At 72.2% G+C, this 57,671-nt stretch carries 49 protein-coding genes and 1 pseudogene (2 of these 50 running past the window's edge); 15 read left to right on the top strand and 35 right to left on the bottom strand.

From position 1 onward, the window contains the following. Window positions 1–359, bottom strand: partial view of a helix-turn-helix domain-containing protein gene (locus tag ACZ6Z8_RS05780; RefSeq protein WP_465606700.1) — the 5' portion only. It extends 52 nt beyond the left edge of the window; the window shows 359 of its 411 coding nt (coding positions 1–359); its start codon is at window positions 357–359; its stop codon lies off the left edge, out of view. A gap of 249 nt (window positions 360–608) precedes the next feature. Between ACZ6Z8_RS05780 and ACZ6Z8_RS05785 the strand changes: the two genes are divergently transcribed. The 7 genes from ACZ6Z8_RS05785 to ybaK all read left to right on the top strand — a co-directional run bounded on the left by ACZ6Z8_RS05785 (window position 609) and on the right by ybaK (window position 5,788). Continuing rightward, the gene (locus ACZ6Z8_RS05785; protein ID WP_465606702.1) at window positions 609–1,130 is read left to right on the top strand and encodes an ATP-binding protein; all 522 of its coding nucleotides are present in this window, start codon (window positions 609–611) and stop codon (window positions 1,128–1,130) included. Window positions 1,131–1,215: 85 nt separating this feature from the next. Continuing rightward, window positions 1,216–1,815, top strand: a complete 600-nt coding sequence (locus tag ACZ6Z8_RS05790; RefSeq protein WP_465606703.1) for a hypothetical protein — start codon at window positions 1,216–1,218, stop codon at window positions 1,813–1,815. Then, the gene (locus tag ACZ6Z8_RS05795; RefSeq protein WP_465606704.1) at window positions 1,812–2,345 is read left to right on the top strand and encodes a class IV adenylate cyclase; all 534 of its coding nucleotides are present in this window, start codon (window positions 1,812–1,814) and stop codon (window positions 2,343–2,345) included. The genes ACZ6Z8_RS05790 and ACZ6Z8_RS05795 overlap by 4 nt, the downstream gene beginning before the upstream one ends. Window positions 2,346–2,364: 19 nt before the next feature. Then, entirely contained in the window at window positions 2,365–3,453 is a 1,089-nt protein-coding gene (locus ACZ6Z8_RS05800) for a radical SAM protein (RefSeq protein ID WP_465607480.1), read from the top strand. Between the two features lie 171 nt (window positions 3,454–3,624). Next, complete coding sequence (locus ACZ6Z8_RS05805; protein ID WP_465606706.1) at window positions 3,625–4,461, top strand: hypothetical protein; 837 nt, start codon at window positions 3,625–3,627, stop codon at window positions 4,459–4,461. A 77-nt stretch (window positions 4,462–4,538) separates the two neighbouring features. After that, window positions 4,539–5,267: an LON peptidase substrate-binding domain-containing protein gene (locus tag ACZ6Z8_RS05810; protein ID WP_465606708.1), complete on the top strand. Its 729-nt coding sequence runs from the start codon at window positions 4,539–4,541 to the stop codon at window positions 5,265–5,267. 26 nt (window positions 5,268–5,293) lie between these two features. Next, on the top strand, window positions 5,294–5,788 hold the full coding sequence (gene ybaK, locus ACZ6Z8_RS05815) for a Cys-tRNA(Pro) deacylase (protein WP_465606710.1): 495 nt from the start codon (window positions 5,294–5,296) through the stop codon (window positions 5,786–5,788). Between the two features lie 82 nt (window positions 5,789–5,870). Here the strand turns inward: ybaK and ACZ6Z8_RS05820 are convergent, their stop codons facing one another. The 6 genes from ACZ6Z8_RS05820 to ACZ6Z8_RS05845 all read right to left on the bottom strand — a co-directional run bounded on the left by ACZ6Z8_RS05820 (window position 5,871) and on the right by ACZ6Z8_RS05845 (window position 12,231). Next, the gene (locus ACZ6Z8_RS05820; RefSeq protein ID WP_465606712.1) at window positions 5,871–6,674 is read right to left on the bottom strand and encodes a hypothetical protein; all 804 of its coding nucleotides are present in this window, start codon (window positions 6,672–6,674) and stop codon (window positions 5,871–5,873) included. Window positions 6,675–6,739: 65 nt separating this feature from the next. Continuing rightward, window positions 6,740–7,549, bottom strand: a complete 810-nt coding sequence (locus ACZ6Z8_RS05825; protein ID WP_465606714.1) for an ABC transporter permease — start codon at window positions 7,547–7,549, stop codon at window positions 6,740–6,742. Next, the gene (locus ACZ6Z8_RS05830; RefSeq protein WP_465606715.1) at window positions 7,546–8,544 is read right to left on the bottom strand and encodes an ABC transporter ATP-binding protein; all 999 of its coding nucleotides are present in this window, start codon (window positions 8,542–8,544) and stop codon (window positions 7,546–7,548) included. Before ACZ6Z8_RS05830 ends, ACZ6Z8_RS05825 begins: the two co-directional genes overlap by 4 nt. 90 nt (window positions 8,545–8,634) lie before the next feature. After that, complete coding sequence (locus ACZ6Z8_RS05835; RefSeq protein WP_465606717.1) at window positions 8,635–9,924, bottom strand: NYN domain-containing protein; 1,290 nt, start codon at window positions 9,922–9,924, stop codon at window positions 8,635–8,637. Window positions 9,925–10,190: 266 nt separating this feature from the next. Continuing rightward, a complete protein-coding gene (locus ACZ6Z8_RS05840; protein WP_465606719.1) occupies window positions 10,191–11,219 on the bottom strand; it encodes an aspartate-semialdehyde dehydrogenase in 1,029 nt (342 codons plus the stop codon). 124 nt (window positions 11,220–11,343) lie between these two features. Next, a complete protein-coding gene (locus ACZ6Z8_RS05845; protein WP_465606721.1) occupies window positions 11,344–12,231 on the bottom strand; it encodes a dihydrodipicolinate synthase family protein in 888 nt (295 codons plus the stop codon). Between the two features lie 71 nt (window positions 12,232–12,302). Here ACZ6Z8_RS05845 and ACZ6Z8_RS05850 point away from each other — a divergent pair, with 71 nt between their 5' ends. Beyond that, window positions 12,303–13,190, top strand: coding sequence for a LysR family transcriptional regulator (locus ACZ6Z8_RS05850; RefSeq protein ID WP_402822952.1), 888 nt, complete (start codon window positions 12,303–12,305; stop codon window positions 13,188–13,190). Between the two features lie 79 nt (window positions 13,191–13,269). Here ACZ6Z8_RS05850 and dnaE read toward each other — a convergent pair whose 3' ends face one another. The 3 genes from dnaE to ACZ6Z8_RS05865 all read right to left on the bottom strand — a co-directional run bounded on the left by dnaE (window position 13,270) and on the right by ACZ6Z8_RS05865 (window position 18,051). Further along, the gene (gene dnaE, locus ACZ6Z8_RS05855; protein WP_465606723.1) at window positions 13,270–16,803 is read right to left on the bottom strand and encodes a DNA polymerase III subunit alpha; all 3,534 of its coding nucleotides are present in this window, start codon (window positions 16,801–16,803) and stop codon (window positions 13,270–13,272) included. 163 nt (window positions 16,804–16,966) lie between these two features. Further along, complete coding sequence (locus tag ACZ6Z8_RS05860) at window positions 16,967–17,776, bottom strand: hypothetical protein (RefSeq protein WP_465607519.1); 810 nt, start codon at window positions 17,774–17,776, stop codon at window positions 16,967–16,969. Next, a complete protein-coding gene (locus tag ACZ6Z8_RS05865) occupies window positions 17,695–18,051 on the bottom strand; it encodes a VOC family protein (protein ID WP_465606725.1) in 357 nt (118 codons plus the stop codon). Before ACZ6Z8_RS05865 ends, ACZ6Z8_RS05860 begins: the two co-directional genes overlap by 82 nt. 336 nt (window positions 18,052–18,387) lie before the next feature. Here ACZ6Z8_RS05865 and ACZ6Z8_RS05870 point away from each other — a divergent pair, with 336 nt between their 5' ends. Next, a complete protein-coding gene (locus tag ACZ6Z8_RS05870) occupies window positions 18,388–20,508 on the top strand; it encodes a transglycosylase domain-containing protein (RefSeq protein ID WP_465606727.1) in 2,121 nt (706 codons plus the stop codon). A gap of 138 nt (window positions 20,509–20,646) precedes the next feature. On the opposite strand, the gene ACZ6Z8_RS05875 is transcribed toward ACZ6Z8_RS05870, so the two are convergent. The 3 genes and pseudogenes from ACZ6Z8_RS05875 to ACZ6Z8_RS05885 form a co-directional block, all read right to left on the bottom strand. Next, complete coding sequence (locus tag ACZ6Z8_RS05875; RefSeq protein WP_465606729.1) at window positions 20,647–21,540, bottom strand: DUF2268 domain-containing putative Zn-dependent protease; 894 nt, start codon at window positions 21,538–21,540, stop codon at window positions 20,647–20,649. A 54-nt stretch (window positions 21,541–21,594) separates the two neighbouring features. After that, window positions 21,595–21,783, bottom strand: a pseudogene (locus ACZ6Z8_RS05880) (tRNA-specific adenosine deaminase); the annotation flags it as partial. A gap of 14 nt (window positions 21,784–21,797) precedes the next feature. Continuing rightward, window positions 21,798–22,376 (bottom strand): dienelactone hydrolase family protein, encoded by a 579-nt coding sequence (locus ACZ6Z8_RS05885; RefSeq protein WP_465606731.1) that lies wholly within the window; start codon window positions 22,374–22,376, stop codon window positions 21,798–21,800. Between the two features lie 364 nt (window positions 22,377–22,740). Between ACZ6Z8_RS05885 and ACZ6Z8_RS05890 the strand changes: the two genes are divergently transcribed. Continuing rightward, complete coding sequence (locus ACZ6Z8_RS05890) at window positions 22,741–23,364, top strand: TetR family transcriptional regulator (RefSeq protein WP_465606733.1); 624 nt, start codon at window positions 22,741–22,743, stop codon at window positions 23,362–23,364. 30 nt (window positions 23,365–23,394) lie between these two features. On the opposite strand, the gene ACZ6Z8_RS05895 is transcribed toward ACZ6Z8_RS05890, so the two are convergent. Both ACZ6Z8_RS05895 and ACZ6Z8_RS05900 read right to left on the bottom strand, forming a co-directional pair. Then, on the bottom strand, window positions 23,395–24,282 hold the full coding sequence (locus tag ACZ6Z8_RS05895; protein WP_465606734.1) for an ABC transporter permease: 888 nt from the start codon (window positions 24,280–24,282) through the stop codon (window positions 23,395–23,397). Then, window positions 24,279–27,110, bottom strand: coding sequence for an alpha/beta fold hydrolase (locus ACZ6Z8_RS05900; protein WP_465606736.1), 2,832 nt, complete (start codon window positions 27,108–27,110; stop codon window positions 24,279–24,281). Before ACZ6Z8_RS05900 ends, ACZ6Z8_RS05895 begins: the two co-directional genes overlap by 4 nt. Window positions 27,111–27,251: 141 nt before the next feature. On the opposite strand from ACZ6Z8_RS05900, the gene ACZ6Z8_RS05905 reads away from it, so the two are divergent. Further along, entirely contained in the window at window positions 27,252–28,271 is a 1,020-nt protein-coding gene (locus ACZ6Z8_RS05905) for a mechanosensitive ion channel family protein (RefSeq protein WP_465606738.1), read from the top strand. 122 nt (window positions 28,272–28,393) lie between these two features. Here ACZ6Z8_RS05905 and ACZ6Z8_RS05910 read toward each other — a convergent pair whose 3' ends face one another. From ACZ6Z8_RS05910 to ACZ6Z8_RS05925, 4 genes are all read right to left on the bottom strand, one after another. Then, the gene (locus tag ACZ6Z8_RS05910) at window positions 28,394–28,855 is read right to left on the bottom strand and encodes a GNAT family N-acetyltransferase (RefSeq protein WP_465606740.1); all 462 of its coding nucleotides are present in this window, start codon (window positions 28,853–28,855) and stop codon (window positions 28,394–28,396) included. Between the two features lies 1 nt (window position 28,856). After that, window positions 28,857–29,798: an RluA family pseudouridine synthase gene (locus ACZ6Z8_RS05915; RefSeq protein WP_465606741.1), complete on the bottom strand. Its 942-nt coding sequence runs from the start codon at window positions 29,796–29,798 to the stop codon at window positions 28,857–28,859. Window positions 29,799–29,863: 65 nt separating this feature from the next. Next, window positions 29,864–30,526, bottom strand: coding sequence for a signal peptidase II (gene lspA / locus ACZ6Z8_RS05920; RefSeq protein ID WP_465607481.1), 663 nt, complete (start codon window positions 30,524–30,526; stop codon window positions 29,864–29,866). Between the two features lie 115 nt (window positions 30,527–30,641). Beyond that, window positions 30,642–31,109: a TraR/DksA family transcriptional regulator gene (locus ACZ6Z8_RS05925; protein ID WP_465606742.1), complete on the bottom strand. Its 468-nt coding sequence runs from the start codon at window positions 31,107–31,109 to the stop codon at window positions 30,642–30,644. Between the two features lie 632 nt (window positions 31,110–31,741). On the opposite strand from ACZ6Z8_RS05925, the gene ileS reads away from it, so the two are divergent. Beyond that, on the top strand, window positions 31,742–34,915 hold the full coding sequence (ileS, locus tag ACZ6Z8_RS05930) for an isoleucine--tRNA ligase (protein WP_465606744.1): 3,174 nt from the start codon (window positions 31,742–31,744) through the stop codon (window positions 34,913–34,915). 488 nt (window positions 34,916–35,403) lie between these two features. Here ileS and ACZ6Z8_RS05935 read toward each other — a convergent pair whose 3' ends face one another. The 16 genes from ACZ6Z8_RS05935 to rsmH all read right to left on the bottom strand — a co-directional run bounded on the left by ACZ6Z8_RS05935 (window position 35,404) and on the right by rsmH (window position 53,957). After that, window positions 35,404–36,735, bottom strand: a complete 1,332-nt coding sequence (locus tag ACZ6Z8_RS05935) for a DivIVA domain-containing protein (protein WP_465606746.1) — start codon at window positions 36,733–36,735, stop codon at window positions 35,404–35,406. Between the two features lie 59 nt (window positions 36,736–36,794). Beyond that, entirely contained in the window at window positions 36,795–37,076 is a 282-nt protein-coding gene (locus ACZ6Z8_RS05940) for a YggT family protein (RefSeq protein WP_030282903.1), read from the bottom strand. 98 nt (window positions 37,077–37,174) lie between these two features. After that, the gene (locus tag ACZ6Z8_RS05945) at window positions 37,175–37,783 is read right to left on the bottom strand and encodes a cell division protein SepF (protein ID WP_030282899.1); all 609 of its coding nucleotides are present in this window, start codon (window positions 37,781–37,783) and stop codon (window positions 37,175–37,177) included. Window positions 37,784–38,079: 296 nt separating this feature from the next. Beyond that, window positions 38,080–38,868, bottom strand: coding sequence for a YggS family pyridoxal phosphate-dependent enzyme (locus tag ACZ6Z8_RS05950; protein ID WP_465606748.1), 789 nt, complete (start codon window positions 38,866–38,868; stop codon window positions 38,080–38,082). Then, window positions 38,868–39,599 carry a peptidoglycan editing factor PgeF gene (gene pgeF, locus ACZ6Z8_RS05955; protein ID WP_465606750.1) on the bottom strand — a complete coding sequence of 244 codons (732 nt, stop codon included), beginning with the start codon at window positions 39,597–39,599 and terminating at the stop codon, window positions 38,868–38,870. The genes ACZ6Z8_RS05950 and pgeF overlap by 1 nt, the downstream gene beginning before the upstream one ends. Further along, window positions 39,596–40,831: a cell division protein FtsZ gene (gene ftsZ, locus ACZ6Z8_RS05960; protein WP_465606751.1), complete on the bottom strand. Its 1,236-nt coding sequence runs from the start codon at window positions 40,829–40,831 to the stop codon at window positions 39,596–39,598. The genes pgeF and ftsZ overlap by 4 nt, the downstream gene beginning before the upstream one ends. 363 nt (window positions 40,832–41,194) lie before the next feature. After that, window positions 41,195–41,974 carry a cell division protein FtsQ/DivIB gene (locus tag ACZ6Z8_RS05965; protein WP_465606753.1) on the bottom strand — a complete coding sequence of 260 codons (780 nt, stop codon included), beginning with the start codon at window positions 41,972–41,974 and terminating at the stop codon, window positions 41,195–41,197. Continuing rightward, window positions 41,967–43,073: an undecaprenyldiphospho-muramoylpentapeptide beta-N-acetylglucosaminyltransferase gene (murG, locus tag ACZ6Z8_RS05970; RefSeq protein ID WP_030282889.1), complete on the bottom strand. Its 1,107-nt coding sequence runs from the start codon at window positions 43,071–43,073 to the stop codon at window positions 41,967–41,969. Before murG ends, ACZ6Z8_RS05965 begins: the two co-directional genes overlap by 8 nt. Window positions 43,074–43,079: 6 nt before the next feature. Beyond that, the gene (gene ftsW / locus ACZ6Z8_RS05975) at window positions 43,080–44,420 is read right to left on the bottom strand and encodes a putative lipid II flippase FtsW (protein WP_465606755.1); all 1,341 of its coding nucleotides are present in this window, start codon (window positions 44,418–44,420) and stop codon (window positions 43,080–43,082) included. Window positions 44,421–44,496: 76 nt separating this feature from the next. After that, window positions 44,497–45,939, bottom strand: coding sequence for a UDP-N-acetylmuramoyl-L-alanine--D-glutamate ligase (gene murD, locus ACZ6Z8_RS05980; RefSeq protein WP_465606757.1), 1,443 nt, complete (start codon window positions 45,937–45,939; stop codon window positions 44,497–44,499). Next, window positions 45,936–46,997: a phospho-N-acetylmuramoyl-pentapeptide-transferase gene (gene mraY, locus ACZ6Z8_RS05985; protein WP_030282883.1), complete on the bottom strand. Its 1,062-nt coding sequence runs from the start codon at window positions 46,995–46,997 to the stop codon at window positions 45,936–45,938. Before mraY ends, murD begins: the two co-directional genes overlap by 4 nt. Further along, the gene (locus ACZ6Z8_RS05990; protein WP_465606759.1) at window positions 46,997–48,400 is read right to left on the bottom strand and encodes a UDP-N-acetylmuramoyl-tripeptide--D-alanyl-D-alanine ligase; all 1,404 of its coding nucleotides are present in this window, start codon (window positions 48,398–48,400) and stop codon (window positions 46,997–46,999) included. Before ACZ6Z8_RS05990 ends, mraY begins: the two co-directional genes overlap by 1 nt. After that, entirely contained in the window at window positions 48,397–50,049 is a 1,653-nt protein-coding gene (locus tag ACZ6Z8_RS05995; protein WP_465606761.1) for a UDP-N-acetylmuramoyl-L-alanyl-D-glutamate--2,6-diaminopimelate ligase, read from the bottom strand. Before ACZ6Z8_RS05995 ends, ACZ6Z8_RS05990 begins: the two co-directional genes overlap by 4 nt. Before the next feature lie 6 nt (window positions 50,050–50,055). Beyond that, a complete protein-coding gene (locus ACZ6Z8_RS06000; RefSeq protein WP_465606763.1) occupies window positions 50,056–52,308 on the bottom strand; it encodes a peptidoglycan D,D-transpeptidase FtsI family protein in 2,253 nt (750 codons plus the stop codon). After that, on the bottom strand, window positions 52,305–52,850 hold the full coding sequence (ftsL, locus tag ACZ6Z8_RS06005; protein ID WP_465606764.1) for a cell division protein FtsL: 546 nt from the start codon (window positions 52,848–52,850) through the stop codon (window positions 52,305–52,307). Before ftsL ends, ACZ6Z8_RS06000 begins: the two co-directional genes overlap by 4 nt. Before the next feature lie 132 nt (window positions 52,851–52,982). Further along, a complete protein-coding gene (rsmH, locus tag ACZ6Z8_RS06010; protein WP_465606766.1) occupies window positions 52,983–53,957 on the bottom strand; it encodes a 16S rRNA (cytosine(1402)-N(4))-methyltransferase RsmH in 975 nt (324 codons plus the stop codon). A gap of 538 nt (window positions 53,958–54,495) precedes the next feature. Here rsmH and ACZ6Z8_RS06015 point away from each other — a divergent pair. From ACZ6Z8_RS06015 to ACZ6Z8_RS06025, 3 genes are all read left to right on the top strand, one after another. After that, window positions 54,496–55,038, top strand: a complete 543-nt coding sequence (locus tag ACZ6Z8_RS06015) for a beta-class carbonic anhydrase (protein WP_465606768.1) — start codon at window positions 54,496–54,498, stop codon at window positions 55,036–55,038. Window positions 55,039–55,389: 351 nt separating this feature from the next. Next, entirely contained in the window at window positions 55,390–56,361 is a 972-nt protein-coding gene (locus ACZ6Z8_RS06020; protein ID WP_402816249.1) for an AAA family ATPase, read from the top strand. A 1-nt stretch (window position 56,362) separates the two neighbouring features. Beyond that, window positions 56,363–57,671: the 5' portion of a DUF58 domain-containing protein gene (locus ACZ6Z8_RS06025; RefSeq protein WP_465606769.1), read on the top strand. 14 nt of this gene lie beyond the right edge of the window; only the first 1,309 of its 1,323 coding nucleotides appear in the window; its start codon is at window positions 56,363–56,365; its stop codon lies beyond the right edge, outside the window.

The following is a 57,671-nucleotide window of genomic DNA, read 5'->3' on the forward strand; positions in this document are numbered from 1 at the left end:
ACATCCTTCATTCCCAAGGATGATGGAGACGGCATCACGTCGGGCAGGATCGATGCCAGGGAGACGGCCAAGAAGTCGCGGCGTTTCGACTCACTCACCTCCTCGCGGTCCCGCCGGGTCCGTTTCGGGAACAGTCCCAGCTCTGCGTTCGTAGCCACGCCGAAGACGCCACGCAGGGCATCGCGCACCTCCGCGTCGGGCCAGCTGATCACGCCACGTTCTAATCGGCTGATCACATTGGCGTCAATCGCCGACTCGCGGCCGGTCGCGGCCTTGATCCGGGCATTCGCCCGGCGCGCGACCTCGCCTTGGGTCCACTCTCGCCCGAGACGAAGCCTTCGTAGAGCGTTGTTGGTCATCTGGAGGCCCGTCTCCGCGGTGCCGTCGGTGAGGGCCAGACAGCCTAGTGAACTGCCTAGCGTCTGCCTACAGGATCGCCCTGTCCCTGCCCGGCCCGCAGGCGTTTGATGGTTCTCAGTCGCCCGGGGTGATGGACCGGTTACGCCGGTGCTGTCGGGAAGGCCCCCGGGCGGCGTCAGTGCAGCGTCGATCCCGCGCCTCGGTCGGGCCGGGTCCTACCCTCGCAACTCCCAACGGCTGGAGGCCGTATGTCCGTCGACGACCACTCGGCCACGCTGATGAGCCCCACCAACACCGCCTCGCTCCCGATGCCACAGGAATGGGACGTCGAACCGGAGCGGGCGGCCGTACCGCCCGCCCGTCGTCTGATCCGGAGGATCGCCGAAGCGTGGCGGGTGCCCATGTCGGACGCTGCTCTGCGGGACGTGGAGCTGTGCGCTGGCGAGTTGTTGGCCAACGCCATCGAGCACACCCACGCACGGTGCCGGGTCACGGTGCGGTGGACCGGCGAACGGCTTCGGGTGGAGGTCGCCGATGCGAGCCTGGCCCTTCCGGATCGGGAGACGGCGGAGGACACCGTCACGGGCGGCCGTGGCCTGCTCCTGGTCCAGGGACTCGCGCACTCCTGGGGCTGGCACCTGACCGGGCCGGGGAAGACCGTGTGGTTCGAGTGCGCGGCTGACCAGTTGACCACGGGCGGTCGACGCCTGGCCATCCTCGTGCACGCTGCCAACGACCAGGTCGCGAGCCACTCGACGCGTTCGGCGTGACCCCGCGCACCCTGCCCGGCCACCCCGGTGGCCGGGCAGGTGCCACAACCCACAACCTCGAAATCAACCGAGGAACGGAGTTCGTATGGATACGCCCCGAGGATCCTTCGTCACCCTCGACGGTCTCAGTGCGAGCGGGAAGACCACCGTCGCCCCGCTGGTCGCCGCCTTCGTCAACGGCCTTCACCTCACGCACGATGCCCTGCCGACGTTCCCCCGCATGCGCGCGGAGGTGGACGCCACCGGCATCCTGCCGGCGCGGTTCCACTGGTGGCTGATGGCGAACCACATCACCTCCGAGACGGCCCGAACGCTCACGGAGAGCGGGCGAACCGTGGTGGTCGAGTCCTACTTCCCACGCACCATCGCCACGCACAGGGCCATGGGGCACGATTGCGCCCCGGAGTACCCGGACGGCGCCCTCGTCCCGAATGTGCCGATCCTGCTGGAGGTGGACGAGCAGGTTCGCCAGGAGCGGCTCCGTCGGCGGGCCGAGCGCGGGACGCTGAGCTACTGGCACCAGCGGGAGGAGCCGAACGTCGCTGAGAGTTCCCGCGCGTACCGGGCGTTCGGCCTGCTCCGTGTGGACGGCACCGAGCGCACGCCCGAAGAGGTGGCCCGCGCGATAGCCGATATCGTGCGCTCGCGCGTCCCGTACCCCACACCGGAAGGCAACTCCCAATGACCGCAATTGAGTTCGAAGCCAAGATCCTCAACGTCGAGCCGGAGAAGATCCGCGCGCTCCTGGCGGAGGCCGGGGCCGAGCATGTGGTCGACCGCTTCCAGCGCCGCTACGTCTACGACATCCCGGGCCGTCCCGGTGCATGGGTCCGGCTGCGTGACACCGGCACCGACGTCACGCTGTGCGTCAAGGAGATCCAATCCGACGCGATCGACGGCGTGACCGAAACGGAGACGAGCGTCGGCGACTTCGACGCCACGAACACGCTCCTCGGCAAGCTCGGTTACCAGCCGAAGGCGTACCAGGAGAACCGCCGGTCCTCCTGGACGCTGGGCGGTGCAGCCATCGAGATCGATGAGTGGCCGCGGATTCCCCCGTACTTGGAGATCGAAGGGGACAGCGCCGATCACGTCCACGCGACGGCGGCCGCGCTCGGGCTCCCCCTGGCCGAGCTGACGAGCGAGAACACGACCAAGGTCTACCGCCGATACGGAATCGACATCGAGGCGATTCCCCGGCTCACCTTCGAGTGACAGGAGACATGCCTTGTCAGTGACCCAACACCCGGCGATCCGGGTCGTCCGGGACAGGACCATCCGCATCAAGGTGATCGACGACTGCGGGTTGGCCTGCACGTTCTGCCACAACGAGGGAACCCCGGTCACCGCCGACAACCGGGGCCGTATGCTGCTGCCCTTCGTCGCGGGGCCGGGCAAGACCGGACGCGTGTCGATCTACAGCGAGTCGAACGGCGTCGGCTTCCTCGCCGCGAAGATGGCCCCGGACATGTACTTCCGGCGGGCGGTGCGGACTGTCGCGAGGGCGTTCGACGCCAGCGAGGTTCACCTCACGGGAGGGGAGCCCACTCTCCACACGGAGGTGTCCTCGCTGGTCTCGGCGCTCACCGGCATGGGGTTGAGCGTCGGGATGACCAGCAACGGGGAGCGCGGCCGACAGGTGATGCCGGAGTGCTCGGTGGCCGGCCTCAACCGGGTCAACGTCTCCGTCTTCGGCACCACCGCCGAAGAACTCCAGGCAGTCCAGTCCGAGCGCTTCAAGTCGGCGGGTCTGGCCGAGACAAAGATCCGCGCTGCGGAGCAGACCATCCGGGCTGCCGTCTCCAACGGGGTGAAGGTCTCCGTGAACATCGTCGTTCCCGGGATGGCCCACGTGCATCGGGTCGTCAACCTGATCGAGTCGTATGGCCAGTTCGCGGACGTTCGAATGCTCACCAGCATCCAGGACGGAGCGGAGTCGATCGCGGCGATCTCCGAAGTGCTGGCCCGGGTCGGTGCGGAACCCGTGCTCCGGACATTCACCGCCGGCACCTCCGACGAACGCACCCTCTACCGGGCGCTCGGCAGCAGGGCCGTCTACGTCAAGCGGCTGCTGCCGGTGCGGCTCCCGGACACCTGCGCGTCATGCCGGTTCAACAACGACACGGACTGCGAGGAGGGCTACTACGGTGTCCGGCTCTACCTCACCGACCAGGGCGAGTACATGGTCGGCGTCTGCATCCAACGCATGGACCTCTGCGTACCCGTGGCCGAACTGCCGAAGAGCGGAATCGTGGAAGAGGTGCAGGCTTTCAAGGATGCCGAAGTCCGGCGACTGACCAGCCAGTACGGCGCCGCCGCCTGAGCAACGGGTCCGGGGGCGGGACGTGGCGGTAGCCACGGCCCCGCCCGCCTTTTCGCGAACGCTTCACACTCAGCGTGATTGCTGTGCTACGTTGCGCATCATCAACAGAACATAGAAGACCCCGGCGGTGGTGGAACACCCCGGGGTCCGGCACAGGAGCTGACACTCCCCATGCAGATTCATCGTAGCGCCCACGCGCGCTGTTTCACCGTACTTCCGAACGGTCTCCTCCAGGACCGTCGCCTCAGCTTCACCGCCCGAGGCCTCCTCGCCGATCTCCTCTCCCGCCCCGACGGCTGGCGCGAGGACGGGCGGCACATGGCCGACAGCAGCCCGCAGGGGCGAGGCGCCGTCCGCCGGGCGCTCAAGGAGCTGAAGGACGCCGGGTACTACCGCGTCGACACCTTCCGGCTGCCGAACGGCACCGTGCGCTCCGAGGCCCACGTCTTCGACACGCCCCAGTCGGCACCGGCTGTCCCCCACCCGGCCGCCGGTGAAGCGGGCGTCGGCCGCGCTGTCACCCCTTCCGTAAAGGACCCGGAAGAAGTACCCACCCTCCCTGCCCAGTTGACGCAGCCGGACGAGCAGACCGGCGCGGCGGTGGCAGCGCTCTTCCGCGCGATCCGGCCCGAGCCGCGATTGCGCCTCGGCGAGGCCGAGGCGCGGCAACTGGCGCCCCTCGTCGCCCAGTGGCTGGAGCGGGGCAGTTCCGCGGCCGAGTTGGCCCAAGCGCTGCTCCCCGCCCTGCCCACGCCCGTGCACTCCCCGGTGGCCCTCCTGCGCGACCGCCTCCAACGCAAGATGCCACCCGTCCGGGCGCCGAAGCCCTCACCCGCAGAGTGCGCCAAGTGTCACGACCCGGTGCCCCGACCCGGCATCTGCCGCCCCTGCGCAGGGCTCGGCGGCACCAGAACCGTCGCGATCGGCGTCGGCGCCGCCGCCACCTCCGACGGCGTCGCCCGTGCCCGCGCGGCCCTGCGCGGGCACGGGCGGGTCGCCACCGCGTGAACACGGTGGGTGTCCGCGGGGCGATGCTGCGGTAACAGCGCGACAAGGCCGGGCCCCGGGGAACTACGCTGTCGGCCGTGACAGAACGGCTGCCGCTCTTCCCGCTGAACACCGTGCTCTACCCGGGCCTCGTGCTGCCCCTGAACGTCTTCGAGGAGCGCTACCGCCGTCTCGTCGCCGACCTGCTCGAACAGCCCGAGGACGAGCCGCGCCGGTTCGGCGTGCTCGCCATCAAGGACGGCCGCGAGGTCGCCCCGGTACGGCCCGAGGACGGCCCGGCCGGACCGCTCGACGGCCTCGGCACCGTCAGCGGGGACCCGCTGGAGGCGATGTACCACGTCGGCTGCGTCGCCGACGTCTCCTCCGCCCAACCCCAGCCCGACGGCCGCTACGAACTGCTGGTCACCGGCACCACCCGGTTCTGGCTGCGCTCGGTGGACGTCACCGGGCCGTACCTGACCGGCGAGACCGAGCCGATCGAGGAACGCCCCGGCGAGGGCTCCGGCGCCCTCGCCTCCGAGGTCGAACGGGCCTTCCGGGTCTACCAGAAGCGGCTGGCCGGTGCCCGCGAGGCCACCACCCACGGCCGCCAGCAGCTGCCCGACGACCCCCAGGTGCTCTCCTACCTGGTCGCCGCCGCCTCGGTGTTCGAGACCCCGGTCAAGCAGCAGCTGCTCGCCTGCCCCGACACCGCCCAGCGGCTGCGCGCCGAACTCGACCTGCTGCGCCGCGAGAGCGCCGTCCTCAGCTGGCTGCCCTCGCTGCCCGCGGTCGACCTCACCCGCCAGTCCTTCAGCCCCAACTGAAGCCCGACCGACCCAGGACCCGCCGCATGGCCAAGAAGCCGAAGAAGGGCGGCCAGGGCACCCCGGCCACCGTCGCCCTGGAGACCGCCGCCGTCCCCTTCACCGTCCACGCCTACGAGCACGACCCGGCCGCCGCCTCCTACGGCGGCGAGGCCGCCGAAGCCCTCGGGGTGGCCGCCGACCGCGTCTTCAAGACCCTGGTCGCCGACGTGGACGGCACCCTGACCGTCGGTGTGGTGCCGGTCGCCGGCCAGCTCGACCTGAAGGCCCTGGCGGCCGCCGTCGGCGGCAAGCGCGCCGCCATGGCCGACCCGGCCGCCGCCGAACGCAGCAGCGGCTACGTCCGCGGAGGCATCTCCCCGCTCGGCCAGCGGCGCCCGCTACGCACCGTGGTCGACGCCAGCGCCCTCACCCACCCGACCGTCTACGTCTCGGCGGGCCGCCGCGGCCTGGAGGTGGAACTGGCCCCGGCCGACCTGATCGCCCTCACCCGGGCCCGCACCGCCGCCATCGCCCGCTGAGGCACCGAGGGCTCCGGAAGAACGAAGGAGGCGGAGGGCCCCGGCCTGTACCCGACCACCGGCCCTCCGCCCCACCGCGGACTCAGCCCTTGCCCTGCTCCTCCGCGCCCGGCCGCACGTCCACCGGGGCCGCACCCGGAACCTCGCCCGCACCCGGAGCCGCATCCGCACCCGTACCCGGAGCAGGAGCCCCCTCCGCCGGAGGCCCGTACGTGCCCGCCGGCACCCCCCAGTACGGCGGCGGGTCCTCCTCCCGCTTCCCGAACGCCGCCGACAGCGCGAGCAGCACCACCATCGCCGCCATCGGCCACACCAGCAGCGCCCCCAGCGCCCCCAGGTCGATGGACGCGTCGAAGTGCCCGCCGTTGCCGACCCGCCGGGCCTCCCCGATCAGGTTGTCGCTGGGCCCGAGCCAGCGCCCGAGCTTCCAGGCGCCGATCGAGCCGAGCAGTCCGCCGATCGCCAGCCCCAGCGCGACCGAGATCCCGCCGCCGCGCTTGCGGGTCAGCAGGAAGGCGCCGAGCGCCGTGAGGATGCCCGCGCCCAGCCCGATCAGCACGAACACGGCGTCGGCGCCGGCCCGCTGTTCGCCCTCGGGGTCGACGTAGAGGATCCGGTCCCCGTCCACGACCAGCGGCACCTTGGGCGCGAGCCAGGCCCACAGCCCGGCCATCAGCAGTCCGACCAGCAGGCAGGCGAGCACGACCCCGGAGCCGATCCGCAGCTCGGCCGGCAGCGGGTGCTCCGCGGCGGGCGGGGCGTCCGGCAGGCCGGCGGGCGGTTCCCCGTCGGCGGCCGGCGGCGGTGCGAACGGGTCGGGTGCGGCGCCCGGCTCGGTCACCGCGTCGGCGCGGGCGGGTTCCGGAGGTGTGTTCGGTACGGTCACGGGCCCCATCGTTTCACGACGGCCGTCCGGACGGCCCACCCACCCGAGCGGCCGCCGGCGCTCCCCTACCGCGCGACCGCCCGCCGGTACGCCCAGGTGGCCAGGGCCAGCGAGACCACGCCGACCGCCGCGCAGACCCCGAGGTCGGCGAGCACCATCCCCCAGTCCGGGTGCGGCGCGAAGGTCCGCGCGAAGGCCTCGACCCCGTACGTCGAGGGCAGCAGGTCGCGCAGCCACAGCACCGGCTGCGGCAGGTGGTCGACGGGCAGGACCCCGAGCAGCAGGGCCGCCGACATGCCGAGCTGCCCGAGCATGGTCGCGATCTCCTGCCGGGGCGCCAGCAGCCCGCAGGCCGCGCCGAGCCCGGACAGCGCGGCCCCGGACAGCGGCACGACGGCGAGCAGCACCCACAGCTGGCCGAGCGGCAGCCCGAACATCACCGCACCGATGCCCGCCGTGACGAGCGTCCCGGGCAGGGTGAAGGAGGCGTACGCGGCGGCCGCGCCGAGCACCACCGAGGCGGCGGGCACCGGCAGGGTCGCGTAGTGGTCGAGGCCCCCGGTGGCCCGCAGCTTCCCGAAGTACTGCGCCAGCAGGTTCAGCGCGACGAACGCCACCACCAGCACGCTGGACCCGGCGACCACGGACCGCGCGGCCGAGGTCTGCCCCGCGTCCACGACTCCCCGCATCATCACCAGGATGCCGACGGACTGGAAGGTCGCCACGAACAGCAGCGGGATGCGCGCCACCTTGGCCCGGGCGAGCTGAGCCCGGTACACGGCGGCGAGCGCGGGCAGCAGCCGGGCCGCGGGGGCGAGCGGCGCCGCCGGGCCGGCGGACCGGCGGACCTGCGGGGGCACCGAGAGCAGCGTCACTTGGCCAGTCCTCCGTGGCGGCCGCCCAGCTTGAGGTAGGCGTCCTCAAGGCTGGGGGTGGCGAGGGTGAAGTCGTCGAGGGCGGCGAAGGCCGGGCCGGTGGTGACGGCGGCGACCAGTTCGCGGGCCTGCTCCGGGGTGGTGCGGACGGTCCAGCGGCGCCCGGTGCGCTCGGCCCGTTCGGCCAGCTCGGCGACGGCGGGCACGCCGACCGGCGCCTCGTCCCGCCACACCAGGTCCAGCCGGACGTCGCCATCCACCAGCGCCTTGAGCCCGCCGGGCGTGTCGCAGGCGATGACCCGGCCCTCGTCCACCACGGCGACCCGGTCGAGCACGGTCTCGGCCTCGATCACGTTGTGGGTGACCAGCAGCACCGTCGTGCCGTGCTCGGCCCGGCGCCGGTCGACGGCCGACCAGACGGCCCGCCGGGCCACCGGGTCCATGCCGGTGGTCGGCTCGTCCAGGACGAGCAGCGGCCGGTCCCCGACCAGGGTGGCCGCGAAGCAGGCGAGCCGGCGCTGTCCGCCGGACAGCTTGGCGAGCGGCCGGGTGGCGATCGGCTCCAGCCCGAGTTCGGTGAGGACGTCCGCCGCCGCGGCACGGGCCGAGGAGCGGCCGAGCCCGCGCAGCCGCCCGGTGGTCTCGGCGGCCAGGGCGACGGTCAGCTCGTCCAGCGCGGTGGATTCCTGCCCGAGGTAGCCGAGCAGCCGGGCGGCACGTTCGGGGTGGCGGACGATGTCGTGCCCGAGCAGTTCGACCGTCCCGGAGTCCGGTCGCAGCAGCCCGGTGAGCTGGCGGACCAGGGTGGACTTCCCGGCGCCGTTCGGTCCGAGCAGCCCGAAGATCTCGCCCTGCCGGACGGTCAGACTGATCCCGTCGTTGGCCCGGATCTCGGTGGCGGCGGCGCCGCGCCCGCTGCGGAAGGTCCTGACCAGGTCGCGTACGGCGACGCACGGCGGGGTGTCCTGGGGTGCTGGCCCGGCCGTCTCGTTCACGACCGGAGACTTTACGCGCTCACACGGGCGAACCGGACAAGGGGGCCTGATCGCCGGCCCCCTGACCGGGCGGTGCGACGCCGGCGGCGGTCAGTCGTCCACCACCATCGAGCCGCCCGGCACCCGGAGCGCGAGTTCCTTCCAGAAGCCCGCCCGGATGGCGTAGCGGTCGTGTTCGTCGATCTGGTCGTCCTTGTGCGCGAGCAGCCCGAAGCGGGCCGCGTAGCGCAGCAGCTCGCCGTCGACCCGGTGCGGGATGCGCGGGTAGTCGGGCCAGAGTACGGTGAGCCGTTCGAGGTCGCCGAGCCGGTCGCTCCAGCGCCGGGCGAAGACCTGGCCGACCTCGTGGGCGTCGCCGCCGATGCTGGTGATGTCCTCCTCCCGGTCGGCCCAGCGCTGTTCGGCGGTGGTCAGCTGGGCCAGGGTCGGCAGGCCGTCCCCGGCGGTGACGGAGGGCTCGGGCGCGGGCCGGTCGACCCAGCCCCGGTCGGAGGACCAGCGCAGCACCGGCCCGCCCGCCGCGTGCCCGTTGGCCGACTGCCCGCCCGCCGGGTGTCCGTTGGCGTGCCCGGCGCCCGGCAGTCCCGCCGCCGGGGAGATCGGGGTGACGGCCGAGACCCGCCCGGCGAGGTCCTTGGGGGTGGGCACCACCCGCAGCGCCGCGGCCGGCTGCGACCGCCCGTTGGCGGCGGGCTCCTCGGGCACCGCCGCGGCGGCCGGCCGCACGACCGGCGGCACCACGCTGGGCGGGGAGGCGGGCGGGGCGGCGAGGATCTTGGCGATCTCCTGCCGGGCGCCGCCCGTCCCGGGGGCGGGGAACACGGTGGAGTGGTCGCGCAGCGAGAAGGACCCCTCGATCCACTCGCGGTCCAGCACCCGCCGCTCGTCGGCCTCGCCGACCAGGTCCTCGGACTGGTTGAAGTCGCCGTCGGCGGCCTGCAGCGCCCACAGGTGCACGGCCACGCCGTGCTCCTTGGCGGTCATCATCCCGGGCAGCAGGTCGCCGTCGCCGGTGATCAGCACGACGTCGGCGCAGGCCCGGTTGCGGGCGAGTTCGGAGAGCTCGGCGTGCATCGCGGCGTCCACGCCCTTCTGCACCCAGCGCCCCTCGGCCCGGGTGAGGGCGCCCAGCCGTACGGTGACCCGGGGCAGTACGCGCAGCCGCCGGTGCTCGGGCATCGGGCGGCGGTCGGGGGCCGCGTCGAACCAGTAGATCCGCAGCAGGGGCAGTCCGGTCTCGGCCTCGGCGCGTTCCCGCAGGGCGCTGATCAACGCGGTGTGGTCGACGGTGACCTTGGAGCGGGAGGGGTCACCGGCGAGCAGGCTGGCGGCGGCGCCCAACAGGTATCCGGCATCCACCAGGACGACACAGCGGTCCATCTGCGCACCTCTTTTCGCTCGCCCTCGAAGGTCGTCTGGGTGGGCGGTCCGCCCGGCGTCCGAACGTGTGGGGTGAGGGGCCCCCGTGACCGCCCGATCGTTGGGTCACCTTTTCCCCATGGTTCGAGCGACGAACCTCGGGGGATGTCCCGGTCCCGCAACAGCCGCCCCAACGAGTCGCAAAGAAACACGAAGGCGGGCCCCGTTCAACGACGGGGCCCGCCAAACGTCACGCGGGGTTGACCCGGAGCCTGGGTCCGCCCTGGTCAGCCCTTGAGCTCCTCGGCCACCAGCTCGGCCAGCTGGACGGCGTTGAGCGCGGCGCCCTTGCGCAGGTTGTCGTTGGAGACGAACAGCGACAGGCCGTTCTCCACGGTCTCGTCGACCCGGATGCGGCCGACGTAGCTCGGGTCCTGACCGGCCGCCTGCAGCGGGGTGGGGATCTCGGACAGCTCGACGCCGGGGGCGCCGGTGAGTAGTTCGACGGCCCGCTCGGGGCTGATCGGGCGCTCGAAGCGGGCGTTGATCTGCAGCGAGTGGCCGGAGAAGACCGGGACGCGCACGCAGGTGCCGGCGACCTTGAGCGCGGGGATCCCGAGGATCTTGCGGCTCTCGTGGCGCAGCTTCTGCTCCTCGTCGGTCTCGTTGGAGCCGTCGTCGACGAGGGAGCCGGCCAGCGGCACCACGTTGAAGGCGATCGGCCGCTTGTAAACCCTGGGCTCGGGGAACTCGACCGCGGAGCCGTCGTGGGCGAGCGCGGAGGCGCCGTCCACGACCTTCGCGGCCTGGTCCTGCAGCTCGGCCACGCCGGCCACGCCGCTGCCGGAGACGGCCTGGTAGGTGGAGACGACCAGGGCGGCGAGCCCCGCCTCCTCGTGCAGCGGGCGCAGCACGGGCATGGCGGCCATGGTGGTGCAGTTGGGGTTGGCGATGATGCCCTTGGGGCGGTCGGCGACGGCCTCCGGGTTGACCTCGGAGACGACCAGCGGGACCTCGGGGTCGCGGCGCCAGGCGGAGGAGTTGTCGATGACGACGGCACCGGCCGCGGCGACCTTGGGGGCCAGGGCCTTGGAGGTGGAGCCGCCGGCCGAGAAGATCACGATGTCCAGGCCGGTGTAGTCGGCCGTGGCCGCGTCCTCGACGGTGACCTCGGTGCCCTGCCAGGGCAGCGTGCGCCCGGCCGAACGGGCCGAGGCGAACAGCCGCAGCTGCTCGACCGGGAAGTTGCGCTCAGCCAGGATCTCGCGGACCACGCCGCCGACCTGGCCGGTGGCCCCGACAATGCCGATCTTCATTCCGACTACTCCTCTGGATGGTGCTGTCTACCGCCGCACTCTGCCCATCATGCCTTGTCATGCGGGTCGGGCGGCCTTCTGTTCCACGCTGTGAGAGGGCCTCCGGACGGACCCGGGTCCGGCCCTAGTGGTCCAGACCACTCGCGAGAGCCAGCGCGGCCGCGACCTCCGCCTCCCCGGCCGGCAGCAGCGGCAGCCGCACGTCCGGAGTCGGGATCCGGCCCTGGGCGTGCAGCACGCCCTTGGTCACCGTCGGGTTGGGGGCCGTGAAGGCGGACAGCGCGAGTGCGGTCAGCCGGTGCCCGAGCGCCCGGGCCCGCTCGACGTCGCCGGCCCGCCAGGCCTCGTACAGCTCGACGAACCGGCCGGTCGCCAGGTGCGCGGAGGCCAGGATGCCGCCCGCCGCGCCGAGCGCCAGCATCGGTGCCAGGAAGGCGTCCTCGCCGGTCATCACCGCGAACCCGGCCGGGGTGTCGGCGAGCAGCTCGGCGGCCGTCCCGTCCAGTCCGCCGGTCGCGTACTTGACGCCCACCACGCCCTCGATCGCGGCCAGTTCGCGCAGCGCGGCGGTGGAGAGCTGCTGCCCGGTGCGGTACGGGATGTGGTAGACGACCAGCGGCAGCGGGCTGCTCGCCGCCAGCGCCCGGAAGTGGGCGACCGTCCCGGCCTCCCCGGCCCGGACGAAGGCCGGCGTGGTGACCAGCGCCGCCGCTCCCGGCACCCGCGCGCCGAGCGCGGCCAGCGCCTCGCCGACGGCCCGGGTGTCGCCGCCGGAGGCCCCCACCGTCAGCTGCGCCCCGCGGTCGGCGCAGACGGCCGCCGCGACGTCCACCACCGCGTCCCGCTCCTCGGCGGTCAGTGCGGCGGGCTCGCCCGTGGTGCCGAGGGCGACCAGCCCGGCCGCGCCGGCGTCCAGGACCTCGTGCGCGAGCTTCTCCAGCGCGTCGAGGGCGACGCTGCCGTCGGCGGCGAAGGGGGTGATCAGCGGGATGTGGATGCCCTTGAGTTCCATGCGTCGATCCTGCGGCCCGCCGATCACCCAGGTCCAGTTCACGTTTCCGACGCTTCTCGTAAGCTGAACCGATGCTCGACGTCCGACGCCTGCGCCTGCTGCGCGAACTCGCCCACCTCGGCACCATCGCGGCCGTCGCCGAGGCGCTGTCCTTCAGCCCTTCGGCGGTGTCCCAGCAGCTGTCCGTCCTGGAGAAGGAGGCCGGCGTCCCGCTGCTGGAGCGCACCGGGCGGCGGGTCGCCCTCACCCCGGCCGGGCGCAACCTGGTCCGCCATGCCGAGTCCGTGCTCGCCCTGCTGGAGCAGGCGGGTGCGGAACTCGCCCACGCCAGGCGGGGGTTGGCCGGTCCGCTGCGGATCGGCACCTACCCCTCGGCGGCCCGCGCGATCATCCCGGCGGTGCTCGGCGGGCTGGCCGCCTGGCACCCGGGGCTGGAGCCGATGGTCACCGAGGTCGACCCGGCGGGCGTCGGCGCGGCGCTGCGCGCGGGCGAGCTGGACGTGGCGCTGGTCCACGAGTACGACCTCGTCCCGGCCGACCCGGAACCGGGCCTCGCGGTGACCCGCCCGGTGTTCACCGAGCCGATGTACCTGGCCGCCCGCGCCCCGGGGACGGTCGCCGAGCAGCGCGGCGCGCCGTGGATCATGTCCCCGCCCGGCACCCTCTGCCACACCATGGCCGTCCGGGCCTGCGAGGCCGCCGGCTTCGCCCCCCGGATCCGGCACCAGATCGACGACTTCACCACCGTGCTCGCCCTGGTCGCCGCGGGTCAGGGCGTCGCCCTGGTCCCCCACCTCGGCACCGCCCAGCCCCCGCCCGGCGTCGTCCTCACCCGGCTGCCGATGTACCGCCGCACCCGCGCCGCCTTCCGGGCCGGAGCGGGCTCCCACCCGGCCATCTCCGCCTTCGTCTCGGCCCTGCACACGGCCGTCCCCCCGGGGCTCGGCAGCGGCGCCTGAACACCCGGAGGGGCCCGGGACGCCGCGTGCGCCCCGGGCCCCTTCCGCACCGGCAAGGGCCTGTCCGGCGGGTCCTGCCCTATCCGGCCAGGCAGCTCGGCCCGAGCAGCTGCTTCAGGTCACCGAACAGGGCCGGGTCCGACTTCACCCGGTGCCGGTCCAGCCGCAGCACCGTCGTCTTGGTGCGGCCCTCCAGCCGCACCCGCACCTCGGTGGTGCCCTTGTGGTGGGTCAGCACCTCGCTGAGCCGGGCGACCAGCGGCGGGGTGACCTTCCCGCTCGGGATGTTGATGGTGATCGGCGCCTCGGCGTGGGCGTTCGACAGGTCCGGGACGGACAGCTCCATGCCCATCAGACGCGGCACGTCCTCCCGCTTGTCGAGCTTGCCGCGGACGAACACCACGGCGTCCTCGACCAGTTGGGAGGAGACCAGCTGGTAGCTGGCCGGGAAGAACATGCAGTCGATGGAGCCCGCCAGGTCCTCGACGGTGGCGATCGCCCAGGCGTTGCCCTGCTTGGTCATCTTCCGCTGGAGGCCCGAGATGATGCCGCCGATGGTGACGATCGTGCCGTCCGGACGCTCCGCGAGGTCCGCGACCGCGCAGTCCGCCTTGTCGGCGAGGACGTGCTCGATGCCGTGCAGCGGGTGCGAGGAGACGTACAGGCCGAGCATCTCCCGCTCCTGGGCGAGCAGGAAGGACTTCTCCCACTCCTCCTCGGAGAAGACCACGTCCAGGCCGAAACTCGGCTCGTCCGAGGTGGCGTCGCCGCCGAAGAGGTCGAACTGCCCCTCGGCCTCCTTGCGCTTCACCCCGACGACGTTGTCGATCATCGGCTCGAACTGCGCGCTCAGGCCCTTCCGGGTGTGCCCGAGCGAGTCGAACGCCCCGGCCTTGATCAGCGATTCGACGGTCCGCTTGTTGCAGACCACCGACTCCACCTTCTCCAGGAAGTCCGGGAAGGAGCTGAACTTCCCCTTGGCCTTCCGGGTGCGGATCATCGACTCGACGACCGGCCCGCCGACGTTGCGGATGGCGGTCAGGCCGAACCGCACGGTGTCGCTGCCGTGCGGCGTGAAGTCGGAGTCCGACTCGTTGACGTCCGGCGGCAGCACCTGGATGCCCATCTTGCGGCACTCGTTGAGGTAGACCGCCGACTTGTCCTTGTCGTCCTTGACGGAGGTGAGCAGACCGGACATGTACTCGGCCGGGTAGTTGGCCTTGAGGTACGCCGTCCAGTACGAGACCAGCCCGTACCCGGCGGTGTGCGCCTTGTTGAACGCGTAGCCGGAGAAGGGGACCAGGACGTCCCACACCGCCTGGATGGCCGCGTCGGAGTAGCCGCGCTCGCGGCAGCCCTTCTGGAAGGGGACGAACTCCGCCTCCAGGATCTCCTTCTTCTTCTTGCCCATCGCACGGCGCAGCAGGTCCGCCTGGCCGAGCGAGTAGCCGGCCAGGATCTGCGCGGCCTTCTGCACCTGCTCCTGGTAGACGATCAGGCCGTAGGTCGGCCGGAGCACCTCCTCCAGGGGCTTCTCCAGCTCCGGGTGGATCGGGGTGATCTCCTGCTGCCCGTTCTTGCGCAGCGCGTAGTTCGTATGGGAGTTGACGCCCATCGGACCGGGCCGGTACAGCGCCAGTACGGCGGAGATGTCCTCGAAGTTGTCGGGCTTCATCAGCCGCAGCAGCGAGCGCATCGGCCCGCCGTCGAGCTGGAACACGCCCAGCGTGTCGCCGCGGGCGAGGAGTTCGTACGTGGGCTTGTCGTCCAGGGGCAGCTCAAGAAGATTGATCTTGATGCCCTTGTTCTTCTCGATCGCCTTGACGGCGTCGTCCATGATCGTCAGGTTGCGCAGGCCGAGGAAGTCCATCTTGAGGAGGCCGAGGCCCTCACAGGTGGGGTAGTCGAACTGCGTGATCGTGACGCCGTCGGTGTGCCGGGTCCAGACCGGGATGTGGTCGGTCAGCGGCTCCGCGGACATGATGACACCGGCCGCGTGCACGCCGGGCTGGCGGATCAGGCCCTCGATGCCGCGCGCGGTGTCGATGACCTTCCGCACGTCCGGGTCGCTCTCGTACAGCCCGCGGATCTCGCCCGCCTCGCTGTAGCGCGGGTGCGTCGGGTCGGTGATGCCGGACAGCGGGATGCCCTTGCCCATGACGTCCGGCGGCATCGCCTTGGTGATCCGGTCGCCCATCGCGTACGGGTAGCCGAGGACCCGGGAGGAGTCCTTGATGGCGGCCTTCGCCTTGATGGTGCCGTACGTGACGATCATGGCGACCTTGTCGGATCCCCACTTCTCGGTCACGTAGCGGATCACGTCACCGCGCCGGCGCTCGTCGAAGTCGATGTCGACATCGGGCATGGAGATGCGCTCGGGGTTGAGGAAGCGCTCGAAGATCAGGCCGTGCGGGATGGGGTCGAGGTCGGTGATGCCCATCGCGTACGCGACCAGCGAACCGGCCGCCGAACCACGGCCCGGGCCCACCGCGATGCCCTGGCTCTTGGCCCACATGATGAAGTCGGCGACCACGAGGAAGTACGCCGGGAACCCCATCTGGATGATGGTGTCCATCTCGTACTCGGCGAGCTTCTTGTGCTCCTCGTCGTACCCGTTCGGGAAGCGCCAGTCCATGCCCTCCCAGACCTTGGACCGGAAGAAGTCCGCCTCGGACTCGAAGCCCTCCGGGATCGGGAAGCGGGGCATCAGGTTCTTGAACTTGAACATGCCCTCGGTGTCGACCCGCGAGGCGACCAGCAGCTGGCTGTTGCGGCAGCCCTCCTGCCAGACGTCCGAGGAGTCCAGCGCGTACATCTCGGCGGCGGACTTGATGTAGTAGCCGGTGCCGTCGAAGCGGAAGCGGTCCGGGTCCGAGAGGTTCTTGCCGGTCTGCACGCAGAGCAGCAGGTCGTGGGCGGCGGCGTCGGCCTCGGTGGTGTAGTGCGAGTCGTTGGTGACCACCGGGGGGATGTTCAGCTTCCTGCTGATCTCCAGCAGCCCGTCGCGGACCCGCTTCTCGATGTCGAGACCGTGGTCCATCAGCTCCAGGAAGTAGTTCTCCTTGCCGAAGATGTCCTGGTAGTCGGCGGCGGCCTTCACGGCCTCGTCGAACTGCCCCAGCCGCAGCCGGGTCTGCACCTCACCCGACGGGCAGCCGGTGGTGGCCATCAGGCCGCCGGACAGCTCGGAGATCAGCTCCTTGTCCATCCGGGGCCACTTCACCAGCCAGCCCTCGGCGTACGAGCGCGAGGTCAGCTTGAACAGGTTGTGCAGGCCCTCCTTGTTCCGGGCCCAGATGGTCTTGTGGGTGTACGCGCCGGACGCCGAGACGTCGTCCTTCTTCTGGTGCGGCTGGCCCCACAGGATGCGCTTGGTGTTCGACCGGGACTCGGGCGCGACGTACGCCTCGATCCCGATCACCGGGGTGATCCCCGCGGCGGTCGCCTGCTTGTGGAACTCGGCGGCGCCGTACATGTTCCCGTGGTCGGTCATCGCGACATGGGTCTGCCCCAGCCGCTCGACCTCCTTGAACATCTGCTTCAGCCGGGCGGCACCGTCCAGCATCGAGTACTCGGTGTGGACGTGCAGATGCGCGAACGGCTGGTCGCTCAAGGCGGGGCCTCCGGAGGCTCTGGTGCTGATCTGGTGGGCCGGCGAACGTGCAGGTCACAGGAGTTACCCCTGGAAATGGAGGTGGCCCGGAACACCTCGCGGGGTCCGGACCATCACTCACACGTTCACGCGTCCACTCTAGCCCGCCACTCCCCGGAGAGACTCACCCCCGCAACCCCCGCCCCGGCGTTTCCGGGGAGAGCCCGGCCAGCCGTGCTCCGGCCGCGTTCCTGACCGCCGGTTCCTCGATCGGATCGTCCCGAAGGGACGCCAGCCGGGCCCGCACCTGTGGCGTGTCCGGGGCGCGCTCGACGCCCAGGAGACGGGCGGCCGCCTCACAGTCCCAGAGCGACTCGACGTACGCCTCCGCCATCCCGGCCGACCCCAGGGCCGCCAGCGCTTCCAGGTACGCGGCCCGCTCGGACGAGTGCGGCGTCTGCAACCAGAACCGGCGCAGCAGCGACACCGCGCCCGCCGCCTCCGGACCGAACCGCGCCAACTCACGCGCCAGCCGCGCCGGGCCGCACCAGGCACGGTCCACCCAGGCCTGCTCCAGCTCGGCGACGAGAACCGGGACATCCCGCTCGGCCGGCACCGGAACGCCCACCCCCGCCCGAGCCCCTTCACGCCCTCCCCCGACGGACGTCCCCAACGCCTCCCGGGCCTCCACCGAACCGCTGAGCGCCAGCAGCTCCAGCACCCGGGCGGCCCGCCCCCGGGCGGCTTCGCCCCCGGACAGCACCTCGACCACCGGCCCGAGCGGCAACTCCAGGTCCCGGACCAGCCGCGCGAGGTACACATCCCGCGCATCAGCCTGCGAATCCCAACGCCACTCCCAGCGGATGCACCCGTACACCAGCTCAGCAGCGGCCCCCGGGTCCTCCGCCGCCATCAACGCCCCCAGGCCCCGCCCACGCTGCAACAACCCCGGCAGCGTCCCCGCCGGTGCGTACTCGTATCTCCGCTCTGCCACGGCCCCATCGTGCCCCACCCCCTCACCGGCGACGAAAAGGGCCACCGCACAGGAACGAACACACAGAATTCGTTCCCCTCGGGATCCGCCAGCACATGCCAGTGCACCTCACCGCCGGGCTCCCGCCCCACCGTCGCCCCAAGTATGACCAATCGAGCCGCGTCACCCCACATATCCAGGTGCATCCGGTTCTTGACCGTTTTCGCCTCCGCCGCCGGATTGATCCAGATCAGCAGTCCGTTCGCCGCGCGGACGGGTGCAACGTTTCGATCCACTCACCGCATCAAAGTGATGACGGACCACGGAAGGGGAAGGGGCGACGCACTCCAGGGGGCCTCAGTGAGTGCGCATCCAGCAGAGCTCCGAATTCCTCCGCATTCATTGAGTTCGTATACATCCAATATCCTTGAAGTCGAATTCCGACCCTGTTGCGAACCCGTGACACTCGCCCCCGGAAAATCGTTCGCCCCACAAGGACCGAGGGTTAGCATTCCGGAATGGAATCGAATCCCTCTCCGATACGGAATTCCTCCGACGACCACGCCGCCAACCCTCGCCCGCCCCGAAGGTCGCCGCTCCGGCTGGCCCGCTTCGGTGCGACCTTCATCGGTGTGAGCGTCGTGTCCGGTGTACTGCTGGCGGGCCTCGCCCTGCCCGTCGCCGGCGGCATCGGACTGACCGCCAAGAGCACGGCAGAGGGCTTCGACGACATTCCCGACGACTTCAGGACCCCGCCGCTCACCCAGGCGACCCAGATCTTCGACGCCAAGGGCGGCCTGATCGCGAAGGTCTACGAGCGCGACCGCACCGTCCTGCCCCCCGACCAGATGTCGCCGTACATGCGACACGCCCAGGTCGACATCGAGGACGCCCGGTTCTACGAGCACGGTGCCGTCGACCTCAAGGGCGTCCTCCGCGCACTGAGCAAGAACGCGGAGAGCGGTACGGCCGCCCAGGGCGCCTCCACCCTCACCCAGCAGTACGTGAAGAACGTCAACGTGGAGAAGGCCGGCGAGAACAAGGGCGCCGTCCTGGAGGCCCAGCGCAAGACCCTGGGCCGCAAGATCCAGGAGCTCAAGATCGCGATCAAACTGGAGGAGGACCTGCCCAAGGACCAGATCCTCACCAACTACCTCAACATCACGTACTACGGGAACGGCGCCTACGGCGTGGAGGCCGCATCCCAGCGCTACTTCAGCAAGAGCAACAAGGACCTGACCGTCGCCGAGGCCGCCACCCTCGCCGGCCTCGTCCAGAACCCGACCCAGTACGACCCGAAGCTCCACCCCCAGGCCGCGCAGAAGCGCCGGGACACCGTCATCGACAAGATGCTGGAGAGCAAGCACATCACCGCCGACCAGGCGAAGGAGGCGAAGGCCGCTCCTTTGGGCCTCAAGTACAAGGAGCCGCAGAACGGTTGCATCACCGCCAAGGCCGGCATGGGCTTCTTCTGCGACTACGTCCGCCACGTCGTCAAGCAGGACCCGGCCTTCGGCAAGAGCGCCGAGGACCGCAAGAAGCTGTGGGACACCGGCGGCCTGAACATCCACACCACCCTCGACCCGGACAAGCAGGCCGCCGCCCAGAACGCGGTGAGCAGCAACGTGGCCGTCACCGACACCGTCTCCGCCGCCGCCAGCATGGTCGAACCGGGGACCGGCAAGATCCTCGCCATGGCCCAGACCCGCCCGTACGGCCTGGACGCGACGAAGAACCAGACCGTCGTCAACCTCAACGTCGACGCCGCGATGGGCGGCGGCAACGGCTTCCAGCCCGGCTCCACGTTCAAGCCGGTCGTCGCGGCCGCGGCGCTGGAGGCGGGACTGCCGCCGGTCCAGGAGTACTCGACCCCGAACAAGATCGAGTACCCGACCATGAAGACCTGCGAGGGGACTTGGCGCAACGAGACCAGGCCCAAGACCGTGGTGCCCAACGAGTCCGCGAGTGAGAAGGGCACGTACCAGCTGAAGGAGGCGATGGCCCGGTCGGTCAACACCTACTTCGTGCTGATGGAGCAGGAGATCGGCCTCTGCGCGGTCAAGCAGATGGCCAACAAGCTCGGCATCGCCACCAAGGCCAGCGGCAAGCCGCTGGAGGAGGTCCCCGCGATGGCCCTGGGCGTGGAGGAGATGAGCCCGCTGACGATGGCGAGCGTGTACGCCACCTTCGCCGCCGAAGGCACCCACTGCGACCCGATCGCCATCACCCAGATCACCACCGTGGACGGCAAGGACGTCCCCGTCCCGGCCGGCCACTGCGAGCGGGCCTTCTCCGAGACGACGGCACAGGAGATGAACACCGTCCTGAACGGCGTGATCAAGGACGGCGGCACCGGCTCGGCGCTCCACCTGGAGGACAACCGGCAGGTCGCGGGCAAGACCGGCACCTCCGACCACAAGCGGGCCGCCTGGTTCGACGGCTACACCCCGCAGCTGGCCACCGCCGTCTGGCTCGGCGGCCCGGGGGGCGGCGTCGAGATGCGCAACATCACCATCAACGGGGACTACCACACCGAGGTGTTCGGCGCCGACGGCCCAGGCCCGATCTGGCGGGACGCCATGAACGGCGCCCTGCGCGGCACGCCCAGGCAGTCCCTGCCGATGGCCGACGTCCCGGACCCGGTCAGCAAGCCCGACCCGAGCACCACCGGAAGCCCCACCGGAAGCCCCACCGGGACCACCACCGGAAGCACCGACGCCCCGAGCACCACCCCCTCCGGCTCCCAGCACTGACCGGCCCCACCCCCACGGCACTTCACCCCGCCGAGCACCGGCTCGGCGGGGTGAAGCACCGGTGAAGCACCCGGGACCAGGGCGGCGCAGCCGGCGGGGCGTCCCCTCGCGCGCCCCGCCGACCGCCCCGTCTCCCCGTCACGCCCCGGTCCGCACCCCCGCGTTGGCCAGAACCTCGCCCACCGGCAGCGCCACGCTCTGCGCGGCGGTCAGCCCCGAGGCCGCCAGGTGCGCGTCGGCGATCCGCAGCCCGGCACCGTACCCGGCGAAGTCCGGCAGCCCGACCGGCTCGTGCCCCAGCCGCAGCGCGGTCGCGTCCCCGAAGACGTACGGCGGCAGGTTCCCCATCCCCGCCACGTCGATCGCGGCCGTGATCCGCTCGTACGCGCCGTCCAACTCGGGGCCGGTGAGCGCCGTCGACCACGGGCCCAGGGCGTCCTCCCCCGCCAACTCCCTTACGAAGGCCTCGGCCAGGCCCTCCGCCACGACCTGCTCGCCGACGGTGACCGTCGCCGGGTCCCACGCCACGTTGGCGTACCGGACGTTGTGGTGGACCTCGTGCGCCGCGGCGTGACCGATCTTCGCCAGGCTCGTCGCGGTCGGCCACATCACCAGCTGGATCGCCCCGGGGATCCCGCCCATCCCGAAGTAGCCGCCGCTGCGGACGGTCAGGTGGTCGTCATCCGGGTTGCCGAGCACCAGCACCACGTGCACCGTCTCGGCGTGCCGCACCCCCGGCACCGCGGCGTCGATCCGCTGCCACGCGGCCCGGACCGACTCCTCGACCCTGCTCCACACCCCCTCCTCCTGCATCCGCCGCACCGCGGGCAGGTACCGCTCGTCGTCCCGGTCGAGCCGGAACCCGCTCCCCATCGCCTGGTGCAGTCCCACCAGGTCCACCGGCCCCATCACCCGGGACATCGCGCCCTCCAGCGGCCGGTACACCTCCCGCAACGCGTCGGCCCGCTCGCCGACCGGTCGCCGCAGCAGTTCGAGCATCGCGCTCGCCGTGTCATGAACCACGATCTCCATGCCCCGAGACGGTAGGACCTCACGTCACGTGAGGGTCAACTCCCGCCCCCGCGTTCAGCGCTCCCGGTGGTACGCCTCGATCGGCCCCCGGGCCTCGTCGAACAGCGCCGGCCCGTCGTGCGCCACCGCCGGCCACGCGCCCGGGGCCGGGTTGAGCTCGACCAGTTGCTCGGTCGCCAGCGCGTACACCACCCGACCGACGCCCGAGCGGACCAGCGCCCCCGCACACATCCCGCACGGCTGGCGCCCGTCCCCCGCTACTCCTCCAGGTCCGCCAGGAAGTCCAGCGCCGCCGCCCAGGCCCGCTCCGCGGCCTCCGCGTCGTAGTCGTCCAGGGACGGGTCGGTGAACAGGTGCCCGGCGCCCGGGTAGCGGTGCACCTCGACCTCCGCGCCCGCCCGCCGCATCCGCAGGTACCAGGCGTTCAGCCAGTCCTCCGGCTCGTAGGGGTCCGGCTCCGCCATGTGCAGCTGCACCGGGACGCCGGTCACCGCGTCCTCGCGCAGGTCCGAGGTGCCGTGCAGGAGCAGCAGTCCGCGCGCCTTCTCGTCCGCCAGCGCCAGGTTCTGCGCGATCGCGCCGCCGAGCCCGATCCCGGCGTACACCAGCCCGCCCTCGGACAGCGGGGCGGAGGCGGCCACCGCGCGCCGCAGCAGCTCGTCCCCGCCGCCGGCCTCCTCCTGGTAGGCCTGGGAGGCCTCGGAGTCGTCGAAGGTGCGGCCCTCGAACAGGTCCGGCGTGTGCACGGTGTGCCCGGCGGCGCGCAGCCGGTCGGCGGCGCCGCGCACGGCCGGGCTCAGGCCGTGCGCGGAGTGGAAGAGGACGATCTGGGCCACGGTCGGGGTCCTTCGGCAAACGAGGTCAGGGATACCCACCCATGATCCCGCACCCCGCCCGGAGGGCGCGCCGCACAGCCACCCCGGAGGCGCGGCACCGTCTTCGCCGCCGTCCTGCTCGGGCCTCGCCGCCCTCGGCGGCCTGGTGGTCCTCGCCACCGGCCGCGGGGTGACGGACCCGGCCTGACGAGCCGCCCGCAGATCCGCCCACCGCTCATGTGTTCGCAAGATTCCTACAGGTATGTTTTCGCCTCCCAATTCCACAGGCCTGCAGAAGCGCATTCAAACTGCGGAGGAAGGCCTTGCAACAACATTCCATCCCGATGGTATGTATGAGCTCCAGGCAACGACGGAGGGCAGGGCCATGGCAAAGCAGGAGAGGGCACGACGCACACGGGAGAAGGTCCTGACGGCCGCCGCCGAGGCGTTCGCCGTCCAGGGCTACGACAGCACCACGCTGAACACCGTGGCCGAGCGCATCGGCATGACCAAGGGCGCGCTCTACGGCCACTTCCCCTCGAAGCGGTCGCTGGCCCGGGCCCTGATCGACGAGTCCCGCCACGCCTGGACGAGCCTGCACGCCGCGTACGACACCCCGGACGCCGACCCCGCCGAGGTGCTCGAAGGCGTCGTCGTGGCCTTCGCCGACCGGCTGCGCTCGGACGTCCGGCTACGGGCCGCGCTCCGGCTCGCGGTCCACCACCCCGGCCTGGCACCCGCCCCCTGCGACGTTCTCGCCGAGATGCACGACGCCCTGACCGGCCTGGTCCGCCGCGCCCAGCGGGACAGCGGCTTCCCCGACCACTGTCCACAGCTGGTCGCCGAACTCCTGCTGATCGTGATCCGGGGACTGCTGACCACGGCCGAACACGCCGACGACAGCAGCGCCTACGACAACAGCCCCGCCATCAACGACGGAGAGCCCCTGTGGCGACTGCTCTTCACCGCCCTGTCCGCCCGCCCGGCCCCGACCCCCGCGCTCCGCTGACCGACCCACCGACCTGTCGACCCCACCCCGCTACGACACCACGTCCTTGCGCCCGAACCCGCGGAACGCCAGCGCCAGCAGCACCACCGCGTACGACAGCGACAACGAGACCCCCTGCACCATGCCGCCCCACTCCAGCTGCGGCTGCAGGGCGTCCGCCCAGGCGTACTGCCAGTGCGCCGGCAGCCACTCCCGCAGATCGCCCAGCGCGGTGACCGCGTCCAGCACCCCGGTGATGATCGACAGGAACACCGCCCCGCCGACCGCCCCCAACGGCGCGTCCGTCGCCGTCGACAGCCAGAACGCCAGCGCGGCGATCACCAGCTCGCTCAGGAACACGAACGCCACCGCGATCGCGATCCGGGGCAGCGCCTCCCCGGCGGGCAGACTGGCCCCGGCGGGCAGCTTCAGGTCCCCCCAGCCGTACGCCGCCGTCCCCACGACCAGCCCGATCGCGGGCAGCATGACGATCGCGACCGCCGAGAACGCCAGCCCGACCGCGAACTTGCGGGCCAGCAGCCGTGCCCGCGGCACCGGCGCGGCCAGCAGGTAGCGCAGCGAGGACCAGCTGGCCTCCGAGGCCACCGTGTCCCCGCAGAACAGCGCGACCGGGATCACCAGCATGAAGCCGGTGCCCACGAACAGCATGGTGACGGCGAAGTTGGCCCCGGAGGCGGTGGCCAGGTCGATGAAGGTGGTCCGGTCCGGGCGCCCCGGGGTCCCGCCGATCCGGAACGCCGCCAGGATGACGAACGGCATCGCGGCCAGCACCCCGCCGATCACCAGCGTGCGGCGACGGCGCAGCTGCCGCATCGCCTCCACCCGCAGCGGCAGCGTCCGGCTCGCCCGGTACCCCTCGGCGTGGTCCGACTCAGCGCGGTCCGAGGGGACCCGATCCGTAGCAGCACCGGCGCTCACGCCGCACCTCCGATCAACGACAGGAACGCGTCCTCCAACCGCCGCTGCGGCCCGGCGCTCTCCACCGGCACCCCCAGCCGCACCAGCTCCGCCAGCAGCTCGCTCGCCGCGAGCCCGTCCAGCCGGACCAGCAGCCCGCCCTCGACGGCCTCCGCCGAACCGACCCCGGCCAGCGCCCCGGCCTTCTCGGCCACCGACTCCGGGTCGCAGGACGCGGCCACCCCGATCATCAGCAGCTCACCGGCGCCGACGATCTCGCCGACCGGCCCGGCCGTCACCAGCTGCCCGCGGTCCATCACCACCAGGTCGGTGCAGCTCTGCTCGACCTCGGCCAGCAGGTGGCTGGAGACGATGACGGTCCGCCCGCCCGCCGCGTACCGGATCATCACCTCGCGCATCTCGCGGATCTGCGGCGGGTCCAGCCCGTTGGTCGGCTCGTCCAGGATCAGCAGGTCCGGCATCCCGAGCATCGCCTGCGCGATGGCCAGCCGCTGCCTCATGCCCTGGGAGTAGGTCCGCACCGCGCGGTCCAGCGCCTCCCCGAGCCCGGCGATGGCCAGCGCCTCGTCGAACCGCGCGTCGGCCTCCGGCCGCCCGGTGGCCTGCCAGTACAGCCGCAGGTTGGCCCGCCCGGTGAGGTGCGGCAGGAAGCCCGCGCCCTCGACGAAGGCCCCGACCCGCGAGAGCACCGGCGCCCCGGGGCGGATCAGGTGCCCGAACACCCGGATCTCCCCGGCGTCCGGCCGGATCAGGCCCATCAGCATCCGCAGCGTGGTGGTCTTGCCCGCGCCGTTCGGCCCGAGCAGTCCGAGCACCTGCCCCTGCTCCACCCGGAATCCCAGATCCCGTACGGCGTACCGGTCCTGGGAGCCCTTGTAGCGCTTGCTCAGCCCGCTGATCCGCAGCGGCACCCCGGCCAGCGCCGGATCGAACTCGGGGCCGGAGGACTTGCCGACCGTCGATCGCCGCCGCACCCACGGCACCAGCATCAGCCCTGCGGCCACCGCCACGGCCGCCAGCGGCAGCATCCAGGTCCGCGCGGGCAGCGGCGCCGTCTCCGTGACCAGCTCCGACACCGTCGGCGCGGTGAGCGCCCCGGCCACGGCCACCCGGTAGGTGGCCGGCTCGTTCGGCGAGGCGTACGCCAGGTCGGTGGACGCCAGCACCAGCCGCAGCCGGTGCCCGGCCGGGAAGTCGTGGTCCACGGCGGGCAGCCGGACCGTCACCGTCTTCCCCTCGTCCGCGCCCGTCACCCGCAGCGGGGCCGCGAGCTGCTCCGGCAGCACCGCCTTCCCGTCCGGCCCGACGTCGTACAGCTTCGCGAACAGCACCGCGTCCGGCCGGTCCGCCGTCACCCGCACCGGCACGGTCGGCTGCCCGGTCAGGTGCAGCGACGTGTCCAGCGGCGCGGAGTCGAAGGCGGCGTTCTGCCCGGGGAAGTCCAGCGACAGCCCGGCCCCGAGCGAGGCCGCCTGGCTCAGCGCGCCGATCCCCGGCAGCGTCGAGATCCCGGGCGGCGCCCCGCCGGGCGGGTTGGCGACGGGCTTCTCCCCGCCCGCCAGCTCGACGGAGCGCGTCCCGGTACCGCCGAGCCCGGGGTACCGGTCGGCGTCGGCGCCGCGCAGTACGGCCTGGAAGCCGGTCGAGTCGACCCCGCCGGTCCGGGTGACCCGGAACCCCGGACCGGTGCCGTTGCCGAGCCCCCTCAGGTAGTGGTCGAACCAGGCGGTCACCCGGTCGTCCACCCGGGCACTGGTGTCCGTGCCGCCGTCGTGCCCGCCCGCGAACCAGTCCACCGAGACCGGCGCGCCGTTGGCCGCCACCGCCCGCGCGATCCGGTCGCCCTGGTCGAGCGGGAACAGCGAGTCCTGCTGCCCCTGCACCACCAGCGTGGGCGCCTTCAGCTGCGCCGCCACCGAGGACGGGCTCGACCTGTCCAGCAGCGCGACCGCCTCCGGGTCGGCGTGCCCCGCGGTCGCGACCCGGTCGTACATCTGGCAGAGCGAGTCCAGGAACCGCCCGCACCCGACCTGCCCGTCCGCCACCGCCGCGTCCGGCTTCCCGGCGTCCGGCTTGCCGGCGTCCGGCTTGCCCGTCCCGCGCGGCGCGCCGCCCGAGGGACCGAGACCGCCCGCCGAACCAGGGGCCGCCGAGCCGGTGGTGAAGAAGATCCCGGCCCACAGCTTCTTGAACACGCCGTCGGCCGCGCCCGAGCCGTCCACTCCCTGCGGGAACAGCGCGTCGGCCAGGTTCCACCAGGTGATCTGGGTGGCCACCGCGTCGATCCGGTGGTCGTACGCCGAGGCCAGCAAGGAGATGGCCCCGCCGTACGAGGCCCCGGTGATGCCGACCCGCGGGTCGCCGGGCCCGTCGAGCTTCACCTCGGGGCGCTGGGCCAGCCAGTCCACCAGGTGCTTGACGTCCTCGACCTCGCGGTCGGGCGCGTTCAGGCCGATCTTCCCGCCGGAGTGCCCGAAGCCGCGGGCCGACCAGGTCAGCACCGCGTAGCCCTGCCGGGCCAGCTGCTCGGCGCGGTCCCGCTCGCCCTCCTTGGAGCCGCCGAAGCCGTGCGCGAGCAGAACGGCCGGTCGCGGACCGGTCCCGGTGGTGAAGAAGGAGGTGTCCAGCTGGACCTGCTGGGCGCTGCCGGGGGTCTCCGGCATGCTGAGGAAACGATCCTCTTGATGGACCGCCTGTTCACCGCCCGACGCCACCGTCGCCGTGCCGACCCCGGCGACCGCCACCAGGGCCACCGCCCCGGCCAGCACCCTGCGCCGCATCGACGTACCCCGGCCGCGCCACCGGCGCCATGCCCCACCGAACTCCATGGGGGCTGATCGTATCCGTCGTCCGGGTAGGCGTCCGATAAAGCCGTCAGCCCTTTTCGCCCGGTTCGCCCCGGTAGACCCCGGTATCGTACGGCTCACCCGGCTCTCCCCCGGACCGGACGACACCCCGGGAAGGTCCTCGTGCTCTGGCCGCTGATCACCCTGCTCGCCACCGTCGCCGCCACCCTCGCGGTCGGCTGGATCGTCGACCAGGCCCTCCAGCGGATCAGCGCCGGCCACCCGGAGGCGCCGGTCTGGGCACTCCTCCGCCGTTGTCGCGTCCCGCTCCAACTCGCCCTGGCATCGGCCCTGTTGCTCGTCACCAACCCGCTTCGGCGGATCTTCCACCCGACCGATGACCAGGGCGCCCACCACCTGCTCCTGCTGCTCCTGCTCGCCGCCCTCGGCTGGCTGGCCGTCCGCGTGGTGGCCGCCGTCCTGGAGGCGCTGCTCCGCCGCTACGAGACGGTCACCGACGACCCGGCCCGGGTCCAGCGGGTGCACACCCAGATCAGCATGCTCCGCCGCGTGGTCAGCGCGGTGATCGTCGTGGTCACCGCCGCCGTGATGCTGCTGACCTTCTCCGCCATGCGCACCGTCGGCGCCAGCCTGCTCGCCTCGGCCGGCCTGATCGGCATCGTCGCGGGCATCGCCGCCCAGAGCACCCTGGGCAACTTCTTCGCCGGCCTGCAGATCGCCTTCGGCGACACCGTACGGATCGGCGACACCGTGGTGGTGGACGGCCAGCAGGGCACGGTCGAGGAGATCACCCTCCTCTACCTGGTGGTCCGGCTCTGGGACCACCGCCGACTGGTCGTCCCGGTCTCCTACTTCGTCAACAAGCCCTTCGAGAACTGGACCCGCCGCGACCCCGGCCTGCTCGCCGCCGTCCTGCTCCACCTCGACCACAGCACCCCGGTGGACGAACTGCGCGCGGCCCTGCACACCCGGCTGGAACAGCACCCGCTCTGGGACGGCCGCGAGTGGGCCCTCAACGTCACCGACACCACCCCCAGCACCATCGTCGTCCGCGCCACCATGACCGCCCGCACCCCCGACGACGCCGCCCAGCTCCGCTTCGACATCCGCGAACAGCTCATCGCCCACCTACGCGACGAGCACCCCCACGCCCTCCCCCGCCTGCGCACCACCGACACCTGACCACCCCGCCGAGGCCCCGAACAGAAAACCCCGCACCCCGAAAAGGGGGCGCGGGGAACCGCGCGAAGCGGAAGGCGACCACCGGCACCGAGGCCCCGGGGCCCGCCCCCGCTTCCCAGGAGCTACAGAACCCTCGTCATCGTCCGGTGCGGAATCCCGGCATCCTCGTACACCGGCCCCTCCGCCACGTACCCCAGCCGCTCGTAGAACCCGAGCGCCCGCACTTGCGCGTGCAACTCGACCTCGACGCCGCCGCGCTCCCGCCCCGCCGCCTCGATCGCCCGGACGAGCTCGACCCCGAGCCCCGTCCCCCGGGCCGCCGCCAGGACCGCGAGCCGCCCGAGCAGCACCCGCCCCTCGACACCCCCGGTCAGCTCCAGGGCCTCCGCACCGAAGATCAGCCGCCCGGTCCCCAGCGCTTCGCCGTCCGCCCCCACGGCCAGCAGGTGCACCGAGGTCGCGTCGTACTCGTCGTACTCCAGCTCCTCCGGCACGTTCTGCTCGACGACGAACACCTCACGCCGCACCGCCCGCACCAGCTCCAGGTCGGCCTCGCCCTCGGCGACCCGCACGGAGACCGTCATCTCAGCTCTCCGACGCGATGATGTCCAGTGCCTTCTGCAGGTCCGCCGGGTACTCGCTGGCGAACTCGACCCACTCCCCGTCCGCCGGGTGCTCGAAGCCGAGCGAGACGGCGTGCAGCCACTGCCGGGTCAGCCCGAGCCGCTTCGCCAGCGTCGGGTCGGCGCCGTACGTCAGGTCGCCGACGCAGGGGTGCCGCAGCGCGGACATGTGGACGCGGATCTGGTGGGTGCGGCCGGTCTCCAGCTTGATGGCCATCAGCGAGGCCGCCCGGTACGCCTCGATCAGGTCGTAGTGGGTGACGGACGGCTTGCCGTCGCGGGTCACCGCCCACTTCCAGTCCGAGCTGGGGTGCCGGCCGATCGGCGCGTCGACCGTGCCGCTCAGCGGGTCCGGGTGGCCCTGGACCAGCGTGTGGTAGCGCTTGTCCGTGACCCGGTCGTGGAACTGCCGCTTGAGGTCGGTGTAGGCCCGCTCGGACTTGGCGACGACCATCAGCCCCGAGGTTCCGACGTCCAGCCGGTGCACGATGCCCTGGCGCTCGGCGGCACCGGAGGTGGAGATCCGGTAGCCGGCCGCGGCGAGCCCGCCGATGACGGTGGGGCCGGTCCAGCCGGGGCTGGGGTGCGCGGCGACGCCGACCGGCTTGTCGACCAGCACGATGTCCTCGTCGTCGTGGACGATCCGCATGCCCTCGACCGGCTCGGCGACGATCCGCACCGGGGCGGCGGGGGCGGGGATCTCGACCTCCAGCCAGGACCCTGCGGTCACCCGGTCCGACTTGCCGGCCACGGCGCCGTCGAGCGTCACCTTGCCCTCGGCGGCCAGTTCGGCGGCCTTGGTCCGGGAGAAGCCGAACATCCGGGCGAGGGCGGCGTCGAGGCGCTCGCCCTCCAGGCCGTCGGGAACGGGGAGGCTGCGGATCTGCGCTGCTGCGGTACTCACCCGTACGAGTATGCCGGAAACCCGGCCCCGCCCCGCCCGCGAGCCGTCGCGACCGGGCAGGGGCCCTACTTCTCGCCCTTCTCCGCCGGCTGGTGCACGCTCCCGTCGGGGTTGCTGCCGCGGAAGGAGAGCAGGACGACGAGGATGCCGCCGCAGACGATCGCCGAGTCCGCGAGGTTGAACACCGCGAAGTGCTGGACCGAGATGAAGTCCACGACGTGCCCGCGGAAGACGCCCGGCGCGCGGAACAGCCGGTCGGTGAGGTTGCCGAGCGCACCGCCGAGCAGCAGCCCGAGCGCGATCGCCCACGGGAGGCTGTACAGCCGGCGGGCGATCCGCCAGATCACCACGATGACGGCCGAGGCGATCATCGTGAAGACGACGGTCAGCGCCTGTCCCATGCCGAAGGCGGCGCCGGAGTTGCGGATCACCTGGAAGGTGACGACGTCGCCGATCACCTTGATCGCCGCGTGGTTCTCCAGCTTGGCGACGACCAGCAGCTTGCTGCCGAGGTCGATCAGGAGGGCGAGCACCGCGACGACCAGCAGCACCCCGACCCGGCGCCGGCCCTTGGGCTCGTCCACCGTCGCCGGGGCCTCCCCGGCGGACTCGGCCGGCTCTGCGGACTCGGCCACGGCCACCTCCGCGTCATCGGCGGGATTCGGGACGGCGTCGTCCCGGGTCTGAGGGGAACCTTGCGTACTGATGATCCGCTCCGCTGCCGAGATGAGCCGATGTGGGCCTGAACGCGTCCGTACCGACGAGTCAGGCGACGTTACGGGGTCGAGCGTACGGCAAGCCCGACCCCCCGCGTCGCTCCGGTGGCACGGTCGGTGCCCCGGATCAGCGGCGTTCCTGCTTGGCCTTGCACTGCACGCAGAGCGTGGCCCGGGGGAAGGCCTGCAACCGGGCCTTGCCGATGGCCTGTCCGCAGGACTCGCAGATGCCGAAGCCGGCACCCTCCAGCCGCTCCAGGGCGCGTTCGGTCTGGGCGAGGCTGTCCCGCGCGTTGTTGGCGAGGGCCAGCTCGCTCTCCCGCGAGATGTTCTTCGTACCGGCGTCCACCTGGTCGTCACCGGCTCCGTCGTTGGAGTCGCGCATCAGGCCGGCGATGGCGGCGTCGGCGGCGTCGATCTCGCCGCGCAGCCGCTCCAGGTCGTTGATCAGCTCGTCGTGCAGCTCGTGGACCTCGTCGGAGGTCCAGGCGTCCTCGCCCGGTCGGACGGGCAGGGTCGCCGGGTCGACCGACTCGGCTCCGCGCGTCACGGTGACGGTCTCGGTACTGGTCTTCTGAGGTGCGGTAGTGGTCACGGTCCCCTCCCCTGGATCGGCCGCCACGGCCTTGCGTGCCCGCTTGGTGGCGGTACCCGCGCCGGTTGCCTTCTCAGCCATGGCTTCGACCCCATCTACGAACGAATCGAGCCGCCGGTTCCCGGCGGCTTCCAGTGCCGGAACGATAATCCCGATCAAAACCGGTCACAACATGACATACCGACGCCTCAGGATGATCCCACCCAGGCAGCCGCCCCAACTGCCACGCCTCGCGCTGACAGACTTGTGCCCACCTCACCCCCGCCTAACCGCCCCCGCCGACCAGCCCGGATCCCGTCCCCGGACCCACTCCCCCGAATCCCTTTGGACAAACCGTCTCGCCCGGCCGATACACTGGCCCTGCAAGGCGCAGATGGGACGAGTACCGACGTACGCAGCCACCAGCGACCCGGGGACGGTGCGAGCCCGGGGGTGTGCACGGCGGGAAGATCACCCCGGAGCCGCCGGAAGAACAGCCACCGCGGTGGCCCACTAGACCCGGCAGCAAGCCCAAACAAGAGGGCCGCGAAACGCAGCACCGCGGCCAAGGAGGGTGGTACCGCGGGGCGGCTGGTCCGTCTCGTCCCTCCGGAGGATCCAGTCCCAGCATCCGCCGGAGGTAGACGCCCGCGATGAGCTCCCAACCCGTCACCCACCACGACGACGCGCTGCGCGCGGCCCCTCTCTATCACCCCGTCCCCGCACAGGTGGACCTCCCCGCCCTCGAACACCAGATCCTCTCCTTCTGGCAGGACAACAAGGTCTTCCAGCGCAGCCTGGAGCAGTCCGAGGGCCGCCCCGAGTGGGTCTTCTACGAGGGCCCGCCGACCGCCAACGGCATGCCCGGCGCCCACCACATCGAGGCCCGGGTCTTCAAGGACGTCTTCCCGCGCTACCGGACGATGAAGGGCTACCACGTCGCCCGCAAGGCCGGCTGGGACTGCCACGGCCTCCCGGTCGAGCTCGCCGTCGAGAAGGAACTGGGCTTCTCCGGCAAGCAGGACATCGAGGCGTACGGCATCGCCGAGTTCAACGCCAAGTGCCGCGAGTCGGTGACCCGCCACACCGACGCCTTCGCCGAGCTGACCACCCGCATGGGCTACTGGGTCGACCTCGACGAGGCCTACCGGACGATGGACCCGTCGTACGTCCAGTCCGTCTGGTGGTCGCTCAAGCAGATCTTCGACAAGGGCCTGCTGGTCCAGGACCACCGGGTCGCCCCCTGGTGCCCGCGCTGCGGCACCGGCCTGTCCGACCACGAGCTGGCTCAGGGCTACGAGACCGTCGTCGACCCCTCGGTCTACGTCCGCTTCCCGCTCACCAGCGGCCCGCTGGCCGACCGGGCCGCCCTGCTGGTCTGGACCACCACCCCCTGGACGCTGGTCTCCAACACCGCCGCCGCCGTCCACCCGGAGGTCACCTACGTGGTGGCCACCGACGGCAACGAGCAGCTGGTCGTCGCCGAACCGCTGGTCGCCAAGGCGCTCGGCGAGGGCTGGGAGACCACCGGCGAGTCCTTCACCGGCGCCGAGATGGAGCGCTGGGCCTACCGCCGCCCCTTCGACCTGGTCGAGATCGAGAACGCCCACTACGTCCTCAACGCCGACTACGTCACCACCGAGGACGGCACCGGCATCGTCCACCAGTCCCCCGCCTTCGGCGCGGACGACCTCGCGACCTGCCGCAGGTACGGCCTGCCGGTGGTCAACCCGGTCCTCGGCGACGGCACCTTCGCCCCCGAGGTCCCGCTGGTCGGTGGCCAGTTCTTCAAGAAGGCCGACGAGGCCCTGGTCGCGGACCTCAAGGAGCGCGGCCTGCTCTTCCGCCACCTGCCGTACGAGCACAGCTACCCGCACTGCTGGCGCTGCCACACCGCGCTGCTCTACTACGCGCAGCCGTCCTGGTACATCCGGACCACCGCCGTCAAGGACGCGATGATCCGTGAGAACGAGGCCACCAACTGGTTCCCGGACACGGTCAAGCACGGCCGCTTCGGCGACTGGCTGAACAACAACATCGACTGGGCGCTCAGCCGCAACCGCTACTGGGGCACCCCGCTGCCGATCTGGCGCTGCGAGGAGGGCCACCTCACCTGCGTCGGCTCGCTGGCCGAGCTGTCCGAGCTCACCGGCACCGACCAGAGCGCCCTCGACCCGCACCGCCCGTACATCGACGACGTCACCTTCGCCTGCCGCGACTGCGGCGGCACCGCCACCCGCGTGCCCGAGGTCATCGACGCCTGGTACGACTCGGGCTCGATGCCCTTCGCCCAGTACGGCTACCCGTACCAGAACAAGGAGCTGTTCGAGAAGCGCTACCCGGCGCAGTTCATCTCCGAGGCGATCGACCAGACCCGCGGCTGGTTCTACACCCTGATGGCCGTCGGCACCCTGGTGTTCGACCGGAACAGCTACGAGAACGTCGTCTGCCTGGGCCACATCCTGGCCGAGGACGGCCGGAAGATGTCCAAGCACCTGGGCAACATCCTCCAGCCGATCCCGCTGATGGACCAGCACGGCGCCGACGCCGTCCGCTGGTTCATGGCGGCCGGCGGCTCGCCCTGGTCGGCCCGCCGGGTCGGCCACGGCACCATCCAGGAGGTGGTCCGCAAGACCCTCCTCACCTACTGGAACACCGTCGCCTTCCAGGCCCTGTACGCCCGCACCTCGAACTGGTCCCCCTCCGCGAACGACCCGGCCCCGGCCGACCGCCCGCAGCTGGACCGCTGGGTGCTCTCCGAACTGAACACCCTGGTCCGCGAGGTCGACGCCGCCTTCGAGGCCTACGACACCCAGCGCGCCGGCAAGCTGCTCTCCGGCTTCGTCGACGACCTCTCCAACTGGTACGTCCGCCGCGGCCGCCGCCGCTTCTGGCAGGGCGACGCCGCCGCCCTCGCCACCCTGCACGAGGCGCTGGAGACCGTCACCCGCCTGATGGCCCCGCTCACCCCGTTCATCACCGAGCGGGTCTGGCAGGACCTGGTCGTCCCGGTCACCTCCGACGCCCCGGCCTCGGTGCACCTGGCCACCTGGCCGGAGGCCGACGAGACCCTGATCGACACCGAGCTCTCCCGGCACATGACCCTGGTCCGCCGCCTGGTCGAGCTCGGCCGGGCCACCCGCGCCGAGTCCGGCGTGAAGACCCGCCAGCCGCTCTCCCGCGCGCTGGTCGCCGCCCAGGGCTGGGAGGAACTCCCCGCCGACCTGCGCGCGCAGATCGCCGAGGAGCTCAACGTCACCACCCTGGAGTCCCTCGCCGAGGTCGGCGGCTCCCTGGTCGACACCACCGCCAAGGCCAACTTCCGCGCCCTGGGCAAGCGCTTCGGCAAGGGCGTCCAGGACGTCGCCAAGGCCGTCGCCGCCACCGACGCCGCCCGCCTGGCCACCGAACTCCGCGCCACCGGCGAGACCGGCGTCGAACTCAACGGCGAAACGATCACCCTCTCCCCCGACGAGGTGATCATCACCGAAACCCCCCGCGAGGGCTGGGCCGTCGCCAACGAGTCCGGCGCCACCGTCGCCCTCGACCTGACCATCACCCCGGAACTCAAGCGCCTCGGCATCGCCCGCGACGCCATCCGCCAGATCCAGGAAGCCCGCAAGAACTCCGGCCTCGACGTCGCCGACCGCATCATCCTCCGCTGGCGAGCCACCACGGAAGAAACCGCCGAAGCCATCGCCGAACACGGCCCCCTCGTCGCCGAGGAAGTCCTCGCCACCGACTTCGCCGCCGGCGCAGCCGACTGGACCTCCGACACCTTCACCGACGAATCCCTCGGCCTCGCCTTCCAACTCCGCAAGGCCTGACCCACCCCGAACCGCCGCCCAGCTCCCCCGAGCCGGGCGGCGGTTCCCTTTTCCCCCACCACCCCCCTCCCCACCCCCAAGCGCGCGGACAACACCCCGCGCCCCACACCCCCTCCCCCCATCCCTGGGCGCGCGGGCAACGCCCCGCGCGCCCACGACAACCCCCACCCCCTCACCCAACCAAGGCGAGAGGGACGCGCTGCGGGAGGGGGCGGTGGAGGGAGTGGGTGCGGAAGGGGGCGTGACGGGTGATTTTCAGACTGCCAACGGTCCAAAGCCCCCCACGATGAGAGTCGGCAGTCTGAAAATCACCCAGCCCCCGGAGCACCCACCCCCGGAACCGCCCCCGGCGTCACCCACCCTCCCGAAAGCCCTCCGAACAACCAACACCCCCCACCCCCCAACCCCACCCCCGAACACCAAAAAGGACGCCCCCTCCCCAACCCGAAGGCCAGAAAGGGGACGCCCCAAAAACCCCAGCTACAACCTCAGTTGTCGCCGTCCTCATCAATCAGAAAACCCCGCATGGGCGCCGGAGCCTGCTGCATCGGCTGCGGCGGCTGCGGCCGGACGGCCGCCATCGGCTGGGTCATCCCCGCCGGCTGCATCTGCGGCGCACCACTGTTGCCACCGCCCTGCCCACCGAAGGAAGGCGCCGGCGCGTTCCCACCGAAGGAACTCTGCCCACCGAACGACGGCGAGTTACCACCGAACGAAGGCTGGTTCCCACCGAAGGAAGGCGCAGAGCCCATCGACCCCCCGGCCGGTGCCATCGACGACGCCGCCGGCGGCAGCGACGCGGTGGCGGGGATCCGCGGCGGCGCGAGCGAGTCGTCGGCCTGCGACTCCAGCTGACGCAGCTGGGTCTCCAGGTACGACTTCAGACGCGTCCGGTACTCACGCTCGAACGCCCGCAGGTCCTCGACCTTGCGCTCCAGCGTGGCCCGCGCGGACTCCAGCGACCCCATCGCGACGCGGTGCTTCTCCTGCGCGTCCCGCTCCAGGGCGTCGGCCTTGGCCCGGGCGTCCCGCTCCAGACCCTCGGCCCGGCTGCGCGCCTCGCCGACGATCTTGTTGGCCTCGGAACGGGCCTCGGAGATCGCCTGGTCGGCGGTCTGCTGGGCGAGCGCGAGCACGCGGGCGGCGCTGTCGCCACCGGGACCCTGCTGCTGCATCGGGCCGCCGAGCGGGCCGCCCATCTGCTGCGGCGGGCCGCCCATGGGGCCGCCCATCGGCTGCATCTGCTGCTGGCCCATGCCCTGGCCCATCGGGTTGCCCATCTGCTGCGGCCCACCGGGACCGCCCATGGGCTGGAGCATCTGACCACCCATCGGCTGGACCAGCTGCTGCTGGCCGCCCATGGTCTGGTTCATCTGCTGCGGGCCGCCGGGGCCCATCGGACCGCCCTGGCCGGCCGGGAGCTGCGGCGCGCCGGAGGGCAGGCCGAGCGGCTGGTTGCCCATCTGCTGCTGCTGCGGACCACCGGGGCCCATCTGCTGCGGGCCGCCGGGGCCCATCTGCTGCGGGCCACCCGGGCCCTGCTGGCCGGGGACCGGCGGGCCGGATATGGCGGCCGGGACGGGAGCGGCCGGACGCTGGGCGTCCTGCGGCGGCTCCTTCCGCATGTTGGCCTGGTTCTGCGCGGCGGCGCGAGTCGCGGCGGCCAGCTTGGCGCGCAGGTCCTCGTTCTCCCGGAGGAGGCGGGTCAGCTCCGCCTCGACCTCGTCGAGGAAGGCATCGACCTCGTCCTCGTCATAGCCTTCACGCAGGCGGACGGTCGTGAACTGCTTGTTCCGAACGTCCTCGGGGGTCAATGGCATCTCTTCACCTCAACGTGATCGTCGGCACACCGGCATCCTGTCGCATCGCTCACCTACGACTAGGGGTGCACAAGCGAGATCAGGACATACACAATGATCATCAGTACGAAGAAGGACAGGTCGAGCGCCACGCCCCCGAAACGCAACGGCGGGATGAACCGCCGAAGAAGCTTGAGCGGCGGATCCGTGACAGTGTACGTGGCCTCCAGGACCAGGACCATGGCCTTGCCGGGCCGCCACGAACGCGCGAACTGGAAGACCCAGTCCATGACCAGTCGAACGAGCAGGAACACCAGGAAGACGGTCAGGGCGTAGTAGAGCACCGCCCACACGATGTCCATCGCGTTTCCCTCTCCCCGGTCCCGGGCCCTAGGGCCTGCCGCTCGTCACCTGTCGCCAACCACTGTTGATCAGATCCACACCTAAAGTCGTGGCCGGGTCAGCTCTGGTTGAAGAACCCACCCTCGGCGATCCGAGCCTTGTCCTCCGCCGTGACATCGACGTTAGCAGGCGACAGCAGGAACACCTTCTGTGTCACGCGCTCGATACTGCCGTGCAGACCGAAGACGAGTCCAGCGGCGAAGTCTACGAGTCGCTTCGCGTCCGTGTCGTCCATCTCGGTCAGATTCATGATCACGGGGGTACCGCCGCGGAACTGTTCCCCGATGGTACGGGCCTCGTTGTAGGTCCGGGGGTGCAGCGTGGTGATGCGGTAGGGCTCTCGTTCGTTCACTACCTTGGGCATGATCACCGGTGCGCTCTTCTCCAGGTTGTGGCGGCGTTCGGGTGTGATGGACGACACGGGGGCCATCCTCGGGGTCTCCTGCCGGATCGGCACCGCGGCCGGGACCGGCTGCGGGGTGATCGAGGAGACCGGGGCGGGGGCGGGAGCGGCTGCCGGCCGGGGGATGTCCTCGGTCCGCTGCCCGGTACGGATCGGCTCGGGGTCCGCGTCGTAGTCGTCGTCGGGGTCGTACCCCTGGCCGTCGTACGTCTCGTCCTCCACGAGGCCGAGGTAGACCGCCATCTTGCGCATTGCGCCGGCCATGCTCCTGTCTCCTCCGCTCATGGCCACCTCGCTGGCGCTCGGTGGCTGCTCCGCGAAGCCGCGCACCTTCCATCGGTCGCTCGCTCCGCTCGCTCCGTGCGAACCGTCCCTGCGGCCGGGGCCGCGGCCCTGCCTGCGGATTCCTCGGCCCGCCCGCGACGGCCCGTCAAGGCGACACGCCGTCAGGGTTCTTGGGGTGGGGCCGTGAAACTGCGATCCACGGTTGGCTAGCGCTTCTGAAAGCTGCTAGTTTCTGTCCTATTTTGTCCTGCAGTCTGATCTACTACCCGGTGACGTTACCCGAGGGGTGACCTCACTCCGAGTACCGCCGTTCCGACGCGCACATGTGTCGCTCCGGCGGCAATCGCCTGCTCAAGGTCACCGCTCATCCCTGCGGAGACCATGGTGGCAGCCGGATGGGCCGCCCGTACGGCGGTTGCGATTTCCGCCAGCCGCTCGAAGGCGCGGGCCGGGTCTCCGGCCAGCGGACCGGCCAGCGGAGCGACGGTCATCACACCCTCCAGACGGAGCCCGGGCGTGTCGGCGATCGCGTCGGTGAGTTCTGCCACGTCCTCGGGCGCGACCCCGGCCCGGTGCGCGCCCTCACCGTGCTCCTTGTCCAGCGCCACCTGCACCAGGCAACCCAGCTCCGGGCGCCCGGACTTCAGCACGGCCGCCGAGAGCGACTCGACCAGCCGCAGCCGGTCCACCGAGTGCACGTGGTTCGCGTACCGGACGACCGAGCGGACCTTGTTGGTCTGCAGCTGTCCGACGAAGTGCCAGTCAAGAGGAAGGTTTCTGCACTGTTCCGCCTTGGGCGCGGCGTCCTGGTCCCGGTTCTCCGCGACATCCGTCACACCCAGTCCGGCCAGCAGGGCGCTGTCCTCGGCCGGGTAGGTCTTGGTGACGACGATCAGGGTGACGTCCTCGCGCGGACGTCCGGCGGCCGCGCAGGCGTCCACGATCCGGCGCTCGACCACTTCGAGGTTGGTGCCGAGTTCCTCGTACCGGGCCCGCTGGCCCTCGGTCAGCCCCTCCAGGAACTCCGGGCTGCCCGGGAACGGTCCGTAGATGTCGTTCGTCATCAGTGATCAGAGCCCAACCAGACGTAGCTCGCGAGCCGGCCCGTGCGCTGCTCGCGACGATAGGAGAAGTGATCGGCGGATTCGAGGGTGCAGACCGGTGACCGCACCAGCTCGGTGACCCCCGCCGCGGCCAGCTGGGCCGCGACTCCCTCCGGCACGTCCAGCGCCGGAGTCCCCCAGGAGGTCTCGGCGAAGGCCGCCGGGACGATCCCGGCGACCTCGGCGCGCAGTTCGGCCGGCACCTCGTAGCAACGGCCGCAGACCGCGGGGCCGGTGGCGGCGGTGATCCGCGCCGGTTCGGCCCCCAGTTCGACCATCGCCCCGACGGCCGCGGTCACCACTCCGGCCGCGAGCCCGGGCCGGCCCGCGTGGGCCGCGCCCACCACGCCCGCCACCGGGTCGGCCAGCAGCACCGGCGTGCAGTCCGCGGTCAGCACCGCGAGCGCGAGCGGCCGGTCGGTGACCACCGCGTCCACCGTCGGGGCCTCCCCCAGCGGCTGGCGCTCCGTCACCACGGCCACCTCGGCGCCGTGCACCTGGTTCATCCAGACCACGTCGGCCGGGTTCAGCCCCAGCTCCCGGGCCGCGATCGCCCGGTTCTCCCGGACGGCCTCCGGGTCGTCCCCGACCGCGCCGCCGAGGTTGAGCTCCCCGTACGGCGAAGTGCTCACCCCGCCCCACCGATCGGTGAAGGCGAAGTGAGCACCCGCGCGGACCGCGTGATCGATCACTTAAGGAAGTCCGGGACGTCGAGCTCCTCGGCCGGGCTCTCCACGAACGGCTGCCGGGTCGACTGCTGCACCTGCGGCGGCACCGGAGCGGTGGTGGCCGTGCCGGCCGTGGTCTCGGTCGAACGCGCCGGGGCGGCCGGGGCCTCCCCCTCGGAGCGGGACGTCACCGAGCCGATGCTCCCGTACGACGGCCGGCCGGCCGGGCGCTCGGGGGCGGCCGGCGGGGTGGCCGGGGCGGCGGGGGCGGTGGACTTCACCACCGGGTCGCGGACGATCGCCGGCGGCTGACCACCGTCGAAGCCGGCCGCGATGACGGTGACCCGCACCTCGTCGCCGAGCGCGTCGTCGATGACGGCACCGAAGATGATGTTCGCCTCGGGGTGGGCGGCCTCGCTGACCAGCTGGGCCGACTCGTTGATCTCGAACAGGCCGAGGTCGGAGCCGCCCGAGATGGACAGCAGCACGCCACGGGCGCCGTCGATCGAGGCCTCCAGCAGCGGCGAGGAGATCGCCATCACGGCGGCCGCCTTGGCGCGGTCCTCGCCGCGGGCCGAGCCGATGCCCATGAGCGCCGAACCGGCGTCCGACATGACGGACTTGACGTCCGCGAAGTCGAGGTTGATCAGACCCGGGGTGGTGATCAGGTCGGTGATGCCCTGGACACCGGAGAGCAGGACCTGGTCCGCCGAGCGGAACGCGTCGAGCACGCTGACCTGGCGGTCCGAGATGGACAGCAGCCGGTCGTTGGGGATCACGATGAGGGTGTCGACCTCTTCGCGCAGGGCGGCGATGCCGTCCTCGGCCTGGTTGGCCCGGCGGCGGCCCTCGAAGGTGAAGGGGCGGGTGACCACGCCGATGGTCAGGGCGCCCAGCGAGCGGGCGATGTTGGCGACGACGGGCGCGCCGCCCGTGCCCGTGCCACCACCCTCGCCGGCGGTCACGAAGACCATGTCGGCCCCCTTGAGGACCTCCTCGATCTCCTCGCGGTGGTCCTCGGCGGCCTTGCGGCCGACCTCGGGGTTGGCGCCGGCGCCGAGGCCCCGGGTGAGTTCACGGCCCACATCGAGCTTGACGTCGGCGTCGCTCATGAGGAGGGCCTGCGCATCGGTGTTGATCGCGATGAACTCGACGCCCTTGAGACCGACCTCGATCATCCGGTTGATGGCGTTGACACCACCGCCGCCGATTCCGACGACCTTGATGACTGCGAGGTAGTTCTGCGGTGCTGCCACGTCGAAGGCCTCTCGCCTCGAATTTCCGGGTCGGTGCGGCCCGACGGTGGGCCGTACCGACGGATGTCGATGGGTAGGGAGCCTGGTTTCTGACTGAATGTCCGAAATGCCGACCGCCGACCCCAACCCTAAACTTGACCTTTAGGGTTAGTCCTGTGCCTCCGTCACATCACCAACGGACACAGTCTGGTGACACAGGACACTAGGTGGCTCCAGGCACGCGTTTCAACGAACACGCCGAGCTTCCCTTTTTCTTTTGAGCCTATGTGATCATCGGCCGGCAACGGAAACCGGGGTGACCACCAAGGGTCGGGCCGACACTTCGAGGCGTCAACCCCTCCCTCGGGCACAGAATCTAGCGGATCAACCCGACACCGCCGGCGCCTCCGGCGCGGTCACGTCGAACACGGTGCCCTTCTGCTTCATCAGCGCCAGCAGCACCCGGGCCTTCCGGTCGGTCTGCTCGGGACTTCCCCAACGCACCGTCGCACCCCCGCTGAGCTGCAGTTCGATGTCGTCGTAGGAGTGGATCAGGACCGATCCGGCCCGCTTGGCGATCTCCGGCGGGAGCCCGGCGGCCACCGCCACCGCGCCCTGCACCAGCTGCGCCCGGGAGATCACCCCGTCCACGTCCTTCGCGGGCTGACTGAGCCGCAGTTCCACCACCGGCACGCCCTGCGGCGCGGCCGCCTCGGTGGCGAAGCTCACGCCGGCGGCATCCACCTGGGTGAACTGGCCGTCATCCCCCTTGACGGCGGCCACCGCGGTCCGCTGCACCACCTTGACCTGCAGGGTGTGCGGCCAGCCCCGCCAGACCTCGGCCTTCGCCACCCGGGGGATCGCCTCCACCCGGTGCCGGACGCCGTCCAGGTCGACCCGGGCCAGCGGGCCGTCGGCCAGCCCGCCGACCGCGTCGCGGACCTGGTCCGACGTCAGCTTGTCGTCGGTCGCACCCTGGACGGCGACGTCGCGCACGTCCAGCACCGACGAGAAGAACACCACCCAGGCCAGCACGCCCAGCAACGCGGCGCCGAGCACGCTCAGCACCACGATGCCCCGCCGGGAGAGCCGGAGGCGGGGAGCGGACTCCTCCTCCTCCTCCAGCTCCTCCTCCAACGGGTCGGCGAGCCGGCCGTCAGCCACGGCGGCGACCGCCGCGGTGGGCCTGGATCGCCTCGTAGACCATGCCGACCAGCAGGTCGTCGGCGTCCCGGCGGCCGAACTCGGCGGCGGCCCGGCTCATGTCCCACAGCCGCTGCGGGTCGGTGAGCACCGGCAGCACGTTCTGCAGCACCCAGTCCGGGGTCAGCTCGGCGTCGTCCACCAGCAGGCCGCCACCGGCCTTGACCATCGGCTGGGCGTTCAGCCGCTGCTCGCCGTTGCCGATCGGCAGCGGCACGAAGGCGGCGGGCAGGCCGACGGCCGCCAGCTCGGCCACCGTCATGGCGCCGGCCCGGCAGAGCATCAGGTCGGCCGCCGCGTAGGCGAGGTCCATCCGGTCGACGTACGGCACCGCCCGGTACGGCGGCATCCCGGGGACGTCGGCGACCTGCGGCAGCTCGTTCTTCGGGCCCACCGCGTGCAGGATCTGCACGCCGTACTGCTGCAGCCGCGGGGCGATCGCGGTGATGGTCTCGTTGAGCCGGCGCGCGCCCTGGGAGCCGCCGGAGACCAGCAGGGTGGGCAGCCGCTGGTCGAGGCCGAAGTACTGGCGGGCCTCCGGCCGGGTGGCGTTGCGGTCCAGGGTGGCGATGGTCCGCCGCAGCGGGATGCCGATGTACCGGGAGTCGCGCAGCTTGCTGTCCGGGGTGGAGACCGCGACGAAGTCGGTGTAGCGGGCGCCGATCTTGTTGGCCAGGCCCGGGCGGGCGTTGGCCTCGTGCACCACGATCGGCACACCGGCCCGCTTGGCGGCCAGATAGGCGGGCATCGCGACGTAGCCGCCGAAGCCGACCACGGCGTCGGCGTTGACCCGCTCGATGATCTCCTGGGCGGCCCGCACGGTGCCGCGCAGCCGGCCGGGGACGGTGATCAGCTCGGGGGTGGGCTTGCGGGGCAGCGGGACGGCCGGGATGAGCTCCAGCTGGTAGCCGCGCTCGGGCACCAGTCGGGTCTCCAGCCCCTTCTCGGTGCCCAGGGCGGTGATCCCGATGGACGGGTCGTGCCTGCGGAGGGCGTCCGCGAGGGCCATGGCCGGCTCGATGTGACCGGCGGTCCCCCCGCCGGCGAGTACGACATGCACCGAAATTCACCGCTCCCTGCGTGCCGGCCCGGGGACCGGGCGCGCTGTGGTTCGTCGTCGTGGCAGCACCCGGGCCAGTCGCTTCCTGACCCGGGAGTTCTTGCTCCGGGCGGCCAGGGCCGCCTTCGCACCCGAGGAGCTGCGTGCCAGGCACAGCAGCACCCCGATCGCGGACATGGCCGACAGCATGGCGGAACCGCCGTAGGAGAACAGCGGGAGCGGGACGCCCGCGATGGGCAGCAGTCCCAGCGCCGACCCCAGGTTGATCATGGCCTGCGCCATGATCCAGGTGGTGGCGGCTCCCGCGGCGTACCTGACGAAGGGATCCTTCGTGCCGATGGCCACACGGATACCCGCGTAGCCTAGTGCCGCAAAGAGACCGATCACCGACAGCGTCCCCACCAGGCCCAGTTCCTCGCCGGTCGCGGCGAAGATGAAGTCGGTGTGCGCCTCGGGCAGCTGGCCCCACTTCTCCACGCCGGCGCCCAGGCCGGTGCCAAAGCCGCCGCCGAGCGCGAACGAGTACACGCCGTGCAGGGCCTGGAAGCAGGCGCCCTCCGGGTCGAGCTTGGTGACGCCGATGCAGCCCAGCCGCTCGGCCCGGTGCGGGACGGTGATCACCAGGGCGGTGCAGACCACGACCGCCACCCCGAGGGTGGCCACGAACAGCCGCAGCGGTGCGCCGACCATCCACAGCAGCGCGAACACCATGGCCACCAGGATCATCGAGGTGCCCATGTCACCGCCGATCATGATCAGCGCGAGCAGCAGCAGGGCGCCCGGCACCAGCGGCACCAGCAGGTGCTTCCAGGAGCTGAGGGTGCCGGCCTTCTGCTTGCGGGCGAGCAGGTCGGCGCCCCAGAGCACCAGTGCGAGCTTGGCGAACTCGGAGGGCTGGAACTGGAAGAAGCCGAAATCCAGCCAGTTCTGGTTGCCGTTGATCCGCACCCCGATGCCGGGCACGGCGACCAGCGCGAGCGCCCCGATCACCCCGAACATCACCGGGTAGACGATCACCCGCAGCACCGCCACCGGGACGGAGGCGAAGCCGACCAGCAGGACCAGGCCGAGGATGGCCGCGATCAGCTGCTTGAGGAAGTAGTACTGCGCGGTGTGGTGCTGGTTCAGCGCCAGGATCTGCGAGGCCGAGAAGACCATCATCAGGCCGAGCACGACCAGCAGCAGGGTGCTCCCGACCACCAGCAGGTACGGCGTGAGCGGCCGGTCCAGCCAGTACCGGACGCGGGCCCGGAAGGCCCGCAACCGTCCCAGCGGACCGGCCGACTTGTACTTGGTCGTGGTGGCGGAGATCACTCGCCACGGCTCGGCGGCGTCCTGCTTCGTCACGCCGGAATCCGCCCTGCCCTGCCCCGCCACCGCTCCCCGTTCCTCTTCATGCGGCTCGTTCGCCCCGAAAGGCCCCTCACGCGCCGCCGGAGTCCGCCAGCTCCCGGACGGCCGCCGCGAAGAGGTCGCCGCGCTCGCCGTAGTTGGTGAACATGTCCATCGACGCGCAGGCCGGAGCGAGCAGCACCGTGTCACCCGATCGAGCGAGCGATGCGGCCGTTCGAACGACCTCGGCCATCGCCACCGCGCCAGTCTGGCCCTCGGCCGCCTCGATCACCGGCACATCCGGAGCGTGTCGCTCCAGCGCCTCGCGGATCAGCGCCCGGTCCTGCCCGATCAGCACGACCGCGCGCAGCCGCTCGGCCGCGCCCTGCACCAGGTCGTCGAAGGTCGCGCCCTTGGCCAGTCCCCCGGCGATCCAGACGATCGGCCGGTAGGCCGCCAGCGAGGCCGCGGCGGCGTGGGTGTTGGTGGCCTTGGAGTCGTCGACGTACGTGACCTCGCGGACCGTACCGACCTCGGCGATCCGGTGGGCGTCCGGACGGAAGGCCCGCAGGCCCTCCCGGACGGCCTTCGGCTCGACCCCGTACGCCCGGGCCAGCGCGGCCGCCGCGAGCGCGTTGGCGATGTTGTGCGGGGCCGGGGGGTTCACGTCCTCGACCGAGCCCAGCTCGGCCGCGTTCTTGGCCCGGTCATCGACGAAGGCGCGGTCCACCAGCAGGCCGTCCACCACGCCGAAGTTCGACGGGCTCGGCGCGCCGAGGCCGAAACCGATCGCCCGGCAGCCCTCCTCGACGTCGGCCTCCCGGACCAGCGCCTCGGTGGCCGGGTCGGCCAGGTTGTACACGCAGGCCACCACGTTGCCCTCGTAGATCCGGCCCTTGTCGGCGGCGTACGCCTCCATCGAGCCGTGCCAGTCGAGGTGGTCCGGGGCCAGGTTGAGCACGGCCGCCGAGTGCGGGCGCAGCGAGGGCGCCCAGTGCAGCTGGTAGCTGGAGAGCTCGACGGCGAGCACGTCGTACGGCTCCTCGGCGAGGACCGCGTCCAGCACCGAGACCCCGACGTTGCCGACGGCGGCGGTGCGCTTGCCGGCGGCGGTGAGGATCGAGGCGAGCATCTGGACGGTGGTGGTCTTGCCGTTGGTGCCGGTGACGGCCAGCCAGGGGGCGGGCTCGCCGGTGCCCGGCAGCGGCCTGCGCAGCCGCCAGGCCAGCTCGACGTCGCCCCAGACCGGCACCCCGGCCGCCTCCGCGGCGGCGAACAGCGGGCTGTCGGGGGCCCAGCCGGGCGAGGTGACGATCAGCTCGGTGCCCTCGGGCAGGCTGGCGCCGTCGCCCAGGCGCACCGCGACGCCGGCGGCCTCCAGCTCCGCGGCGCGGGCCCGCAGGCCCTCGCCGCTGCCGCCGTCCACCACGGTGACGCGGGCGCCGAGTCCGTTCAGGACGCGCGCGGCGCTGATGCCCGAGACGCCGAGGCCGGCGACCACCACGGGCAGGTTGTCGAAGTCAGGGTTCGTCATCCGGTCCGGTATCCCGCGTAGAAGAGGCCGAGGCCGACGGCCACGCACAGGCCCTGGATGATCCAGAAACGGACCACGACCAGGACCTCGCTCCAGCCCTTGAGTTCGAAGTGGTGCTGCAGTGGTGCCATCTTGAAGACGCGCTTGCCGGTCATCCGGAAGGAGCCGACCTGGATGATCACCGAGAGGGTGATGATCATGAACAGGCCGCCGAGCATGATCAGCAGCAGTTCGGTGCGCGAGCAGATCGCGAGGCCGGCCAGGGCGCCGCCGAGGGCGAGCGAGCCGGTGTCACCCATGAAGATCTTGGCGGGCGAGGTGTTCCACCACAGGAAGCCGAAGCAGGAGCCCATCAGGGCCGAGGCGACCACCGCGAGGTCCAGCGGGTCCCGGACGTCGTAGCAGGCGCCGGTGGCGGAGATGAAGTACGCGCAGCTCTGGGTGTACTCCCAGACGCCGATGAAGGTGTAGGCGCCGAAGGCCATCACCGAGGCACCGGTGGCGAGGCCGTCCAGACCGTCCGTCAGGTTCACGCCGTTGGAGGTCGCCGCGATCATGAAGTACGCGAAGATGACGAACAGCACCGGGCCGATCGACCAGCTGAAGTCGCGGACGAAGGACAGCTTCTCGGAGGCCGGGCTGAGCCCGCGGTCGTCGTGGAACTGCAGCGCCAGGACGGCGAACACCAGGCCGACGATCGACTGGCCGGCCAGCTTCGCCTTGGCCCGCAGGCCGAGGGAGCGGCGCTTGACGACCTTGATGTAGTCGTCCAGGAAGCCCACCAGGCCGAGGCCCGCGGTCAGGAAGAGCACCAGCAGCCCCGAGGCGGTCGGGGTGTCGCCCGTTATCGCCTTCGTGGCGAAGTACGCGATCAGGGTCGCCAGGATGAAGGCGATGCCGCCCATGGTGGGCGTGCCCTTCTTGCTGTGGTGCGCCTTGGGGCCGTCGTCACGGATGTACTGGCCGTAGCCCTGCCGGGCCAGCAGCTTGATCAGGGCGGGCGTGCCGACCAGCGAGAGGATCAGGCCGATCATCCCGGAGAAGAGGATCTGCTTCATCATCGGGCAGCACCGTCCGCCAGGAGGGCCTCGGCCACCTTCTCCAGCCCCACCGAACGGGACGCCTTCACCAGGACCACATCCCCCGGCCGAAGCTGACTGCGCAGCAGCTCGACCGCCGCGTCCGCGTCGGACACCAGCACCGACTCCTCACCCCACGAACCTTCGTTCCTCGCGCCGAGTTCCATGCAGGCCGCCTCGCGTCCGCCGACCGCCACCAGCTTGGTGACGTCCAGCCGGACGGCGAGCCGCCCGATGGCGTCGTGCTCGGCCAGGCTGTCCTCGCCGAGCTCCCGCATCTCGCCGAGCACCGCCCAGGTGCGGCGGCGCTCCGGACCGCGGCCGCCGATCGAGACCAGCGCCCGCAGCGCGGCCCGCATCGAGTCGGGGTTCGCGTTGTAGGCGTCGTTGACGACGGTGACACCATCGGCCCGGTCGACGACCTCCATGCGCCAGCGGGACAGCGCACCCGCCTCGCCCAGGGCTGCCGCGGTGTCGTCGACGGTCATCCCGAGCTCCGTCGCCACCGCGGCGGCGGCGAGGGCGTTCGAGACGTGGTGCTCACCGTACAGGCGCAGCTGGACGGGCGCGGAACCGGCCGGGGTGGTGAGCGTGAACGATGGCCGTCCGGTGGCGTCCAGGCGAACGTCGGTCGCCCGGACGTGGGCGTCCGGGGACTCCCCGAACAGCACCACCTTCGCCTTGGTGCGGGAGGCCATCGCGCGCACCAGCCGGTCGTCCGCGTTGAGGATCGCGGCGCCGTCGGCGGGCAGCGCCTCGACCAGCTCGCCCTTGGCCTCGGCGATCGCCTCCTGGGAGCCGAACTCGCCGAGGTGGGCGGTGCCGACGTTGAGGACCAGGCCGATCCGCGGCGGGGTGATCGAGGTGAGGTACTCGATGTCGCCCTTGTGCCGGGCGCCCATCTCCATCACCAGGTGCCGGGTGCTCTCCTCGACCCGCAGCGCGGTCATCGGGTGACCGATCTCGTTGTTCAGCGAGCCGGGCGGGAAGACGGTCTCGCCGTGGCGCTGGAGCAGCTGGCCGATCAGGTCCTTGGTGCTGGTCTTGCCGGCCGAGCCGGTCAGCGCGACCACGGCGGTGCCCGAGGCGCGGGAGACCACGGCCCGGGCCAGCCGGCCGAGCGCCTCCACCACACTGTCGACCAGGACGGCGGGCACGCCGACCGGGCGGGAGGCCAGCACCGCGACGGCGCCGGCCTCGACCGCCGTGACGGCGTAGTCGTGGCCGTCCACGTTCTCGCCGACGAAGGCCGCGAACAGGCCGCCGGGGCTCACCTTCCGCGAGTCGACCTCGACCGGGCCGGTGACCAGGGTGTCCGGGTCGGCTCCGGCCAGGGTGCCTCCGACGGCGGCCGCCACCTCGGCGAGGGTCAGTGCGATCACTGCTGCTCTACTCCTCGGTCGCCCCGGGCGGCCGTGGTCCGCGCGATGGATTCGCGCAGCACCTCCCGGTCGTCGAAGGGGCGGATCTCGTCTCGTACGTACTGGCCGAGCTCGTGGCCCTTGCCGGCCACCAGCACGGTGTCCCCCGCCTGGGCGCGGGCCACCGCGAGCTCGATCGCCTCGGCCCGGTCGGGCACGACCAGGACGTCCCCGCGCTCGGCCTCGGGCACCGCGGCGGCGCCGGTCAGCATGCTGGCGAGGATCGCCAGCGGGTCCTCGCTGCGCGGGTTGTCACTGGTCAGCAGGGCGGTGTCGGCGAGCCGGGCGGCGATGGCGCCCATCGGGCCGCGCTTGTGCGGGTCGCGGTCGCCGCCGCAGCCGACCACGACGTGCAGCCGGCCCTTGGTGACCTCGCGCAGCGAGCCGAGGACGGCCTCCAGGGCGTCCGGCTTGTGGGCGTAGTCGACCACCGCGACGAACGGCTGTCCGGCGTCCACCCGCTCCAGCCGGCCCGGCACGCCGGCCACGGCGGCGACGCCGGCCACCGCCCGGTCCAGCGGCAGCCCGGCGGCGACCAGCACGGTGATCGCGGCCAGCGCGTTGGCGACGTTGAACGGGCCGGGCAGCGGGACGGAGGCGTCCGCCTCGGCGCCGTCCGGGCCGACCACCCGGAAGGTGGAGCCGGTCGGGCCGAGCTGGACGTCCAGGGCCCGCCAGTGCGCCCCGGCGTCGCCGGTCGCGGAGAAGGTGGTCACCGGGATCTTCGCCTCGGCGGCGAGCCGGCGGCCGTACTCGTCGTCCAGGTTGACCACGCCGCGGCGGGACTTGCCGGGCTCGAACAGCCGGGCCTTCGCCTGGAAGTAGTCCTCCATGTCCGGGTGGAAGTCGAGGTGCTCGGGCGTGAGGTTGTTGAACAGCGCGACGTCGTACGCCACCCCGTCGGTGCGGCCGAAGACCAGGGCGTGGCTGGAGACCTCCATGGTCACCGCGTCCGCGCCGCGCTCGGCCATCACGCCGAGGATCGCGTGCAGGTCGGTGGCCTCGGGGGTGGTGCGCTCGCTCTTGATCCGCTCCTGGCCGACCCGCATCTCGACGGTGCCGATCACGCCCGGGCTGCGCCCGGCACCGCGCAGACCGCCCTCGACCAGGTACGAGGTGGTGGTCTTGCCGTTGGTGCCGGTCAGCCCGATCATCAGCAGCCGCTCGGAGGGGTGGCCGTAGACGATCGCGGCCAGTTCGCCCATCCGGGCCCGCGGCCGGTCGACGACCAGCAGCGGCAGGCCGGTGGGGGCGGCCAGCTCGGCGCCCGCCGGGTCGGTCAGCACGGCCACCGCGCCGGCCTCCGCGGCCTTGCCGGCGAAGGCCGCGCCGTGGTGGTTGGCGCCCGGGAAGGCCACGTACACGTCACCGGGGCGCACCGCACGGGAGTCGTGGGTGACACCGGTGACGGCGCCGCCCTCCACGGGCGGCAGACCCAGCCGGGCGGCCAGCTCGGCGAGCGGCAGGGCGGCGGTCCCGGTCGGGCGGGGCGGACTCACGGTGGTTTGATCGGGTTTCGGCACGGCGGGAAGGCTATCCGCCGAAGGGTGCCCAGGGCCAAACCGGGCCTTCGCCGCGCCGCCGTCCAGACCGGCCCGCTGGTTGCTCATCCTCGCTCACGGCTTCCACTCGACGGGCAGGTTCGGTGCCGGGCTCCCGCTCGGCGGGACCTGCATGGTCTTCAGGGTGAACTCCATCACCTGCTTGAACACCGGGCCGCACAGCTGGCCGCCGAAGTGGCCGTTGACCGGGCCCTGGAGGGTACAGGAGACGGTGTAGCGGGGGGCGTCGGCCGGGGCGAAGCCGATGAAGGAGGCGGTGTAGCCGTCGTAGCCCTTGCCGTCGGCGGCCCCCCGGTTGGCCGTGCCGGTCTTGCCGGCGACCCGGTAGCCGGGGATGGCGGCCTTGCCGCCGGTGCCCTGCTCGTCGTCGATGACCGACTCCAGCATCGAGGTGAGGGTCTTCGCGGTCTGCTCGCTGACCACCCGGGTCTGCTCGCCGGGCGGGGTCGCGGTGTACTTGCCGTCCGGCCCGGTGATGCCCTGGACGATGCTGGGCGCGACCCGGACCCCGCCGTTGGCGATGGTCGAGTACACCGAGGTGGCCTGCAGCGCGTTCATCTGCAGCGGGCCCTGGCCGAAGGCGATGTTGTACTTCTCCGAGGCGACCAGGTCCTCCGGCTTCTTGAGCTTGCCCGGGGTCTCCCCGGGGAAGTTGAGGCCGGTCGGCTGGGCCACCCCGAACTTGCGCATGTAGCCGTCCAGGATCTGGTTGGCCTTCAGCTGGTCGCCGTCGCCGAGGGTCTCGACGGCCTCGATGGTGCCGATGTTGGAGGACTTGGCGAGCACCCCGGCGAGGGTCAGGTACCAGTCGCCGTGCTCGACGTCGTCCTTGAACTGCTGCCCGGCCCGGACCAGCCGGTTGGGCACGGTGACCCTGGTGTCCCAGTTGGCCTTGCCCGAGTCCAGGACGGCGGCCAGGCTCATCAGCTTGGCGGTGCTGCCCGGCTCGTAGGCGTCCACCAGGGCCGGGTTGCCCATCTGGGACTGTTTGGCGAGGCTCAGGTCGTTGGGGTTGAAGCCGGGCGAGCTGGCCATCGCGATGACCTGGCCGGTCTTCACGTCCTGGACGACGACGTAGCCCTTCTCCGCGCCGGAGTTGGCCACCTGGTCGGTGATCGCCCGCTGGGCCGCCCACTGGACGTCCCGGTTGATGGTCAGCTTGATGTCGCTGCCGGGCACGGCCGGATCCATCGAGCCGCCGGCGGTGGGCACCAGCCGGCCGCCCGCCTGGGCGTAGCTGCTGTGGCCGTCCTTGCCGGCCAGCTGCTTCTGGTACTGCAGTTCCAGCCCGCCGGCGCCCTCGCCCTCGCCGTTGACGAAGCCGACCAGGTTCGCGGCCAGCCCGTCGGCCGGGTAGATCCGCTTCTGGGTCTCCCGGTTGAACACCCCGGCCAGCGGGTTGGCGCACTCGTTGTCCACCCGGGTGCGGCCGCCCTGGTCGGCGGGCTTGCCGAGCAGCTTCTTCTGCGCCTGGCAGGCACGCGAGCCGGCCTGCTTCTCCAGGCTCGACTTGAGGTCGCTGATCTGGTTCTTGGCGGCCGGGGTCTGCTGGGTGGCGAGCCGCTTGTAGCGGGTCTTGGGCGTGTGGAGGTCGGCGGCGATCCTGTCCTTGGGCACGCCGATGATCGGCGACAGCAGCGCGGCCGCCTGCTCCGGCGCGTCCGGGATGCCGGTCGCCTCGGGGGTGAACATCGCCGGGTCGGCGGTGATGTCGTACGCGTCCACGGTGGCGGCCAGCGCCACGCCGTCGGAGGACGTTATCGAGCCGCGCTCGGCGGTGATCGGGACGTTCTGGTAGCGGTTGGTGTTCGCGTCGGCGGCCAGCGCGTCGGCGTCCACCAGCTGGAGCTGCACCAGGCGCCCGGCGAAGACCGAGAACACCAGCGACAGCGCCACCGTGATCACCCGCAGCCGGCGCTTCGGCTCGGCCAGCTTCAGCGCACTGGGGCGCTGCGGCGGCCGGGACTTCGGGCGCGGCCGCACCGCCGCCTGGCCACGGGTCGGCGGACGGCCCTCCGGGCGGCGCTGCTGCGGCGCGCGCGGGGTGCGGCCCGCGGCGGCGCTCTTGGCGGGCTGCGCCTTGGCCGACTGGCTCCGCACGGGCTGGGCCTTCGCGGGCTGGGGCTTCGCGGGCTGGCTCTTCGGGGCCTGGCCCTTGGCGGCCTGGCCCTTGGCGGCCTGGCCCTTGGCCGGCTGCCCCTTCGCGGGCTGGCCGCGCCCCGCGACGGGTCTGGCCGCTCCGGTGCGCGGCGGCTGCCGACGGCCGGAGCCCGAACCGGAACCGGACGGCTGACGGGGCGTCGTCATCGGGTACCACCCCCGTGCTGGGCCGGCGCGGGCGACACCGGGTTGAGCTGGATCACCGAGTCACCGGCCGAGGCCGCCGGGGTCGGCGGCGCGGGCGCCTGGCCGGTCGGCTGTGCCGACGGCTGGGCGCTCGGTGAGCTGCTCGGCTGGGCCGAGGGCTGGGCCTGGGCCGGTCTCCGGTCCCCCGGCGTGGGCTTCGACGGCCACGGATCGACCGTCGACTTCTTCACCGGCGGGCTGTCCTGGGCCGGGCCGGGCGTGCCGGTCACCCTGCCGCCGTTCGGCACGTCCAGGAAGGCCATCCCGCCGGCCGGGACCATGCCCAGCTCGCCGGCCCGCTTGGCCAGCGCGTCGGGGGCCGAGCTCTGGTCGATTTCGAGCTGGAGGCTCTGCTGCTCGTCGGTCGCCTTGGTGGTCTGCTTCTGCAGCCGGGACAGCTCGAAGGAGCCCTCGTTGAGGGCCGTGTTCAGCGCCAGCAGTCCGAGCAGCCCCGCCGCCAGCAGCACCACCACGAGCACCGCGAACGGCGTGCGCCCCCGCACGGGGCGCCGCCCCGGCCGGACCGTGATCCGCGCCCTGCCCTGCCCGGGGAGTCCTCCCCGCCCCGCCCGGACCTCACCGGCCACCGGCCCCACCGCTCTCCTCCGCCCTTCGGACCCCGCCGGAGCCGATCCTCAGCCCCGCTTGCTTCGGTCCCTGATCCTCTCCGCCACCCGCAGCCGCACGGGCGCGGCGCGCCGGTTCTCCTCGATCTCCTCCTCGGTGGCCTGCTCGGCACCGCGGGTGATCAGTTTGAGCCAGGGCTGGTGCTCCTCCGGGATGATCGGGAGCCCCGGCGGGGCGGTGCTGGTCGCCCCGGCGGCGAAGTACTGCTTCACCAGCCGGTCCTCCAGCGACTGGTACGACATCACCACCATCCGGCCGCCGAGCGCGAGGACGTCCAGCGCCCCCGGGATCGCCCGGTCCAGGACCTCCAGCTCGCCGTTGACCTCGATCCGCAGCGCCTGGAAGGTCCGCTTGGCCGGGTTCCCGCCGGTCCGGCGGGTCGCCGCCGGAATGGCGTTGCGCACCAACTCGACCAGACGCGCGCTGTTGGTGAACGGTTCCTTCTCCCGCTCCCGCACGATGACCGAGGCGATCTTGCCGGCGAACCGCTCCTCGCCGTACACCTTGAGGATCCGGGCCAGGTCACCGTGGCTGTAGGTGTTGAGCACCTCCGCCGCGCTGATCCCCCGGGTCTGGTCCATCCGCATGTCCAGCGGGGCGTCCTGGGCGTAGGCGAAGCCGCGGTCGGCCTCGTCCAGCTGCATCGAGGAGACGCCGAGGTCGAACAGCACGCCGTCCACCCGGTCGATGCCCAGCCGCTCCAGCACCTCGGGGATCTCGTCGTACACGGCGTGCACCAGGGTGGCCCGGTCCCCGAACGGGGCCAGCCGCTCGCCGGACAGCTTCAGCGCCTGCGGGTCGCGGTCCACCGCGACCAGCCGGACCTCCGGGAACTGGGTCAGCAGCGCCTCGCTGTGGCCGCCGAGGCCGAGGGTGGCGTCCACCACCACGGCGCCGGGGCGCGAGATCGCCGGGGCCAACGCGTCCATGCACCGCTGCAGCATCACCGGAACGTGCTTGGGACCCGGTTCGTTGGTGGTCATGCGCGGTGGCGCCCTTCCTCGGTGCGGAGCAGCCCGTCGTCCGGGAGCTCCGACCATTCTCGCCCACCGCCCGCCCGCACGACGACGCGGCCCGTGGTCCCCGCCCGCTCAGGGGGAAGGTCGTGGCCGCCCGGCACCGGGGAAGGTGCGCCAGGTGAACACGGAGCGGGTGGAGGCCACGGGCCGCATCGGACGGGCCACACCGCCCGGCTGACGCCCGGTTGACGGGCTCCGGCGGGTGTGCTCAACGCGCCGCAACTCTATCGCGCGGGCCCTCCCAGTCAATGGCCCGCTCCGGCGCACCACCCGGGCGGCGGTACGGATCACCGCAGGTCGCGGCCGTCGGGGCGGTCCGGCGGGGCCGCCGGCCGGGGGCCCCCGGCGAGCGCCGCGCGCCCCGTCGAGCGACCGGGCACGAACCCACTCCGGGACCAGCCCGGACAAACCGTGCCGTTGTCGCTATGCGCTCGATCACAGCGACGCGTTCTGTAGCTCTCCGCCCCACCGCTCGGCCCCGGTTCGCACTAACGTCGCCCCCATGACAGTGACTCCCGACCGGCCCACGCCGAACGCCGCTGCCGACTCCCCGAGACCGACCATCATCGACCGCTTCGTCACGGCCAACCGCGAGTACGCGGTGACCTTCCGGGACGGCGGCATGGACGCCCGCCCCGTCCAGAAGATCGCCGTGGTGGCCTGCATGGACGCCCGCCTCGACCTCTTCGCGGCGCTCGGCCTCGAACTGGGTGACGCCCATGTCATCCGCAACGCCGGCGGCGTCGTCACCGACGACACCATCCGGTCCCTGACCATCAGCCAGCGCGCCCTGGGCACCCGCTCGGTCGCGCTGATCCACCACACCGGCTGCGGCCTGCTCGGGCTCACCGAGGACTTCCGCCGGGAACTGGAGCTGGAGGTCGGCCAGCGCCCGCAGTGGGCGGTGGAGTCCTTCGTCGACCTGGACGGCGACGTCCGCCAGTCCATGCAGCGGGTCCGCACCTCCCCCTTCCTGCTGCACACCGACGACGTCCGCGGCTTCGTCTTCGACGTCCACACCGGACTCCTGCGCGAGATCCGCTGACGGGCCCCCGGGCGGGCGGGTCACAGCCCCGCCCCGAGCGGAGGCGGGCGGGCGGGTCACAGCATTCAGCGACGGCCGAATGGTGACTTCCGGCCCCCGAACGGGGGAGAATGCGCCTGCCGGTCAGACCCCGAACCACCTGGGGTGGCCGGGCCGCAGGCCGCCAGCCCGACGCCGGATCCTCCATCGGAACCGCCTCCGGGGCGGTCGCGTCAAGCATGGGGTGGGGTCCGGCCTCGGGTGAGGCGGGCGCAGCGTGCCAGGGAGCGTAAACGGGTGACGAGCTACAGCGATCAGGCCGGTCTCGGCAGTCCTGCGGGGGGCGACCAGAGGGCGAACGGGTACCAGCGGATCGGGCTCGCCGAGCTCGCTGCGGTCGTGGACCGGGTCCGCGCCAACATCGAGAGCGTGATCGAGGGCAAGCCGGAGGCGGTCCGGATCGCCCTGACCGTGCTGCTCGCCGAGGGCCACCTGCTGCTGGAGGACGTGCCCGGCGTCGGCAAGACCATGCTGGCCAAGGCGCTCGCCCGGTCCGTGGACTGCACCGTGCGCCGCATCCAGTTCACCCCCGACCTGCTGCCCTCGGACGTCACCGGCACCAACATCTACGACCAGCAGCGGCACGACTTCGAGTTCCGCCCGGGCGCGATCTTCGCCCAGATCGTGGTCGGCGACGAGATCAACCGCGCCTCGCCCAAGACCCAGTCCGCGCTGCTGGAGTCCATGGAGGAGCGCCAGGTCACCATCGACGGCACCAGCTACGAGCTGCCCTCGCCGTTCATGGTGGTGGCCACCCAGAACCCGGTCGAGATGGAGGGCACCTACCCCCTCCCGGAGGCCCAGCGGGACCGCTTCATGGCCCGGATCTCGATCGGCTACCCCAGCCCCGAGGCCGAGTTCGCGATGCTCGACGTGCACGGCGGCACCAACCCGCTGGACGACCTCCAGCCGGTCGCGCACGCCGCCGACATCCTCAAGCTGGTCGACCTGGTCCGCACCGTGCACATCGCCGACCCGGTCCGCCGCTACGCCGTCGACCTGGTCGGCGCCACCCGCACCAGCCCCGAGCTGCGGCTGGGCGCCTCGCCGCGCGCCACCCTGCACCTGGTCCGGGCCGCCCGCGCCGCCGCCGCGCTGGACGGGCGGGACTACGTCACCCCGGACGACATCCAGCGCCTGGCCGTCCCGGTCCTGGCCCACCGCCTGATGCCGACCGCCGAGACCCAGCTCGGCCGCCGCAGCTCCGAGCAGATCGTGACCGACCTGGTCGCCCGGCTGCCGCTGCCGCGCCCGCAGGGCGGCCCGGCCGTCCGGAGGGGCTGAGGTGGCCCCATCCGACCGGTCCGGCGGACTGCGGGACGGACTGCGCGGCCTCACCACCCGGGGCCGCTCCTTCCTGGCGGCCGGGCTGACCGCGATGGTCTGCGCCTACGTGCTCGACCAGGACGCGCTGCTGCGGGTCGGCGTGCTGCTCGCCGCGCTGCCGCTGGCCGCCGCCCTGGTGGTCGCCAACACCCGCTACCGGGTGGCCAGCGGACGCCGGCTCAGCCCGCACCGGGCGATCGCCGGCCAGGAGGCCCGGGTCCACCTGCGGGTGGACAACGTCTCCCGGGTGCCCACCGGGCTGCTGCTCCTGGAGGACAAGGTCCCGTACGTGCTCGGGCCGCGCCCGCGCTTCGTGCTGGACCGGGTCGAGCCGCGCGGCTTCCGCGAGGTCTCCTACCGGGTCCGCTCCGACCTGCGCGGCCGCTACCCGCTCGGGCCGCTGCAGCTGCGGCTGTCCGACCCGTTCGGGATGTGCGAGGTCAACCGCGGCTTCGCCGCCTCCGACGTGCTCACCGTCGTCCCCCAGGTGCAGACGCTGCCGCAGGTACGGCTGACCGGCGAGTGGAACGGCCAGGGCGAGAACCACGCCCGTACGCTGGCGCTGGCCGGGGACGACGACGTGATCCTGCGCGAGTACCGCCCCGGCGACGATCTGCGCCGGGTGCACTGGCGCTCCACCGCCCGGTACGGCGAGCTGATGGTGCGCCGCGAGGAGCAGCCGCAGAAGGCCCGCGCCACCGTCCTGCTGGACACCCGCGAGGTGGGCCACCGGGGCAGCGGCCCGGCCTCCTCCTTCGAGTGGGCGGTCAGCTGCGCCGCGTCCGTCGCCGTGCACCTGCTGGAGCGCGGCTACCAGACCCAGCTGCTCACCGACACCGGTCAGTCGGTGCCCGGGCCCGGCGCCGGCGGGCAGAACCTCGCCGCCGACACCTCCGGGCTGATCCTGGACGCCCTGGCGATCGCCGACCTGTCCGACGGCGCCGGGCTCTCCCGCGCCGAGGAGCCGCTGCGGGCCGGCGGTGAGGGCCTGCTGGTCGCCGTCCTCGGCGACCTGGACCAGGCCCAGGCCGCCCGGCTGGGCCGGTTGCGCAGCCGCACCGGCGGGGCCATCGCCCTCCTCCTCGACACCGGCACCTGGACGGGCCTGCGGATGATCGCCCCCGACACCGGCGGCGACCCGTTCCGCGACCGGGTGCGGGAGCTACGCGCGGCCGGCTGGACGGTCCTGCCGGTCCGGGCCGGCGACTCCCTGCCGGACCTGTGGCGGGCCGCCGACGGCGCCAAGACCACCGCCCCCTACCGAGAAG

The sequence above is a fragment of the Kitasatospora sp. NPDC101108 genome (assembly GCF_055584725.1).

Bases quoted from the DNA above. Each gene is read 5' to 3' on its own strand.
- ACZ6Z8_RS05785 (WP_465606702.1), top strand. From the start codon at position 609: ATGTCCGTCGACGACCACTCGGCCACGCTGATGAGCCCCACCAACACC.
- ACZ6Z8_RS05790 (WP_465606703.1), top strand. From the start codon at position 1,216: ATGGATACGCCCCGAGGATCCTTCGTCACCCTCGACGGTCTCAGTGCG.
- ACZ6Z8_RS05795 (WP_465606704.1), top strand. From the start codon at position 1,812: ATGACCGCAATTGAGTTCGAAGCCAAGATCCTCAACGTCGAGCCGGAG.
- ACZ6Z8_RS05805 (WP_465606706.1), top strand. From the start codon at position 3,625: ATGCAGATTCATCGTAGCGCCCACGCGCGCTGTTTCACCGTACTTCCG.
- ybaK (WP_465606710.1), top strand. From the start codon at position 5,294: ATGGCCAAGAAGCCGAAGAAGGGCGGCCAGGGCACCCCGGCCACCGTC.
- ACZ6Z8_RS05835 (WP_465606717.1), bottom strand. From the start codon at position 9,924: ATGGACCGCTGTGTCGTCCTGGTGGATGCCGGATACCTGTTGGGCGCC.
- ACZ6Z8_RS05840 (WP_465606719.1), bottom strand. From the start codon at position 11,219: ATGAAGATCGGCATTGTCGGGGCCACCGGCCAGGTCGGCGGCGTGGTC.
- ACZ6Z8_RS05845 (WP_465606721.1), bottom strand. From the start codon at position 12,231: ATGGAACTCAAGGGCATCCACATCCCGCTGATCACCCCCTTCGCCGCC.
- ACZ6Z8_RS05850 (WP_402822952.1), top strand. From the start codon at position 12,303: ATGCTCGACGTCCGACGCCTGCGCCTGCTGCGCGAACTCGCCCACCTC.
- ACZ6Z8_RS05875 (WP_465606729.1), bottom strand. From the start codon at position 21,540: ATGGAGATCGTGGTTCATGACACGGCGAGCGCGATGCTCGAACTGCTG.
- ACZ6Z8_RS05890 (WP_465606733.1), top strand. From the start codon at position 22,741: ATGGCAAAGCAGGAGAGGGCACGACGCACACGGGAGAAGGTCCTGACG.
- ACZ6Z8_RS05900 (WP_465606736.1), bottom strand. From the start codon at position 27,110: ATGGAGTTCGGTGGGGCATGGCGCCGGTGGCGCGGCCGGGGTACGTCG.
- ACZ6Z8_RS05910 (WP_465606740.1), bottom strand. From the start codon at position 28,855: ATGACGGTCTCCGTGCGGGTCGCCGAGGGCGAGGCCGACCTGGAGCTG.
- ileS (WP_465606744.1), top strand. From the start codon at position 31,742: ATGAGCTCCCAACCCGTCACCCACCACGACGACGCGCTGCGCGCGGCC.
- ACZ6Z8_RS05935 (WP_465606746.1), bottom strand. From the start codon at position 36,735: ATGCCATTGACCCCCGAGGACGTTCGGAACAAGCAGTTCACGACCGTC.
- ACZ6Z8_RS05940 (WP_030282903.1), bottom strand. From the start codon at position 37,076: ATGGACATCGTGTGGGCGGTGCTCTACTACGCCCTGACCGTCTTCCTG.
- ACZ6Z8_RS05945 (WP_030282899.1), bottom strand. From the start codon at position 37,783: ATGGCCGGCGCAATGCGCAAGATGGCGGTCTACCTCGGCCTCGTGGAG.
- ACZ6Z8_RS05950 (WP_465606748.1), bottom strand. From the start codon at position 38,868: ATGACGAACGACATCTACGGACCGTTCCCGGGCAGCCCGGAGTTCCTG.
- murD (WP_465606757.1), bottom strand. From the start codon at position 45,939: ATGACGAACCCTGACTTCGACAACCTGCCCGTGGTGGTCGCCGGCCTC.
- mraY (WP_030282883.1), bottom strand. From the start codon at position 46,997: ATGAAGCAGATCCTCTTCTCCGGGATGATCGGCCTGATCCTCTCGCTG.
- ACZ6Z8_RS05995 (WP_465606761.1), bottom strand. From the start codon at position 50,049: ATGAGCAACCAGCGGGCCGGTCTGGACGGCGGCGCGGCGAAGGCCCGG.
- ACZ6Z8_RS06000 (WP_465606763.1), bottom strand. From the start codon at position 52,308: ATGACGACGCCCCGTCAGCCGTCCGGTTCCGGTTCGGGCTCCGGCCGT.
- rsmH (WP_465606766.1), bottom strand. From the start codon at position 53,957: ATGACCACCAACGAACCGGGTCCCAAGCACGTTCCGGTGATGCTGCAG.
- ACZ6Z8_RS06015 (WP_465606768.1), top strand. From the start codon at position 54,496: ATGACAGTGACTCCCGACCGGCCCACGCCGAACGCCGCTGCCGACTCC.